Genomic DNA, 57671 nt, shown 5'->3' with positions numbered 1-57671 from the left:
CGACAGATCGCATTGAACCCAGCTTTCGCTCGAGGGCACTAAATGGACACAAGGATGTTTGCCGACCGCAGCAACTTGAAGTCCCCTAGCCGATCTGCGTCGCGCAAATTCGACGTCTAAAGCGATTTCGTAGTGAGGGAACCATGGCTACAGATAGCGGTCAAAAATTCATTCGTCGAAATCGCGCACCACGCGTGCACATCACATACGAAGATCCTTACGACGCCGAGCGGCTGATCGAACTGCCGTTCGTCATGGGCGTCCTCTCCGACCTTTCCGGCAATAACCCCGGCGTCGAGAAGACGAAGGTCGAGGAGCGCAAATTCCTCGAGTTCGATATGGACAATTTCGACAGCCGCATGGCGGCAATCCAGCCCGGCGTGACGGCGCGCGTCGCCAATCGTCTCAGCGACGGATCAGACGAAAAACTTTCGGTCAATCTGCGCTTCAACAAGATGGCCGACTTCACTCCCGTGGCCGTCGCCCGCCAGGTGCCGGCTACAGCCAAGCTGCTCGAGGCGCGCGAACAACTTGCCAACCTGCTGCGCTACATGGATGGCAAGGTAGCCGCCGAGGATCAGCTGAAAAAACTTCTGGCCGATCCTCAACTGATGGCAGCGCTTCGGGAACGCGCGATCAGCCAGTCGACCGAACCTGGCACCGAGAGCTAAGGAAGGAACGGGGACCATGGCAAAAGAAGCTGTTCACAAAGAGAGCACCACCCAGGTCAAGACCGTCGAAGCTGACGAGTTTGCCACTCTGCTGAAGCAAAGCTTCAAACCGCGCACCGAACGCGCAGCGACCGAGGTCGACAACGCGGTATCCACGCTCGTTCAAGAGGCATTGAAAGACTCGAGCGTCATCAAGTCGGACGTGCTCGACACGATCGAGGAGATGATCGCGCGGATCGACCAGAAGCTGACCGCGCAGATGAACGAGATCATTCACGCACCCGAATTCCAGGCGATCGAAAGTACTTGGCGGGGCCTCCACTACCTCGTCTTCAACTCGGAGACCGACGCCAACCTCAAGATCCGGGTCATGAACGTCTCGAAGACCGAGCTGTATCGTAATCTGCGGCTTTACCCCGATGCGCGCTGGGACCAGAGCCCATTGTTCAAGCAGATCTACGAATACGAGTTCGGCCAGTTGGGCGGCGAGCCGTTCGGCTGCCTTATCGGCGACTACTATTTCAGCCACCTCCCCACCGACGTGCAGTTGCTGCGCGATCTCAGCAAGATCGCCGGCGCCGCACACGCCCCCTTCTTCAGCGGCGCCGAGCCGACGCTGATGGGAATGGACTCGTGGACCGAATTGTCCAACCCTCGCGATATCGGCAAGGTGTTCGACACGCCGGAATATGCCGCATGGAAGGGACTGCGCGACCAGGACGACTCGCGTTATCTCGGCCTGTGCATGCCGCGCGCGCTGGGTCGCCTCCCCTACGGCGCGAAATCGGAGCCTGTGGAAGAGTTCGCCTTCGAGGAGGAGACAGACGGGCACACCGGCGACAAATACGGCTGGATCAACGCGGCCTATGCGATGGCGGTCAACATCAACCGCGCCTTCAAGGAGTTCGGCTGGTGCACGCGCATCCGCGGTGTGCAATCCGGCGGAGAGGTCATCAATCTGCCGACGCACACATTCCCGACCGACGACGGTGGCGTCGATCTGAAATGCCCGACCGAGATCGCCATCAGCGATCGCCGCGAGCACGAACTTGCAAAGGCGGGTCTCATCCCGCTGATCCATCGCAAGAACACCGACAAGGCCGCCTTCATCGGCGCCCAGTCGCTTTACAAGCCGAAGAAGTATTTCGGCGAGAAGGGCGTGGATGCAACCGCGTCCGACAACCTGTCGTCACGTCTGCCCTACATGTTCGCAGTGTCTCGCTTTGCGCACTATCTGAAGTGCATGGTTCGCGACAAGATCGGATCCATGAAGGAGAAGGATGAGCTGACGGTCTGGCTGCAAACCTGGATCAACGAGTACGTTGATGCCAACCCAGCCCTATCGTCAGAAGCTCAGAAAGCGCGCAAGCCGCTGGCCGCTGCGAAGGTAGAGGTCATAGCAAACGAGGAGAACCCGGGATATTACAACGCGCGCTTCTTTCTTCGTCCGCACTTTCAATTGGAAGCGATGGATGTCGGCCTCAGTCTGGTTTCACGCCTGCCAGGTCCCAGCTCCTGACGCTGCAGCATCGCAACCGTACACACAGAAATTTGAGAGGACCATGCTATGGCTGTCGACATCTTCCTGAAACTCGATCCGATCAAGGGCGAGTCGCTGGACGACAAGCACAAAGACGAAATCGATATTTTGAGTTGGTCGTTTGGCGAGAGCCAGACCGGTACCTTCCACAGCGGATCGGGCGGCGGCGCCGGCAAGGTCAGCGTGCAGGATCTTCACTTCACGCACTTCGTTGACAAGGCCACGCCGGAACTTTTCAAGGTCTGCGCAAACGGCAAGCATATCGACAGCGCGATCCTGACGGTCCGCAAGGCCGGCGAAAACCCGCTGGAATATCTCAAGATCGAGATGAAGCAGGTTCTCGTGACGAGCGTATCGACAGGCGGATCGCACGGCGAAGATCGCCTTACCGAAAACGTGAGTCTGAACTTCGCGAAGGTCAAGATGATCTACAAGACCCAGACGGAGAAGGGTGGCGCCGGAGCTTCGCCGACGTTTGGCTGGGATGTTCCTGCCAACAAGGAATGGGCCTGATTGTCGGCCCCTCGCCTGGCGCCGGTTGCGATTGGCGAACCGGCGCCAAGCGGTGCGATTTTGATCGCACCTCTCGTCAGGCCCGGTTGCGGGCCCGAAAGCCTGCTGGGCGACGCCAAGTCGGACACCAACGCGCGCCCCCCGGGATTGCATGCGAGTTGGGCGTCATGGGGACCGTGAATGACCATTGCACGAAAGAAGGATCGGCTCTCTCCCCCACTGATGCTGGCATTTCGCTCAGCCCATGAAGCGCGCGACGCACGCAAGAAGCTCAATCTACGCGATGAGTCTGGCGAGCGGGTCATTGCAGGGCGGCGGAGCGCGGGCCGATTTCCAATCTCGGAAACGTTGCTCCGGCGCGAGGTCTCCCATGACCTCGAAACGCTCCTCAATACCATTGCCCTGGAATCGACCCTGGATCTGAACGGCCACGATTGCGTCCGAACCTCAATCCTGAACTTTGGCTTCCCTGATATTGCCCACCGTTCGATCGACGAGGTCGCCGACGACGAGCTCACCGACGCGTTGCGCGAGACGCTCACGACTTATGAACCGAGGCTCGATCGCAACACCATCCGGGTCCGACGCGACGGCTCGGTCGGCCCCGAGCAACTCAAGCTGCGCTTCATCGTTCACGCCGACCTGAAGGCCGAGCCGCTCAACGTCCCCGTGGAGTTCGTCGCCGACGTCGACCTCGACAGCGGCGATATCCAGATCAACCGACTTTAGCATGAACCGCGAATTCCTGGATTTTTACAATCGTGAACTGTCACTGCTCTACGAGCAGGCCGGGGATTTCGCCGAAGAGTATCCCGGCATCGCAGAACGCCTCGGTGGGCTGATCCGGGATCGCTCTGATCCCATGATCACGGGATTGCTGGAAGGTGCCGCATTTCTCGCCGCTCGCGTTCAGCTCAAGCTCAAGCACGAATTCCCGGAATTCACTGCAAACCTGCTCGAGCAACTGGTTCCGAATTACCTTGCCCCGACTCCGTCGGCCATGCTGGTCACGGCACGCCCCCCCTATGCCGACCCAGCGCTACGCGATGGCAAGAAGATCGCGCGCGGCGCCTATTTCGACGCCACCTATCGCGAGAGAGAACGAAGTCTCTCCTGCCGATTTCGACTTTGCCGCGATATCGCTCTTTGGCCATTCGACGTCACCGGCGCCGAATACTTCTCGACGGCAGGCGCGCTGCAGGCGCTCGGGATTCCCGTCGGCGGCGACGTCATCGCCGGGCTCAGGCTGTCGTTGACCCACCGTACCGCGGCCCGGCTCGATGAGGAGCTGCCGGACGCGGAGGCCAGGGCCAAGCCGGAAACCTGGTTTGCAGGCTGCCGCACGAGCGAACTTCCGATCTACCTTTCAGGCGCGGAATCCGACGCCATTGCGCTTTACGAGCAATTGATCTCGAACTGCAAGGGCGTCTACTTCCGGCATCTCGATGATTTCGGCGATCCGGTGGTGACTCGTGCGCCCCATGACTGCGTGCAGCAGATTGGTTTCGACGAGGACGAGTCGCTGTTTCCCAACGACAACCGGGTCTTTCGCGGCTCGGAGCTGCTGCGGGAATATTTCATGTTTCCACGCAAGTTCCTCGGCTTCAACCTGACGGGACTTCGCAGCGTGATGCCACGGCTGCGCAGCAAATCGATCGATATCGTCTTCGCTTTCGATGAACACAATTCACGGCTTGCCGCCGCGGTGCGGCCCGATACCTTCAGGCTCTATAGCGCGCCGGCAATCAACCTGTTCGAGAAGACGAGCGATCGCATCCCCGTCAAGTCGAATACGCACGAGTACCATGTGGTGCCCGATCGCAGCCGCTATCTGGAATACGAACCGCACCAGGTACTCGAAGTCTACGCGCACTTTCCGGCCGACAAGGACAAGCGGCCGGTGCGCCCGCTGTATTCGGCCGCCGTCGACCGGACCAGCGGATCGGTCGAGGGGCTTTATTTCACCGTTCGACGGTTGCCCCGGCGCCGCACAGTGGGAGAAAAGACGTACGGCGCATCATCGGACTACACCGGGACGGACATGTTCCTGTCTCTGCTGGAGCCCGGTGAACTTAGCGGCGAAGGTGCGGTCGCCGAACTCAGCGTCCGGGCGCTGTGCTCCAACCGGCATCTCACCGAACACTTGCCGGTCGGCCAGGGCGGCGCCGACTTCCGCCTGTTGGACGATACTTCCCTTGATCTGATGTGCGTCGCCGGTCCCACCCGACCACGCGAACCGATCGTGGCCCAATTGCGCAGCCGCAGCGAGATCGCGAACAGCGGAATCGTCAGCTGGCGGCTGATCAACATGCTGAGCCTGAACTATCTTGGCCTCGTCGAGCGCGGTGGCGGCAAGAACGCCGGAGCCCTGCGCGAAATGCTGTCCTTGTTCGCCGATCAGTTCGACGACGCCACGGAACGCAAGATCCGCGGCGTGCGCAGCATAGAAAGCCGGCCGGTCGTACGGCGGGTGCGCGAGCGCACCGGCAGCGGCGCAGCGCGCGGCCTGGAGATTACCATCACGCTCGACGAGAAGGCATTCGAGGGCAGCGGCGTGTTCTTGCTCGGAGCCGTGCTGGAGCGCTTCTTCGCCGACTATTCGGGCTTCAATACCTTCACACAGACGGTCGTCTCGACGCCGGAGCGCGGCGAGATCATGCGTTGGCCGCCGCGCATGGGCACGCGGAGACCTCTATGACGCTGATCGACCAGATGAAGGCGGAGCCCTGGCGGTTCGATTTCTTTAATGCGTTGCGCCAGCTCGAGCGCGCCAACTCGGATCGACCGCGGATCGGTGACAGCGCTGCACGCCGCGAGGAGTATATCGACCTCGGCCAAGTGCCTTATCTGGAGTTCCCCGCCTCCAACCTTGCGGCCGTCGACGACGTGGGTGGCCGGCTCAGGATACTCGTCAAATTTCTCGGTCTCCTGGGGCCGCAGGGCGCGCTGCCGCTTGCCACCACCGACGAGAGCCTCAGTTGGTGGCTGATGCGGGATGACGCCTTCCCGCGCTTTCTCGATCTGCTCAACGGACGCTTTCTGCAACTCTTCTTTCGCGCCTGGGCCGATGCGCGGCCGATCGCTCAGCACGACCGTCCGGCGGATGATCGCTTCATCGCCTATGTCGGCTCCTTCGCCGGCCTCGGCTCCGACGTTTTCGCTGATCGAGACACCGTACCGGACATGGCGAAGCTCAGCTTTGCCGGACTGATCTCCCCCAGAGCGAAGTGTGCGTCACGGTTGACGCGGTTCCTGCAGGGGCTGTTCGACGTCAAGGTCGAGATCGACGAATTTGTCGGCACCTGGCTGTCATTCGACCCAAGTCATTGCAGCCGGCTCGGCGGAACCCATGCCAGGCTCGGCCGGGACGCTCTTCTGGGCTCACGCGTGTTCAGCGTCGAGGACAAGATCAGGGTGCGGGTCTTTGTCAAGAATTTTACCCAGTACGAACAGTTCTTGCCGACCGAAGCGCGCAACTTGTCGGAGCCTCTGGCGGACGCCGTGTTCTTCTATATCGGCGACGAATTGGAATGGGAGGTGGAGCTCGCCATTCCAGCGGGAGAGGTCGTCCCGGTCAGGCTCGGACAGAGCGGACGACTTGGATGGACCACCTGGGTCTCGCCGAACTGGACTTCCACGGAAGAATATCGCCGCGATGCCCGCTTTCAGCTCAGCGAGCGCTTGAGCGCCCGTCGGGCCGCCGCAGCCGATGCCTCGGCGATTTGAACCTATCCGTAGCGCCGATTGCCTAAAGCTATGGGATTCGATGAAATTTCCGCTTGATGCCAGGCATCCGCGGATGGATTAAGCAGGAGGATCCGCCGTGACCGACATCAGCATTGAGGCTGTAACGGGCAAGCTGAACCGGGCCGGCTATGATGCCTTCATACAGGCCCTGCGCCACGCAAAGAGCGCCGGCAATCGCAACGTCGAGCTAGCGCACTGGCTGTTTCATATCCTGCAGCAGGAACGCAACGATCTCAGCCTCTCGGTCGATCATTACAAGCTCGACCGGGCACGCTTGTTGTCGGACCTTGCCGGCGTGATCAATGGCTTTCGTAAGAACGAAACCGACATGCCGGGCGTCGCCAATCCGGTCATCGATCTGCTCGATCGGGGCTGGCATTATGCCACGCTCTTCTTTGGCGAGACCCAGATCCGCACCGGTCATCTGCTCGTGGCGGGCCTGAAATCGAATGATATTCGTCGCACGCTGAACAACCTCTCGCAGGAATTCGCCAAGGTCAACGTCGACGCACTCGCCGCGGAGCGCCGCAATGTCTGGGCCGGCTCCGACGAGGAAACCATGCGGCCGATGGACGGTTCGGGCCTGGTCGGCGCAGGCACGGAAGGCGCGGCCCAAGCGGGTCCCAAGGGGACGACGCCGCTCGACCGGTTCTCCCAGGATCTCACCGCCAAGGCCAAATCAGGTGAGATGGATCCGATCCTTGGCCGGGACGAAGAAATCCGCCAACTGATCGACGTGCTGATGCGACGGCGGCAGAACAATCCAATTCTTACCGGCGAGGCTGGCGTCGGCAAGACCGCAGTTGTCGAGGGATTCGCCCAGCGAATCGCCGCCGGCGACGTGCCGCCACCGCTCCGCGGTGTAAGGCTTTGTGCGCTCGACATCGGCCTGATGCAGGCCGGTGCTTCCATGAAGGGTGAGTTTGAGCAGCGCTTGCGCTCGGTGATCGACGAGGTCCAGAGCTCACCCACCCCGATCATACTGTTCATCGATGAAGCCCATACATTGATCGGCGCCGGCGGCGCGGCCGGCACCGGTGATGCGGCCAATCTCCTGAAACCTCCTCTCGCCCGTGGCACGCTGCGCACGATCGCCGCCACCACATGGGCAGAATATCGCCAGTATATCGAGAAAGACCCCGCGCTCACGCGACGCTTCCAGCCGATCCAGATCGATGAACCGGAAGTGGAGACCTGCTGCATCATGCTGCGCGGACTTCTCGGTCCGATGGAAAAGCACCACGGCGTTCGCATCTCCGATGCTGCGATCGTCGCAGCGGTCAACCTGTCCCACCGCTACATTCCTTCACGGCAGTTGCCGGACAAGGCGGTCAGCCTGCTTGATACCGCCTCGGCGCGCGTGGCCATCAGCCAGAGCGCGACGCCAGCCCTGATCGAGGATGCACGCGTTGCGATTACCGCTCGTGAAGCCGAGAAATCGGCACTCGTCAGCGACAGCGATCTTGGGCTTAAGGACAGCGACCGCATCACGGCGATCGACAACGACATTGCGGCACTGAAGGACAAGCTGACGAACCTTGAAGCCGATTGGGCCGCAGAGCAGGAACTCGTCAAGGACATCCGGAGCATCCGGGAGATTCTGTCCCAGCCCAAAGAAGGCGAAGATCCGGCTGCCAGGCGCGCGGAGTTGCGCGGCAAGTTCGACACACTTGAGAGCATCCATCCGGAGAAGCGGATGGTCTATGCCCATGTAGACCAGCAATCGGTGGCGTCCGTTGTCTCTGACTGGACCGGCATCCCGGTCGGCCGGATGATGCGCGACGAGATCGAAACCGTGCTGAAGCTACCGGAGATCCTCAACCGCCGCGTCGTCGGCCAGTCTCATGGGCTGACGATGATCGCCAAGCGAATCGAGACCAGCCGCGCCAAGCTTGACAACCCTTCCAAGCCGATCGGCGTGTTCATGCTGGCTGGTCCATCCGGCGTGGGCAAGACTGAAACCGCCCTGGCGCTTGCCGAGACCCTTTACGGCGGTGAGCAGAACATGATCACGATCAACATGTCGGAGTTCCAGGAAGCGCACACCGTCTCGACCTTGAAGGGTGCACCTCCCGGCTATGTCGGCTATGGCGAAGGTGGACGCCTCACCGAGGCTGTCCGGCGCAAGCCCTACAGTGTCATCCTGCTCGACGAGGTGGAGAAAGCTCATCCCGACGTCCACGAGATCTTCTTCCAGGTGTTTGACAAGGGAACCATGGAGGACGGCAACGGGCGGCGGATCGACTTCAAGAACACCTTGATCATCCTTACCACCAACGTCGGCACCGATCTGATCATGGGCCTCTCGCGCGATCCAAAGTATCGCAACGAGCCGGAAGAGCTCGCCAAGATGCTGAGGCCGGAACTGCTGAAGGTGTTTCCCGCAGCGCTGCTCGGACGCATCGTCTCGATACCGTACTTCCCGCTATCCGACGAGATGCTCGCCGGGATCGTTCGGTTACAGCTCGACCGGATCGGACGACGCCTCCGCGACAATCATAACGCGTCCTTCGACTACGATGACGCGGTCGTGGAGCACATTGTGTCACGTTGCAACGACCCGGATTCCGGCGGGCGAATGATTGACAACATCATCACCAACACCCTGCTCCCGGAGCTGTCGCGCGAGTTCCTTAGCAAGTCGCTTGCCAAGGAAGAAATCAAGCAAGCGCGGGTCTCGATCGAGAACGACAAGTTCGCATATTCGTGGAACTGAGGACGATGAACATTCAAACCGAGCATCGCCACCCGAACGCCGGTCCCACGCCATACGACGAGGTCTACTACCCCGGCCACGTCTACGGGCTCACTCATCCGAACCATCTTGCTACCATTGCTGCCGTTTACGGCATGCAGTCAGCGCCGGTCGAGCGTTGCCGGGTGCTGGAGCTTGGCTGCGGCGTTGGCGGCAACCTGTTGCCGATGGCCTTTCAATATCCAATCAGCGAATTCGTCGGTGTCGACCTGAGCGGCGTGACGATCGAGCGCGGCCAGCGAAACATCGCCACATTGGGCCTGAGCAACATCAAGCTTCTCCATTGCGACATCATGAATGTCGACGCAGGCTTCGGGGAGTTCGACTACATCATCGCACACGGCGTGTATTCCTGGGTGCCGCCGGCGGTGCGCGAGAAGATGATGATGATCTTCAAGCAGAACCTGGCTCCCCGCGGGGTCTGCTACGTCAGCTACAATGCGCACCCGTTCTCGCATCTTCGCGACATGGTCCGCGACATGATGCGGTATCACACCCGCCGTCTCACCGGCATGAAGGAGAAGGTCGGACAGGCCCGCGCGATCCTGAAGTTCCTGAGCGACGGCTCGAAGGCCAACTCGGTGCACGGCGCAGTTATGCGCGACCAGTACAACCGCGTCCTCAAGTCCCCCGACGAGCTTCTGTTTCACGACGATCTCGATGATGGTGCCGAGGCGTTCTTGCTGCATGAGGTCGCCGAGGACGCAAGCCGCCATGGCCTGCAATATCTGGGCGATGCTGATTTTTCACGACGCTATCTTGCCGGCTATTCCGAGGAGGTTCGCGCGACGCTGCAGCGCTTCCCGGAAAGCGAGTTCATGGCGCGCGATCAATATCAGGACTTCATCGACGGCAACGGCTTTCGGCGCACCTTGCTCTGCCACGACAGCATTTCGCTGTCCCGCCAGGTCGACCTCGATTTCGTCACCCGGTTCCATTTGCTGAGCACGACCAACCCGGTCGACCCCGACGCCTGCGTGACCGACGATTCCGCGATGGAATTCGAGAACCAGGACGGCAGCAGGGTCACGGTAACCAATCCGCTCTTGAAGGCCGCGCATCTATGTCTGGGCCGGGCCTGGCCGCGAGCATTATCATTCGACGAGCTGCTCGATGGGGCCCGCGCGCTGCTGGGCGACCGGCGGGCGGATGATGACCAAAAGGTGTTGACGGAGGCGATGTTCATCCTGGCTTGCAGCGGCGAGGTTTCGTTCCTGCTGTCGCGTCCCTTTTTGTTGAAGGAAGCTACCGAGCATCCGCAGGCGAGCCTGCTCGCGCGAAGACAAGCGCAAACAGGTCCGCTCGTCACCAACCTCCTCCACCAAACGGTGCAGTTGGAGGACGACCGGACCAGGGATTTCCTGCAATTGCTCGACGGAGCGCGGACCATCGACCAGATCACGGCCGAAATGACGGAAAAATTCGGCCCGACCATCCGGATAGACCAGAAGGATAATGCCGGGCAGCCTGCCGAGCCGTTATTGCTGTCAACGCGAGAAAGCGTTCAGCGCTCGCTTGCGATGGTCGGCAAGCTGGGCCTGCTGGTCGCGTGATGCGCTCAAGTGCGTCGGCTCCGTTGGCGATGAACGGCAGGAGTTGGAAGCTCGTGCCATTTCCTGCAGCGGATGCGGCCCGGCACTCTAGCCGTCGTGGGTATATTGCTGGCCGAGGAGCCATCCCGTGAGAATACCGCCGGGTCCGCTGGCATAGACCGGATCAAGGCCAACACCTGCGCGCAGCATCTTCCATTCATGCTCGCCGACCCAGGGAATCCCGGGATCGCCCTTCTGATACTGGGACAGCAGCGTTCGGGCGACCTCTGCGGCATTGGCGTAGATCGGCCCGTTGGCCCAGCGAGGGCGGGGCAGGCCTGTCATGCGGCAATAGAGCGCCGTGCAGACGTAGGCAGACGCCTCTTCGGCATTGGCATCAAGGCCTGTACGCAACAGATCGTATGCCGCATGCAGGCTCTCGTGGACGATATAGGCCTCGTCCATCCGCCCCGCTGCCGACACGACCTCCAGCGTGTTTGCCGCAACCGCCGTGCCGTCCGCCCTGGTTCTCGCGACATCGTTGTATTGTGCAGCAACGCCTGCCGCGAGATCCGTCGGAGGTCTGACGGTGACCTGCCCCAACCGGATCGCGCGGGCGACGTGATGGAACGTTTGCGGCGCAATCGTCACATGGCTGCCGCGGATCGGAAACCGGAAGCGCATGCGTGCGACCGCCGGGCCATGGAGTACGTCCAATACCCTGCTCCGCAGTGACATTTGATCGTCCTCGTTGTTCGCACTACCCCACGGTTGGTGGTCGCCGTTTCCGATCAGCAGGTTCAAACAGTCATTGCACCGGCGCGATAGGAATTCGAATAACCTGGGCCGGGCGGCAGCTTGGTCGAACGAGCCGGCATTGAACCCGAACCCGTCCGGGCGAGACCAATTTGGGGCGAGGATTGCCTCGGAGTGCGCCCCATGACGACGACCGATCCGACGACGACCGACACTTACCGGAAGATCGCGGCACGACTGACCATGCTGCGGCCGCAGATCGATTTGAAGAATTATTTTGCCGGCCCCAACCCGGATGTGCGCCTTTATGACGAGAAGCCCTACATCCGGCACCAGCTCGAGAAGTATGGTGTCGCTGCCGCGACGACCACGCTCGACGGCGTCACCTTCCTGCCCAAGGACTGGGAAGAGCTGATCAAGAAGCTGCGCATTGCCAAGACGACGGACGGATTCGACGCCTTCGCCGAAGGGCAAAGCCCGGAGAAAGCGTCGCATTGGGCCCTCGATCTGTCGATGGCGGCAACGATCGGCAAGGGGTTCCGGGAGATCTGGCGCCCAAAGCTGTCGGACAGGCCGCTCTCAACGCGGGATCTCCCGGGCCGCCATGGCTTCGGGCTCGGGCGCGACCGCGGACAATGGAGCGACGCCTACAGCTCGCAATTCGGCAAGGACCCGCAGCCCCAGGACATCACCTCGTTGCATTTCGCCGTAGCACCTGATCGGGTGAACGTGCACATCGACGAAACAGGCTTCGTATTCGAAGGCGTGGACGGCGCCCTTACGGTCGGACCGAACTTCGTGCATCACGCCGGCAATGAGCTGTTCTGGAAGAGCAACAAGCATATACCGCAATGGGCCGCGGAGCACATCGATCTGATCCTGCCGAACAGCGCGAACGACTTTTCGCGCGTGGGCATTTCGGTCGACATGTACCAGCGCAAAGACTTGCGCGTTACGGTCACGGGCTCCTGCGGACTTTTCGGCGGTTTCGAGTGCTCCGGAACCGTGAGCATCAGCGGCACGCATGATCTGCTCGGCTCGAAGCCAAAAGGCCGGCGCTAAAGCGGATATCGCTCGTTCGACATTGCTTCGTGTCTACGCCTCCAATCTACGAATGAGGCTCTTCGATTTGCCACTGCCAGTTGGTGGCCCGAATGAATGGAACCATCGAACCGCCTCGAGGTAGCGGCGACCAATAAGTATTGGTGGCGAGAACGCGTAGTTCCGCAGGAATCGGCGGGGGAGGTCTTACATTGCCGAACCAGGAAAGGCCGTTGAAGCCCGTCGTCGAAAGCTATGTACCGCCCGCGGGAATCCGGCATGCGGTGACGGCAGGCGAGACCTGGATATCCCTTGCCAAGCGGATCGGCATCGCCCCCTGGGACCTCATCGAGTTCAATTTTCCGGGCGTCAAGCTCGTCAAGCAGCGCGATTTCCAACAAGCCACACGCCAGGTGAACTGGTACCTGGCCGAGTATGTCGGCTGCCGCGCGATGTCGCCCGATCGCCAAAATTTTGCGTTTTCCTCCGGTACGACGGGCGGGAGAGGTGGATGGCGAGGGGGATTCATCTATCTGCCGCCAGGTACGCCGCCTCCCCCGCCGATTGCGCCCACTCCACCGGTTGCGCCCACCCCAGCGGCTCCGACCCCGCCGGAATGTGAAGGAAGCCGACCCGACTTCGCGCGCGTGCTGGACGTGAGCGAACGGGATTTCGCGCGCAACGTTTTTGGCCCGACGCTGCCGCCGTGGGAGACAATTGCGATTACCAATGGCCTGGGAGCAGGCGGAAGACCGTGGACGAACGATGGACCGTTCTTCAGGGGAGGCAATCCCATGGTGCCGAGCATGCGGTATGCCATCAATCTTGGCAGTGTCGCGTTCAGTAACCTGGCATCGCCTAGCCCCACCTTCGGTCTCTTGTGCGACGACTTCGGTCGCATTTGCGACCTCTTCGTGCACGAAATGACCCATGTGTGGCAGGCGTTCAACGATTCAAACTGGACGATGGCGCGCTCGTTCTGGACGCAGACAATCGGTTCCGGCTACGAGTACACGCCGGGCGATTCCTGGGACTCATACAACGTCGAGCAACAGGCACACATCGTTGAAGATTGGCACAAATACAAAATCAGTTCTCCGATGCTTGCCGAGGAGCGCTATCCGTACGTCCGGCTCGTGATCCGCTCTGGACGCCTCACTTTTCCTCGCGGGCTGGATCTTGTGGCATTGAAAAAGGACCTTCAAGATCTGCGCGCAAGGCACCTGGACTAGAACCCGCTGCAGGGGAGTGGTCGGGAGTCTACTTAACTGAAGCACCGACACGCCGAGCATTCGACGCGGTGCGGTCGCGCATTCTTCCTCTCAAAAGTATTTTTCCGACTTGCGTGCTGGTCAGCTTCGCAGCGCAAGCACACGGAGAAGAATTGCGCGGCCGCCATGCGACAGGCGATCGTGAAACAGTTCGGAGAGCCGGTCTCCACGCTTCCGCACCGAAAACCTCTTCCGGAGCTCATGGGCGCGAGACAGCGAGCAATAGAGAAAATCACGACGTAGCCGGCGCAGGCGGCTGCCATAGCCTCTAACATCGGCGCTCGCGTAGGCCTCCATCAGGGTGCGCATCAAATAGTCATCGCTCGGATCAACATAAGTTTCGTGGGAAACGCTCGATGATCGCATCGACACGGGTTCATCGCTCGACAGAAATAGGTTCCTGCGGGTCAGCCCATCCGATACGCCCGTCGCTTCTTTTGTGAAATCTCCATAGTTCACAAAAGGCAGCGCTGCGAGTTGCCGGCGCAGATTTTCGAGCGTCGCCGACGGGATCCGGACGCCGTTGCCCGCGCTGGTGTCGAGCTTATTGGCGCGCACCGTGGCGTAGAGGTCGCCCCAGAATTTGTCCCAGGGGGCGGTGCCGTTGCGGTTAGACGACGGATTCTTGCGAACGCTATATGTGGTTTGAGTGAGGTAGGCCGCCAGTTCGCCCATGTGGCGCGTAACAGCGCCGTCAGGATCATAGACGTCGATCATGGCGTGGACGCACTCATGCAGGAGCAGCGCCCGATCGCTATCATTTGCGGGCGGCGACTTCTTCTGCGTCAACAGAACATCCGTAACCTGATCGTAGAAGGCGAGATCCTGAGTGCCGCCCTTCACCAATATATTGCCGGCGCGAATGTGATCGCGAACTGTCGTCAAGTATTCGCCCTTGATATGGATCTTGTCGACGTAGAACTCGATACCAAGCGCGACCGAGTCACTGAGTGTGTCCAGGACGTCGCCTTCGGTCAGTGGCATGACCTACCTCCCTTGCGTGGTCGAGCAATAGTGGTCCGGCCAGGCTCCGCAAGCGCTGAAACGCTGTACTGCACCAATAGGAGCCGCCCGCCCCTCCGTTCGCGTTGTGGAAGGTGGCTAGATCGTCCCGCCGCCGCCGCCGAAGATTTCGACGACCACAGCGCGATTGGCGGCCCTGTTCATCACGGTCGTGTTGTCCTTCAGATACTCGTAGTGTGAGGCGGGCTTGACGGAGAAGACGCGCGAGCGGGCGCTTGGGCCGAACAGGTGAAAGACGTTCTTGGCCCGGCCCGTGCGCAGGAAGCTGTTGTTCCGTTCGCCGCCGGTGCTGTCGCTGTATCCGACGATCTGGAACTGCAACGACTTGTCGGTCTCAAATCGGATGAGCTGCGCTGCCAACAGCGGATCGCGCTTGGCGATGTTCTTGAGATGCCGCCAGTCGACGCCGAAATCCCAGATGATGAGATATTGGCAGATGCCGGCCGGCGGGACCAGACTGACGTCCACACCGAGATGGCCGACCTCGGTGCGGGACGTCGCGACTTCATTGGCCACGTAGGGAAAGACGGCGGCGCTGTGAACCTTGGCAAGCGGCGAGCACTGCGGTTGCGTCGCCATATTCGGCATCTGTTCCACCGGGCCCGGCGGCGTGTATTGCGGCAGTGGCTGCGGCGCGCGTCCCATGGCAATTTCTCCCATTGCTGGCGTGGCCTGCCCAAAGCTGAGCACTGGAGGGAGCGTCGGCTCCCACCACGGCTATGACTAGTAGTGACGTGAGCGGTCGGGGAAGTTCAAAGGCGAGGTGCGGGCGCCCTCAACAGGGCCATTAGCGGACATTGATTGGCCTTCCGCGCTCTCCGGAAAGCGGGGTAGGCTACGCCTATTGCCGTCCGTGCCAAATTGTTGCGGAGGAACTGGCCATGAAACTTCGCCGCCGAAATTTTCTGCATCTCGCCGCGGGGACCGGCCAGATTGTTTTCCCGCCGCCGAAGGAGGCTCTCATTTCCGCGCGCAAGATTTCGCGTTGACGGACCGAACTAAGACAGGAGAACCAGACATGGCCGCCTTTCAAGAGGTTTTCCGCCGCTCCGGCATCGATGAGCGCCGCAGCCCGCCGGGCATGGTGGTGCCGTTCGGCGGCTCCAACATCGTGGCGCTGATCGATCCCGGAAGAAAGCTCAAAGTCGATCCTAACGCCCATGCCCTCGGGATCAAGGAGATCGATGGCGCCGATACCCTTAGACGCGTCATGCAGGCCAGAGAAACCTTCTCCAAACCCGATATCGATCCGCAGCTCAGGGCGGCGTCACTTCCCGCCACCTTCAATGGCGATGCACGGTTTTTCGAGATCAATGGCCGGATTAAGCCGATTGGTTTTCCCGGCCTGGAGGTGGTGGCCCGTTCGGCCGGCCGGAAGATCGAAGCCAAGCTCTATGTCGTGGTGCTACCGGAAATCAAGATCAAGGTGGCGTTCCGCAATGTCATGGTTCCGGGGAGTGGCGGCGCTCCGGCGTTTCACGCCAAGAAGCCCTGCAACGAGCAAGACGAATTGCTGACGATGAACAATATATGGAGGCCGCAGGCCAACATCCGCTTCGAGCGGGTGCCAAGCGACTGGCTGGTCATCGACGACTCGCAGGCTGCCATCAAACAGGAGATCGCCAATGCGACTGGCATGAAGGATGCGAGCCTGGCGACCTTTCCCGATGTGATCGACGTCGAGAAACTGAAGGGCATCTTCGTCAAACACAAAGTTCAGGGCGCCCATCTAACCATTTTCTGCGTCGATAAGGTTTGGTCCAATGGCGGCCTCGCCAATGGCTCGTTTGCTCGCGGGCTGGACCTTGCCTTCATCAGCTCGCAACGCGGGCCTAACACGTCTGCCCATGAATCCGGCCATTTTCTCGGCTACTACTCGAAGAGCGCGAGCAAACCTTGGGACAGCCAAGGCCACACGCTGGAGACCGATCCGAAAACCGGAAAAGAAAACAGGGCGGAAGACATCAAGATGCTGATGCGCGGGGGAGGCGCCGGGTGGAAAATCCCGTTCAATCTCGTCAAGGAGTTCCGCGACTTCCCCGGCTAGCATCCGAAGATCAGACAGAAGCTGGAAATCACTCCAGACGTTGAATGTCGCCTTGGGTCAGAAGCTGCCCCGACGGCCCCGAAACGCTTACTTTGCCACCTGGCAGGCAGAGCGTGTCATCGGCCATCATGACCGCAATACGCTGCGCTTACGCCTCGATCCCAAGGGAGATTCGACAGACCTTGAGCCGGGCATGAGTGTCTGGCTTGAGAACTAGGCTGTGTACTCATTAAGCAGCTGGCCGCCTTATGTCCGCTCAACCCCTAACAGCGGCGGGAAAGCGGACGTCTGCCGAGGTCGCTGAAGGGCCGATATTGTTGCAAAAGTCGATTTTCGCCGATGACCAAAATTCTGCGGGCCGTGGGCGCGACTTTCGCGTACAAGATGCGAGGGACCTCACGGCCTCACGCAAAATTCACAGGCGACTTCGGTAACGCGATTGAGGTCATACGAATCAGCGATCGCTCGCTGCTTAGTGTTTTCGCGAAGAAGCTTGAGCCCTGCAACTTTCGACTTTTGCAACACAATCGGCCAAGAGGCGACATCGCTCACTTGGTTGTCGTTTCGAAATCTTTGCCGACTTCCGATAACATTGGCGCTGTTACCTTCTTTCAGGTGCCGCCCGAAGCGATCCGCCAGCCTCACTTCAGCCTCGACGTAACACCGAGCAAACACACCAAAGAGCGCGACGCAGCAACATCTCTCGACTGACTTTGTGCACGGTTGCGTGCATAAACTCCGTGATTCACGTTGAAATTTGGTCACGAGTTAGGTCAAGCCCCTTGATCTTTGTCAATGTCGGCATCAACCGACGGGCCTCCTTAAGCAAAGGGGGCGAGACAGGATAGGAGCAAAACGATGAAGCGGATGATTTTCAGAAATTTTGCAATTGTAACTTCGGTTATCGCCTTTGCGACACTGTTCACCGTTGACTGGTCTGAGCAGCGCGGGATTTCGCTGTCAGTTGAGAGTGCCCAAGCGAGGCGGCTCTATGTCAGCCCGTATCCCTATAGTCACTACATACCCGATCAGTCCGGTCTGCCTTGGTACGCAGTGCGGGCCTACTACGCTGGCGGCCCCTGGTGTGGTGCCGGCGGCACGACCGGGTACGGCACGGCTGTGGGGGTCTTTGGGCGTGCTTCCTACACCTGCTACGACGGTTGGGATAGCTACGCGAAGCTCAATGGCATTGGTTGCACGCCCGGCACCTTGATCAAGGGCGGTGACGGAATCATGTACGTCTGCCAGTAAGCACGCGGACCACAAGGAGAGGCGGCGCAATCGTCGCCTCTTTCAATTCGAAAACGATATCCGACAGCCAGGGTCACGGGCGGACGTTGAGATCGGGGGCCCAACTCGGTCGGCTCGTCACGCGAAACCGGACCACTGCGCCACGCTCGGCCGGGGCCGCCTATGGGCCAATAACCGACATGCAAAGGGAGGCACGCTGCATGGCCGAGAAGTAGTGTTGAATGCTACCGCGGGTCACGAGGTTGGTTACCAAGGCTGGTGGCCCGCAGGCAAATCCTCTATCGACGCACTCCGACGCGATTAACGCCACCATTGGCATTGCCGCCGACGTTATGACGGACTGCAGCGCGCGCAACGGGCCGTGGCCGGAGGGCAACGCCAGCCCGGGCAACGCAACCCACCGGATAGTCGACGTACTGGCAATACACGATCGCGCGGGCCGGTGATGGAGCAAGTGTGGCCCCTGCAAGTCCCAGAAGTGCGCTGGCAGCGATTCCTGTAACCGTCACTGACTTGATCGAAAGTCGCATCTTAGCCTTCATGATGGTCCTCCAAGGGTAGCAAAAGCCGCATTCCTACGGCTTACGATAGCGTGTGCGCGGAGAGATGAGCGACATTGACGTACATCAAGGGTGAGCTGGGCTGTGCGTTAACTCCGTCGAACATTATCCGTGTTTCCTGCCGCCCGTCACCGCGACCTTGATTCAGATCAACCAGCTTCGTGATACCCGCACCAAAATAAGAGACCGACTGGGCTAGGGCGATTAGTTGGTGCGTGCGATGACGCCGACTTGGTATGTCACCTTCGAGGTTCGTAAACGCGGCACGCTGCCGAAGCAGCGGAGCCCTCGGGAAACAAGGACCTTCGCTACGGAAGCAGAGGCCAAGGCATTCGTTCGTGCAAAGCTCGACGAAGGTCTCGTAGTATTTGCGGGCACGATCAATCCGCACGTCCCCAAGCAACTCATTCCGTCGTCCCGCATCCAAGCTTGGCTTGTCGATGAACAATGGAACGCTGAGCGAGATACAGGTCCCGACCGGACGCCGATCACCAGGTTCTGAAGCCGAACCAGCCGAACTGCCCTTGTCGTGCCGCCAGAAGCATCTGCGGCTGGACGTTTCGCCTCGGTCGAGCCGCAACATGCAACATCTTGCGTTGTCGCTTGCGATCGACGGTTTCAGGCGGGCGTGTATCCTGTTTCGGCAGCATCGCGAAAGAATTCGCCACCGCCGGGCTCTGTCTGACGGTAACGGGCGGTTCGGCCACATCCGATGAAGTTGCGACCTCGGTCGCCTCGGCCACGGGCGCAGCGGCGACGATCACCGGCGACTGGGTATCGAAGACAATACGCTCGGGCCATTTGCGATCTGAGTGGATACGTATGGCCGGCCGGTCCGCAGCCGCCTGATCGACGGTCGGGGCCCTCGGCAGCCAATAATCTGCAACAAAGAGCAGTGCGAGCAACACTGCTCCGACCTTCCAGAAATATGCCGCCAGTGGCATGCCGGTCGCTCCGGTGCGCCCCCGAAACATTGACCTGGGCTCTACGTCGTCTGTTACCTGCAGCAAGATGGCCACGAGCTGCTTGATATAGATCAAGCGCGTTCGATCGCTCGCGAACGCGCTCTAACTGCAGCCGGTAATGCGCGCAACTGCCTTCATGTACTTGAGATGAAGTGCGGCGTCACCTCCGTCTGACGGAGAGTTGCGAGCGGTCAGGCGATCCGAATTCAAACAGGTCTCAAGATCGAACCTGATATGCGAGCACCATCCCAGGGCGCTCTTCTCTGCCTCTTCCTTGGAGGGGCCAAACCCCACAAAGGTCTGAACGTGCCCGGCCTCGCCGTCGGCCGTCGATACGAGATTGATTTCCGAGATGTAGAAGGACGAACACTGGGCGGCCTGGGGCTCGGCGCGTGTCCCCTGGATCACCCCGAGAGCGACAATGGTCGTCATGAGGACGGCTCGCTTCATTTTCACCTCCGACAAAGCGAATCCATTGCGGCTATCCATCTGATCGCGACAACTTCATTCGGCGTGCGTTGCCCGCTGTGTGCCCCCCGAACATCGGACCTGGCTGTCCGATCGGGCAAGCCAACCAACGCCAATCGCCGCTCAGGGACTTGAGATAGATCAAGCTCGGCCCGACGAGGGGACGCAGGTTTCGATAGGGTCTGGTTGCCAAGGTGACAGATAATGAGTGACCGGATCTCCGCAGTCCTCTTTGCGTTGGCCTTTGCTTTGGAAATGGGTGGAGCGACCGGCGGCTTAAATTGAAATATTTGTTCATGGTCGTTTACCGCTGCGCGAGGTCGGCGGAGGAATCGATCACAAATTCCGGCCCGCGCTCGTCACGCGCCGTTGCGCGTGTACGCGCCATCGGCGGCTAAAATTCTATTCACAGTCCGGAGAGAGGTTTTCAACGGCTTTGCGAAACGCGGCCGGTTGCCGACATCAGCATCACGCCGATCGACGAAGCGTGATTGCGCCACCCCTGCGCGAGGGGAATGCCAACGCCTAACTGTCATTCATGTCAATGGACAGCACGCGCATCGTGCACGCCAGTAAACAAGAGGATACCATGACCAGCTTCAAAGTTTTGGGCGCAGCGCTCGTTTTTTCCGCGCTCCTTGCGACGCCCGCCTCGGCATGGGAACCCGCCGCGGCATTAGCCGCGGACCCGACCTTCTCCATCTATTCGGGCATGCGTGGCGACATCAATTCGGGCATGCATGCAGTACGGCCACATCGCGGAAATCATACCACCGGCGTCAAGCGCTTTCGATCGCGCTGATCGCCCGGATACCAAACCTGCACCAATCTTGTCCGCTATGCCCGACTGAGCAGACTTTAACGGGAGCCGCCGCCACTTGCGCTCCTTTCAGATCATTCCAATTAGGATGAAAAGAGCGACCTCTGTCAGGAAAGTGGCACTCATAATGGCGACCGTAAGGAACGCGTCGCCCGCTGGTAGAGGGGTCATAGCATGCCTCGCGCGCTGCGACGACTGGAACCGGTTCTGGCTCTCTGCCCGCGCCAACACCCTTGCCTATCGCGCTCCGTTAATAAACACCACGCCGCACGGCGCGACGCGTATAGCGGTAATCGCGACGGTCGACACGACGCGCCGTCACGCGGGCGCGCCGGTACGTGACGGCCTGCGCTTGATCAACGCTTAACTCCACGCCGCGCGGTGTCACCTGCGGCGAGACCGGAATGATCGCCAACATCACTGCTGCAAACAGCAGTCCGACAATCGAGGAGACTCTCATTGCACCTACTCCCTATTGTCCACCATGGCCGTGTCACCAACAAAAGCTGTCTGGTCTGTGTGCCTATTTGTCTTGTCGGCCTGAGATCGCCCTATTCCGCCAGGATAGAGCGCGAGAGGCTCCAACTGAGGTCGCCTTAGGGCCTGTTCCGGCAGAGAGAACCAAGCCGCCTAAGAGTGCATCGTCTCTTTCTGCGGCTCCATATCGGAGCTTGCAGCATTGGGGCACGAAAAGGTCGCGCAGGATGTTCCTTTTTATACACCCCGGTTGATTTTCTTGCGGCCAGCCGCCGTTGCTGCGCGGCGAAATAACAGCCATCACGAGCAGGCGCGGCTTCCGGTTTGGGTCATGAGCGGCGGTCTGGAAGTCGGCCAGTCACTTCCGGTCTACCCCAATAAGCTGACGATTTCAGAGCCAAGCCGGACTTCGCGTGAGGACCAAAAGCCGAAGTGGATGTTTTGGGGCTGTTCGCTGCAAACGGACGTCGCTTGTCCGTGAATCCGTGAGGATACGATGGTTCGCGGCGACTCGAGAAATCAACTAACGCGAGTTGGCAACTACCGCACGGCCAACTTAGGTTTCTGCGCCTCTTCGATATGTCGCCGCTGATCGAGAAATGCCTGGCTGGACCGGGTCTTGTACAAGTCCAGATTCTCGGTCTCGTCGGGCAGCAGTGTGATCGCCTCATCGACATAGGTGAGCCGGTGCGGATCCGACTTGACCTTGCGCGCCAGCCGGTGGAGGCGCAGCGCTAGCGATGCCCATTGCGCGGCCTTCACGACGGTCTCGGCGGCATAGCGCGGATAGAACGACCAGGCCGGCTCGACCGGCAGATGCGGACGCCGCTCGTCGCGGCTCTTGAGCCGCAGCACCCCCCCTTCGAGCGGATGGACCCGCTCGATGGGATGGTAGCCTTTGAAATAAAGCGCGTAGGTCCCGATCTTGCCGACATTGTTGCCCATGGCCGCGGCACGCCGCATCAGGGTCTCGATGTGCTCCCAGCTGTAATAGGTGTTCCAGGCGAGCTCACAGGCCCGCTCCCAGTCCGCCTTGGACATGGCGGGGTGGTCGACCGTGACGTGGTCCAGGTCGTATTTGTTGAGGTCCGTATCCATCGCGACGCCCTTCATATAGAGCGTCTTGTGATCCTCCGAGCCCGGCAGTGGTGTCAGGAAGAAGAACTCCAGCATGTCGATCGGCAGCTCATGCTTGACGATCTCGATGTCGCGAACGATCGATTCCGGTGTGTCGTTGGGAAAGCCCAGAATGTAGCCGCCGACGGTCATGATCCTGGCCTTCTTCCAGGCCAGCATCATCTCGCGATAGTCGGTGATCTTGTTCTGCCGCTTCTTGGCGCCGAGCAGACTGTCCGGGTTGATGTTTTCGAGGCCGATAAAGCATCGCCGGACGCCGGCCTTGGCGCATTTCTCGATGAAGTTCGGTAGCTTGTGGCAAAGCGTGTCGACCTGGATCGTGAAGCGAAGGTCCCAGCCCTCCTTCTCGCGCAGCGCGATGATGCGGTCGAGCAGGCTTTCCCAATCCTTGTTGCGCGCAAAATTGTCGTCGGTGAGGAAGAAGGCGAAGACGCCCTGGGCGACGTTGGCGCGGATCACGGCCTCGATGTCGTCGGCGCTGCGGCGTCGCGACTTGCGGCCCTGCACGTTGATGATGGTGCAGAACGAGCACTGGAACGGGCAGCCACGCCCGGCGTCGAAGCTCGTGGTGTGGCCGATAACCCGCCGGATCTGCTGGCGGGGAATGATCGGCAATGGCTGGCTCTCCAGGTGCGGCAGATCGTCGATGTAGTTGTAGAGAGGCTGCAATCGCCCGGCGGCCGCGTCCTGCAACAGCTCCTCCAGCCGTCCCTCGGCCTCGCCTGCGAAGACCGACACACCGAGGTCCATCATCTCCTGAACGCCGGGATCGCGCTCCGGCAGCATCGAGAGGGTGCCGGACACATGGAAGCCGCCGATCGCAACGTGGATTCCGAGCTTGCGAAACCGTCTCGCCAGATCAAGCGATCGGGGAAACTGATTGGACTGGACTCCGACCAGCATCACCATACCGGAATCCGCGGCCTTGATTGCGCGCGCCAGATCCGCGACACGCACCTTCCAGTTGGTCTCATCGATGGCGTCGATCTCGATGTCGAAATCGGGCCCGAGAACCTGGCGTTCACGACAATCGAGCGCGATGCCGTAAAGGCAGGCCAATGAGTTCGAAGGCAGGCCGCCGCGCCACCATCGAATGACGTAGCCATCGTCGTCGTAATGTGACGGCTTGATCAGAACAAGCCGGAAACTCCTGCTCTTGCTCATAAGCAAGGGGTAGCTCGATGTCGGTCATAGGCCAACTGCTTTCCGCGAGGTCCTCGCAAAAAACGACGAACTGTGGCACGAACAACATCCTATCCGAGTACCTCGGCTAACCGCACACGGCGCAATCGCATGTTCGGCACAAATTGGGGTGCGCAGTCGCCAGCTAGTCATGCGCCAGACGTCCGTTCCGGGTCAAACTCGACAAAACTCAGAGTGAGCATAATGCGTCCGCTTTCGGGCACATCGCGGCCATCCCGTCGGCTGGCGCCCATTGAGCCTGACTGCCGAGCCATGATTCAAATCCCCTAACGAAGGGGGCCGAATCATGCGCTACGAACTCTCCGACGAGGAATGGACTGCCATCAGGCCGATGCTGCCCAACAAGCCGCGCGGCGTACCGCGGGTGAATGACCGTCGCGTCCTCAATGGCATCTTCTGGGTGCTACGATCCGGGGCGCCATGGCGCGATCTACCAGACGCCTTCGGCCCGTATACCACTTGCTACAATCGCTTCGTTCGTTGGCGACGAGCAGGTGTGTGGGCGGCGATTATGAAGGCCTTGGCAGCCGCTCACGATGCCGCTGTGCAAATGATCGACACGTCGATTGTCCGCGTGCATCAACATGGAGCCTGCATCGACCGGAATAAAAGACAATGCATGGGGCGATCACGGGGCGGGTTGACCAGTAAGATTCATGCGGTCGTGGATACAAACGGCCTACCGGTCCGAGTTGCGCTGACGCCTGGGGAAGCCCACGACAATCGGCTTGCTGGAAAACTCTTGTCTCGCATGAAGCCTGGATCGATGCTGCTGGCGGACCGTGGCTACGACGCCGATTGGATTAGAGAACTTGCGATCAAGAAAGGAGCATGGGCCAACATCCCGCCGAAAAGCAATCGCAGCGAACCGATCTGCTTCAGTCCCTACCTGTATCGCGCTCGCAATCGAGTTGAGCGGTTCTTCAACAGGATCAAGCAATGTCGTCGGGTAGCGACGCGCTACGACAAACTTGCCGCCAATTACCTTGCCTTCGTGCAACTCGCGTCAATCAGGCTATGGCTCGGCGCTAATGAGTCCACGTCCTAGCGAGGACCCGAGCTCCGAAGTATCGCTTCGGCTGCTCACGTCTCAATCGGCTTCGGAGCTGATGTCGCGATTGGACTGCACCCCACGCCTGGGTACGCTCATTGTTACGCGCGAAGCACTCGATCGAACCCGCACGATTCATCCTCCGTTGCAGGCGAACTCGAGAGGCGCGCCCTGCGCAACTCGTCGGTGTCTTTGATCGCATCGCGTATCGGTGGCATGATGATGCGCGCTGAAGCCCGTGGAAGCCGAAATTGTAAGCCAAGGTTGTCGTTGCAATGCGGACCAGGCTCCAACTTCGCGACGTGACCAAGCCCCTGGGCCAAGCGGCGGTGGGCGCGTTGACGATCGGAATACTGCGTGCCGCTCGCCATTTCGATCCAACCAAGACCGCCAACTTATTCGCTCGGATCACTCGCTCAATCGGGCCCATGATGCGGGAGCAAAAGATCGGTCGAGCCAATCTAACCGCCGCATTTCCGGAAAAATCGCCTGCAGAGATCGAGACCATTCTCGCAGGCGTCTGGGACAATCTCGGTCGAGTCGGCGCCGAATTCGCGCATCTTGATCACATCTGGAACTATGATCCCGCACGGCCCAAAGCTAGCTGCATCGAAATCGACAGGCGCTCATATGAATTGTTTACGCAGCTGCGGCTCGACGGCAAACCGGCGCTGATCTTTGCGAGTCATCTCGCTAACTGGGAACTTCCGGCCCTGGCAGCCGTCGCGCACGGGTCGGATACTGCGATCCTGTATCGCCGACCCAACATCGCGTCCGCCGACCGCATCATCCAGGATATGCGCGCCGTGAAAATGGGCACGCTCATTCCCGCGGGTCGTGATGCGCCCCTAAGACTTGCCGAGGCCCTTAAAAGTGGCCAGCACGTTGGAATGCTGGTCGACCAGTATCTGACCAACGGCGTCGAGGTTACTTTCTTCGGCCGCAAGACCAGGGCCAATCCGATGCTTGCGCGACTGCTGCGGCAGATTGAGTGCCCGATTCATGGTGTGCGCGTCATCCGTCTGCCCGGACAGCGCTTTCGTGGCGAACTGTCTGAAGAAGTGAAGCCGGTCCGCGATGCCGCCGGACAAATTGACATTCAGGGAACGATGCAGGCGGTCACATCGGTCATCGAGGGCTGGATCCGCGAATATCCCGATCAGTGGCTGTGGCTACACCGTCGCTGGAGGTAGCACTTGACTGACTGCGGTAGCCCTTAGTGGAGGTACATGGTCCAGCTCGGCAATGCGGCGGTCAATCTCGCCGATCACGCGTTCCGAGAACGGCCCGAGGTGCATGTACAACGCCATCAGCATCACGATGTACCGTAGCGCGCCCGGATTGGTCTCCGCGACTTCGACGAAGGTCTTCCAGAACGGCTCGCGAACCTTCGGCAGGGCCCGCATGATCTTGTGTACGCTGTCGATGCCGCCAAGCCTCTTGCGCACGTCGCCATCCGGCAGGTCGCGGCGTCGGTCGGACCGGTCGAGCATGGCGGCGAGACGCGACAGCCGTCCTGCATATGCTGCCGGACTGTAGACGTGCCCGAGCACAGCCTTGTAATCGGCAAGGATGTCACGAAGCGGACGCTTAGTATCGAAATTGCATCCGAGCGTGCACTGATCGCCCGTCTGCTCGACATTCATGAGGTCATGGCCCTGGTGCAAGCGGCCTTCCGCGGCCAACCGCCGTGTAAGCTGTGTCCCAGGCAGCGCATAAAGCAGTCCAACGATGGAGACTGGAATGCTCGCCTCCTCGATGAGGTCGGCCATCGCCTGTCCTATCGAGGCCTTTTCGCTATCGAACCCGACGATGAAGCCAGCGGTGACGAACATGCCGTAGCCGTAAATCTTGTGAATGCACTCGGCGATGTTGCGCCTGGTGTTCTGCTTCTTCTTCATCTGCACGAGCGTCTCGGGATCCGGGCTCTCGATGCCGACGAAGATCGCGAAGAAGTTCGCATCCTTCATTGCCTGCAACAACTCGCTGTCGTCCGCGATGTTGATCGAGGCTTCGGTTGAGAACTCGAATGGATAGTCGTGCTCCTCCAGCCAGGCTTTGAGCCGCGGCATCAGGGTGCGGAGGTTCTTCTTGTTGCCGATGAAATTGTCGTCGACGAAATCGACATGCCCGCGATAACCGTGATCGTAGAGCGCCTGCAACTCTGCGAGAATCTGATCGTTGGTCTTGGTACGCGGCACGCGACCATATAGCTCGATAATATCGCAGAACTCGCAAGTGAACGGGCAGCCACGCGAATACTGCAAGCCGATGTATAGATAGTGATCGAAGTTGAGCAGATCGTAGCGAGGCATGGGGCTCAGCGTGACATCTATCGTGAATTTCTCGGCGATGAACACGCCCTTGCGTTCGCCGCTTTCCCAGGCGGCGATGAACTGCTCGATGACCTGCTCGGCCTCGCCGATCACCTGGAAGTCCGCGTCCGCGTAAAGATGCGGGCTGGAGGAGACGTCCGGCCCACCAACACATACCGGCTTGCCGCGCAGGTGGGCGAGATCGATCAGATAGATGGCATCAGGCTGCTGGTTGAGCATACCGCCGATCATCACAAGATCGGCCCAGTCGAGGTCCGCATCTGTCAACGCCTCGGTATTGCGGTTGACGAGCCGGATGTCCCAATGCTTCGGCAACATAGCGGCGACGGTGATCAGGCCGAGTGGCGCCGTTGGATACTTCGCGCCGACGAGTTCGCAGGCCTCCGCATAGTTCCAAAACGAATTCGGAACGAACTTCGGATAGATCATCAGGACGCGGCAGGGGATTGTCATGCTGTTCCAGCCCGGGCGTTGATGGCACAATGCCCCGCTGTTGATCGGGGCTCAAGGGGTCGCTTCGCTCGTCGATAAGGCGTTTGAGTGCTGGTTATGGAGGTGAGCACTGCGGTTCAGCTCGCGCACCTCGGCAGTAGTGCATTGCGAATCAATCAGGTCGGACGCGAACATCGCGGACCGTAAGGCTAGTATTAGTATCAGCAGATACGCGTTCTAATTGGATTTTTTTGGGGCACGCTTTTTCGGTCCAGTTCCGGCACCGTCCCCACGGCAGGGCCAAGCATCCCTGAATGCTTCGATCGCGACGGTGATCCCCGGTTCATTCACTCGATCCGGATTGTTATCAAGATACTGCAGAAAAACCTTCGCACTTTGCAAAGGGCTGCCTTGCGCGGGGGGGCATGCACGCACGTCAGCGGGCAGATTTGGTGAAAAGAGCATCGCGGTCTCGATCATTCCCTCACATGCGCCTGCGGACCGAGCTTCGTCCTGATTGCGAAGCGAGTTCTTGACAAGCAGCTCGCAAGACTTTTGCGCGTCGGTTCCCTTATCGACAACCGTGGCACTGGCCTTCCCGATGATCGCTAGGATAAGGCCGGCAACAATCATATGGACCCGCATCCACGTCCCCCGAATACCGGCGCGATAGCTTGCAGGCATTGAGTATGCCGCAATAGAGCGGCCGCCCGCGCCGTTCCAGGCGGCTCAGACGGCTTAGCTCAAAAAAAGCGTCTGATCCACCGCGCTCGAATAGGAGCGAAGTGAACTCACCTCTTCCATTTCCACAAAGCTAAAAGAGCCCTTGTCGACTTGACAACACGCAGCTTTACGCGCCGTGACCGCCGCAAAGGTCGGCTACACCGCGATCATGATCGCGAATCAACATCGGCGGCGACAAGCGTGCTGATGGTACAGATCTCGATCCGGCGCGGAGAGCATCTATTATCCTGCCGTGTACGCGACGTGCACTGGTCGATTGATGTCGATGCTCGGCCTCGACGCAGAACCATTGCCTAAGCGGTGATCTTCGTCTGCGACGACAAGTTCTGCGAACCTTCCTCAACTACGCCAAGGAGGACTTCACCCTCAGAACGGTTTCCAACAAGAGCTTAGCCACGACCAAGCGGAGGTGGAGCTGCCTTGCAGCGCAGCGCCACGGACGTTCCATGATCTCCCGGCCTATTCATCAACTAGGCGAGGCAGCGCACGAAGGTTGGTCGTATCGAACCGCATCCTCAAAGAACAAGCTCGCTTGAATTTCTTGAAGACCTCACACCCATCCAGACGCAAGGAAGAGTGGATGAACTCAATCCGAGGATTTTAGCCTCGACCTGGTTCAAGCTGCACCGTTTTTCGTCCCCCGTTCAGCTCTCTGAGTTTGTTGACGTATTCCTCAGGCTTTAGCAGATGAAACGGAGCGTTGAGGCCCATGAACGTCGCTATGCGGCCGATAAAGGCAGTACAGTTTGTCGTTGCTGCATTCCAGAGCGGCGAAGACTCCTGCTGGCGCTTGATATAAGCAAAGACCTTCTTGGCGTCTGCCTCAGACAAATAGACACGATAGCTGGCCGTCAGATATTGCTCGTCAAGATCACCGTAGGTCGCACCCGTCTCAGAAGGGACAAACATAATGTGTCCCAGGATATAGGGCACCTCGTCGCCGGCCGGAGCCAGACCAGCGACCTCGACCTGCTTTTCGCCCGTCTTTCCGTACCAGACGAATGCATGACCGTACGTTGCCGCCGTGCGGGCACGAAAATCAACGTAGTAGGGACCCGTGGCGGCAGCTCTTCGAGCTGGCTTTACATCGGATATCGCCGGCGTAGCAGCAGCCATGGTCGCTGCATGCTTCATCGCCGAACTGGGGAGAGCGTCCCGTTGCTGCTGGTCGGTACGCGCCACGAGTGGTTGCGCGCTACTGATCCCGGCCCCCAAGCCTACAAAGGCCGCCAGCATGGCGGCCTTTGCAAGAAGCCCCAGACCCGGATATTTCCGAATCACTCCCGCCATCTTCGAATCCTCTTGGATCCAAGATCCGATGCCACAGGTAATCTGCTACCCCAAACGAACGCCGCTGGCGTACGAATGAATAGTCAGATCAACCCTTGGTCACCAACGGAGCCGGGGCAGCGACCGGGTATTTGCCCACGGGGCTCTTACCCACGGGATATTTGCCGATCGGAGCTTTGCCAACCGGCGCCGCGACGGCAACCGGCTGAGGCCGTGGCAGGTCCGCAGCAGCTGCGGTTCCCACGAAAGCCAAAGAAGCGATTCCAAGGACAACGAATTTCAACATCGGTTCTCACCATTGTTCGGAACGATTGGATTCACCTGACACGCATAGGAATAACCCGACACTCGCCACGGCACCAACGAATAGACCGGGGAGTCCGCGGTTCCGACCGCTTTTTCTGCCGCATGTTGCGGAAATGGCACGCAAATTGAGGCATCTGGTTCCAAAGTCTCGTGGGTACCACAGGTCGAGACGTGCCGGGACCTACCTCAGAGTATCCACGGGAAGACCCGACCGGTCCGCGCCATATAATCGCGATAGCTGTCGCCAAACGTCTGCAACATCATTCGCTCTTCCCTTGCGACGCGGCCAAAGAACAAGATCCCGAAGCCGGCAAGGCCCGCGAAACCGGCGATCCAATTCGGCAGCAGCAATGCCTGGGCGATGGCCCACAGCCAAAATGCCGAATACATCGGGTGTCGAACTCTCCGGTAAATCCCTTCCGTCACAAGCTCATGGTTCTCCCGCACGTCGAGACTTATCGACCAATTCCGGCCGAGTGCACGGTGTGTCAGGTGAAACACGCCCAAAGCCGCAATCGCAAAGAAAGACCCCAGCCAAGCCAACCAGGGATAAAAACTGTGATCTGCGAAACGAGGCATTCCTGTCGCTACGTAGGCGAGCGGCACAAGTCCGAGTCCCGAAAGAGATATGAGCAGGAGCGCAGTTTCCAGGGGGCCGCGAGCGCTCCGCACAACCCTCGCACGGCGGGAACGCCGCGCGTACTTATAGCGTATGAGGTACCAGCCGATCACCAACGCAACGAAGATGACTTTTGAAATGGTGGGCGTCATTTGAATCAGGCTGCCGCGCCCGGATTTCCCAGCAGTTCGCTTTCCGACACCGGCGCGCCCGCAACAAGGCCTCCGTCGTCAGCGATCATCGACACAGCGCCATCCGGGGCGAGCGTCTGGGATTTGGCTGAAATAGGTCCGCATGTGAGCATGAAGTAGTCGTACGATGTTCGCCTGTCATTTCCACTGACGAACTGGCAGTGCACGCGGAAGAAATTGAAGCGGATGCGTTGATACATGTCGTCGTTAAGCATTCGACTAATCTTCACGACCCTGACGGTCGCCTCGTTTTCTGTCGACAAGCCCATTTCGGCCATCGGCCGGCATTTGTAAAAATTCAACGCGTCCGTGAGGGCCTGATAGTCGCCCCAGAAGATCGCGCGGGAATCGGCGACGCGTTCCACCGCCCTGCGAAAGCGCACTGCCTTTGGGTGCAGGCCGATCTTGAGTATGGATGATCCAACGCTCAAGAATGTGACGGGAATCTTTTTCCGACCGAGCGCAGGGTCCCGCTTCAAGGCGCGATCAAGTAGATCAACCGCTAGTACGGCGCCAAGGCTGTGCCCTACGACCACAATTTCGTCTGCGGCAGAGTTGCTCGCCGCAACCACGAGCTCGGCGGCCAACCTGTCCAGCCTCTGCTCTATCTCCGAATTACCGAATCGAATGTACTCGCAAGAGAAAATCCAATCGTCGAACAAGTCGCCCAGGTGCAGCCAGCGCCACGGACCCGCCAACACGGCTGCGAGCCCGAAGAGGCCGCCACCGGTAGCAATGGGAATTGATCCAGTGATCTTGAATGCAGCCACGCCAATCAAAAGGGCGGCAGCGATGAGCAATCCGAACGTAACGAATGGATAGAGAAAGAAAAGTGCGTAGCGCCAATTGGTCTGCAAGTAACGCCAAAGAGTGCCGGTCAGAACGAAATCCAGAAACGCAAGAATGCCGACGGAAATGCGTGAGCCGATGCTTCGCCCCCCGAACACTTCAATTACATCGTGCCATCGGACCAGACGGTAATCGGTTTCGACGAGCCAATCGGGGCCGATTGTCGTCACGTTCCATTGTATCTGGTCGGCGGAATCATGCGAACCGTCGACGGTCGCTTTCACTGACCAAGTACGTTGGAACCTCGCAATTTCGCGCACAAAGCGTCGTTGCGCGCTGGCATGCGACGTGATTGGATCATAGCCGCCGATATGGAATACCAACCGTTTCGCTACAGGCTTGCCGGACATTGCCTTATTCCCGGACTCATACGTGCTGCTCGCTCCCCACGCGTCAATCGACCTGCAATCAAAAACAGACGTTTGAAGCCAAGGGTTGTCAAGAGAGAATCGACCAGTTATTGGGGAACATGGGTCGATTTGTTCTACCATGCGTAAGCCGAACCGCTCGAACAATAGCGTCGATCGGTGCTGCTGTGATTGTCGGTTTGTCCAGCACAGCGCCCTCTCAAGCGCAGGACGGGGCATCATCTGGCGAGAGATGCCTTGCTGCAAATTTGGATGTTTCGCTGGGCGCACAATTGCCCCGCACGGCGGCGCGTTTGAGATCTGGTGAGCCGCTAAAGATTGTCGCGATCGGATCATCGTCGACGGTGGGGCTCTGGGTACTTCGGTCCGCGGCCACATATCCGCAGGTGATGCGCCGAGAACTCTCGAGGCTTAGATCCAATGCAACGATCGAGGTCATCAACAGCGGTCGAGTCGGCGATACGATTCCGAACAACATCGCGCGGTTCGAGCGTGACGTTTTCGCGCACACGCCTGATCTCGTTATCTGGCAATTAGGTACTAATGACGTCGCCTGGGGTGGCCGGCCGGACCAAGGGCTCAAAAGAAGCGTTGTTGAAGGGGTAAGGGCACTTAAGGCGGGGTCTGCCGATGTCGTGCTGATGGATCTGCAATATGCGCCACAGGTGCTCGCTTCCGCTAGCTACTCAACGATGGAGGGCATCATCGCCGATGCCGCGAAGCAGGAACGGGTCGGCCTATTCTCTCGTTTTGCGCTGATGCGTAACTCGATCAATGCCGGAGTTGCGCAAAGCGAGCTTGTAACGTGGGACGGATTGCACAACACCGCCGATGGTTATGATTGCATTGGACGAGCCCTTGCCCGAGCCATCTCAACGAGCGCGCGTTGAGAGGCCCTAGCTCAGGCGAATCGAAGGCTGCGGGCTCGCAAGAGTTTGGGCACCGGCCGTGACAGCGATGCCGAGCGTGCAGATGCCCACCAACGCGAACAAAGACCAATTATCGTCGACAATCACCGCATCTCTCGCAGCGGTGACAGCAATTCGCGCCGACGCTGTCAGGAGGTGCGCTCATGCACCATTATGCCAGCCAACTTGTTGACCTGTTACTGGTGCTTGTCGCCGCGTGGATGGTGCCGGCCACCATCTTTATTATCTACGCCTATTTCGCTCGTCTTAAGAATCCGGTCAGCGAATCGATCTTTGGACGTGTGGTGATCATATCCTTGTTCATCATAACCACGTCGATCTGGCTCCCGATAATTCTGACCGCCATAGTCCTATCACTGATCGGTCATTTGTGGTTCCGCTTCAGGGGACAACTACGCAAATAGCTACATATTGCTAGAGCCGAAAAAGATGGAGTCGAATTAGAGCGGCCCCTCAGAAAACTAAAAAAGGGAAGCGAAGCAATGCCCGCATTTCTCCCTGCTCTGACGATAGCTGCTGTCAATTTTATAACAATCGCCACGGCTGCAGAATGGCGACCGCAGTTTCTCTCAGCGTGCCGAAACGGTTGCGCGCAGCAAGGCGGTTTTTCGACGGACGCTTGCTTGCAGATTTGCATCTGCATGGCGTCAGAGTTGGAAGCGAAGTTTAGTATCGAGACTCTCGGCTCCATTGATCCCCCGAGTGCTGAGCAACTACACCAAACTAACGAAATCAGAATGCTTTGCGTCCGGCGAGTACTAGGACGTTAGAGCTGTTGCCATTGGCACGGTGGTCATCAGCTTGACCCTGACGTAGCTCTCCGTCTTTCCATAGCCGCAAACTTGGCTGCCCCGGCCGTTCGAGGACAATATCGCGCCGACGGCGCATCCGAGTTCTCCCTTGCGAGACCATCTCAGCCCTGAGCTCGAAAATGGCCTTTGCGCCTGGTGGATGCGATCGCAAACGGACATGGCGATCCTTCCATTCTCGACCCCGATCGACTGCCTTGGATGCCGAACGAAAGAGGATATCCCAAGAGCTGCAGAACGAACCGCGGTGGAAATAGCCGGCCGCCCAAATGCCTTACTCGGCGAAGCCGCCTACCTACGTTCCCCCAGACGGCATTTCGAGTTTACGGTTTCCCTGGCCTAGCTCCTGCGGGGGGCACTCTCTCCCTTCGTGAGAAAGGCTGATCGGGAACAGTTCAATAAGATCAATGCATCGCGGCGGTGCATGGCAAAACAGATTTTTTCCGGCCGCCGCGAGATAGGAAACAGGTGGTGATGCGCGGGATGACGAAGGGAGGATCGAGCAGCGGATTATTTAGTCGCCGGGATCCCTAACGCTCGCGACACGCCTTAGTGGGATTATTTCGCACATTGACCGAGGCGACACCGCGAGAGTTGAAATAAAAAGTGAATAGAAGAGCGGGGATATTCCTCAAAGCTGACTTGATCTCTCCCTTCGCTGGCTTTGCGCAACTAATTGATGAGTAAGTAGTGATGACTGATCAGCAATTAGCCTTGGAAGCGATTAGCGACGCGCAACTTATATTGGAAGAATTCCTTCGGCCCCATCCCAAGGATCATGCGCGTATCCTTGAAGAGTTGGTGGAAGTTCTCGAGCGGCCTGCTTTGATCGTTGCTGTAAGTCGATTGCAGCAACACGGCAATTGAGCGCGCCCATGAGCAAACCGCTTCAAGCGTTTTCTTTAACCGTCGGCATTGTTGCGCTCTCATCGCTCGAAATGACCAGCCTGCATGCCAAGCAACAATGCAGCGCCGCAATGCCGCCAAATCCGCAAGGGCAATGGTGGTCCTACCGTATCATCGACGGACGAAAATGCTGGTACGCGGGCAAACCCATGCTGTCGAAAGCATTGCTGGAATGGCCTACAGAGCAGCGTCCCCAACCCGGTTCTCGCGGAGAAGCTACAGGTATCCTCATTGCTAACAAGCCCGGCAATCCTTTGGATGCACAAGCGTTGGCACTGAAAGAGGGCGCTGACACGTTTGAAGAACGATGGCGTGCTAGGATCTCCATCTCCAACACTGGACACGACTGAACAATACTAATGACTTAGCGATCCTGCATCTCGCCTATCGTTGGCGAGGACTTTCGCGCCTGTTCCAGGCCGTGTGCTTCGTTACTCCAGCAATTCCGCGCACTGCGTTCCTCTAGAACAACGCGCCTCCGCAACTCGTGCGCAGCAGCCGTCAAACGAGTCCCTGCAATCAACCGATTGCCGAAGGGCTATTCAACACGCTGGCCCACACGCCAGCCCATTTCCCAGAAGTCCGCCTCAAGCCGAGTGGCTTCCTTGAAGATGGCAATCAGTTCTGCCTCGCGAGCCGGCGTGGCGTAGAGATCGGCGAGATGCTCCAAATGCGCACGCGCATTCGCCGCGACCTCCTGGTATGGCACGCCAGCGTACTCGTCGATCCAAATCCGATAGGAGTTCGTCCTAGCGTCCGCATCGGGTCGCGAGGCGAGCCGCGTTGCGATCTCCGCGTACCCGATCACGCAGGGGGCAAGTGCCACCTTGAGTGCCAGCAGATCGCCGCGCATTCCGGCATCGAGCACGTAGCGTGTGTAGGCCAGCATCTCGACCGCCGGAGGAGTTTGTTCAAGGTCACTCGGGGATAGCCCCCAACCGGCACACAGCTTCACATGAAGGCTCATTTCGACATCAAGGATGGCCGACAGGCCGGCCGCAGCTTCACGCATGTCGGCAAGCTTGGGCGACTTGTAGACCGAGAGTGCATAGGCGCGCGCAAACTCGATGAGGAACAGATAGTCCTGAGCAAGGTAGTGACGAAATGCGGCTTCAGGGAGCGAGCCATCTGCCAATCCGTTTGTGAAGGGATGCTCGGTGTAGGCCCGCCACTCAGCAGATGCTTCTGTCTTTAGACGCTCGAAGAAACTCACGATCCATTCCCGCCTGGCTTGCTTTCCTATGAACTTTTTACTCACGACCTATCAACGCGAACCAAGACGCTGACTTGGCAGACCGCAGCGACTAGCGGGTAGGATGCGAATGGAATTCGCTTGCCGTCGGTCGCCGGGAATGACTGGCGTTATCACACTATCACCAACAGAACGAAATGCGCGGGAAAATCAACGGAGGCGGCCATTGTCCCGCCGCTCATGGCGATCTAGTTGCAGATTCGAGTCTTGCCGGGCCCACCAATCACGTCAGTATCTTACTTGATCTTCGTTTCCCTCAGCGCGACTACCGTACCAGATACGTGCACTTTTCGTTCAAGTTCGCACATCGCAAATCAGCTTGATGGCGCTAGACCGACTTGGATGATGGCGAATGTAGTCGTCGCCCACTCATCGGTTAGAGATGCTCCGACAGAGCCGCCGATTAAGAGACGGATGATTTGCTAGGAAAATCTACGCCTATTCCGATGCTGCCATGGCGTCACTCCTTCAAGCCGCTGGAGGCCACGCCACGTACGAAATTTCGACGCATCAGCGAGAAGAACAGTGCGCTCGGAACCAGCGCCAGCGCCGCGGCCGCGCTGAGGCGACCGATGTCCACGGTGAAGCCGGTCTGAAACAAGGCGAGCCCAACCTCGAGCGTATAGGTTTCCTTGTTGGTCATGACGACGAGCGGCCACGCGAAGGCAGTCCAGGCCTGAAAGAACGCCAGCACGGCAAGAGCGCCCAACGGGCCGCGCATCAGCGGCAGCACGATCCGCAGGAAGATCCAGAGCTCCCCCGCGCCATCCACCCGGGCAGCCTCCAGCAGCTCGTCAGGGATCGACGTCATCACATATTGCCGCACCAGGAAGATGCCGAAACTCATGATGAGATAGCCGACCAGGAGCCCGGGCCAGGTGTTCAACAGGCCGGCGGACTGGACGTTGAGATAGAGCGGGATCATGTAGACTTCGAAGGGAACGACCGCCGTCGCGATGATCACGCCGAAGATGACCGGGATCCCCGGTAGATCGAACTTGCCGAGCACATAACCTGCGATCGCCGATGTGGAGACGATGCTCGCGGTCGAGAGTGTCGCGAAGATCAGCGAGTTGCCGATCCAGCGAAACAGCGGCGTTTCGCGCAGGACGCTGACGATGTTCTCCAGCGTCGGCTGGTGCGGGATGACGGTCGGCGGCCACGCCAGCAGCTCCGGCGGCGTCTTGAACGCGTTGCTGATCAGGAAGACCAGCGGCAGGAGCATCATCAGGCTGACGACGCCAAGAACGGCGTCGATCACGAGGCCGACGGCACCGTTCTGACCAACGACGGACGGATGCTCGCGTTCGTGCTCGCTCATGCGCGACTCCTGTCGCGGAACAGCCTGAACTGCGCGCTGGTCAAAATGAGGACGATGACGAGCAGTACGACGGCTTCGGCAGCAGCGTAGCCGACCCGGTAGTTACGAAAGCTGTTTTCAAGCATGTCGAGGACGAGGACTCGGACGAGACGCCCCGGCGCACCCTGGACATCCGATGCCAGCACGAAGGCCTGCGCATAGATGTTGTAGGACGAGATCAGCGTGATGACCGACACGTACAGCATGACAGGCTTTAGCAGCGGCACGGCGATGTGACGGAAGGCCTGAAACGACGAGGCGCCGTCGAGGCGCGCGGCCTCGTAGAGCGCCTCCGGGACGTTCTTCAGTCCGACCAGGAAGATCAAGACGGCATAGCCGATCGCCTGCCAGGAGCAGAGAACGATCAGGCACACCAGCGACAGGACAGGGTCGAACAGCCACGACTGGGCCGGAATCCCGACAAGGCCGATCAGGGCGTTGAGCGGTCCGAGCCGGGCGTCGAAAATCCATTTCCAGGCCATCGCGGCCGGAACCAGCGAGACGACGTGCGGCAGGAAGACCGAGGCCTCATAGACGCCGCTGCGCCGCAGCCCCTGCCGGGTGTTGATCAAGGCGGCGAGCGCAAGCGCGACGGGGATGGTGATCGCTACGACGCTAAAGGCGATGATGGTGGTGTTGAAGATCGCTTCGAGAAACAGCGGGTCGCTCGCCAGCTCGACGAAGTTGGCGAAACCGACGAACGGCTTGCGCCGCGAGATGATATTCCACTGGAAGAGGCTGAGCCGCAGCGTCTCGATGATCGGATAGACGCGGATACAGCCATAGAGGCCTAGGACCGGAAGCAACGCCAGAACTGGAAACAGCCATTTCGGCGTGGTGCGCATATATCCTCCGGCAAGCGCCGGTCAGCCGCCGGCGCCTGGATTGAGTGGGTCCTTGTCGATGGAGTCTAGGGTTTGGCCAGCAGGTCTTCCCGGGCCAGGATCTTGTCGCTCTCCTCAGCCGCGGCCTTCAGGAAAGCATCGATCGCGGCGTCGTTGCCGGCCAGCGATTTGTCGGTGAACGCCTTCTCCAGCCGCGCCGCGAGCCGGGTGAGGATTTCGCTGGCAGGGCTGATCGCCGGGACCGTGAAGAAGACGTGGCCGGGCGGCGTGTTGACGAAGGCGTCGAGCTGCGGGATTTTCTTGAGCACGGCGGAGTAGTCGAGGCCTTTGCGGTTCGGGACCCAGGCCGTGTTCTCGAGCAGCCAGAGCAGATTTTCCGGCTCGTTGGCCTTTTGCACGAAATCCCAGGCGATCTGGCTCTTGGGTCCCTTGTTCGGCACGTAGAGATCGACCGGGACCATCAGCGTGCCCTTGGGCAGTGGAGCCGTGGCGTATTTGAGATTGGGCGCCTTCTTGGCGACGTCGCCGATCACCCAGGATTCCCGGATGAACATCGCGGTCTGGCCGAGCTCGAAGGCCTCCGCATCCGCCTTCATCTCGGGCGTCACGGTACGGTAGACCACGACGTTGTCGAGATACTGCTTGAGTGCGGCGCGGCCGGCTGCGTTCGCATAGGCGGCGCGCCATTTTCCGCCCTTCTCCTCGAGCAGCGTCCCGCCGTGATTATAGAGAATGGTCCAGTACTTCTCCGCGATGCCCGAGCCGCCGCCGCTGAGACGCAAGCTCCATCCGCTCACCGTCGGCACGCCGGAGGCATCGCGCTGCGCGAGCTTCTGCGCATAAGCGGTGTAGTCGGCCATGGTCTTGGGCGGACCGTCGAGGCCGGCCCTGGCGAACATCTCGGTGTTGTAGAACAGCGCGCCCTGCCCCTGGAATAACGGCACACCGAAGATCTTGCCCTCGTACATGGCGGTCTTCACGCGCGTCATGTCGTAATTGGCTTTGACGAAATCGACGATCGACGCCGGCGGCTCCGGGATGAGGCCGGCCTCGAGATACCGTGCCGCCTCGACCTCCATCTCGATGACGTCCCCGGCCGCGCCCGATGGAAGCGACAGTGCCAGCCGCTTCTCGTGCTCGCGTAGCGCAATGGACTCAACGCTGATTTCGAGATCCGGGTATTTGCTCTTCAGCTGGTCGCCGACGCGCTTGTAGAACGGAGCCAGATCAGGCCACCCGCTCCAGATGGTCAGCTTCTCCGCCGAAGCAGGAGACGCAAACGCCGGCACGGCGACAGCGAGCGCCAGCGACAGCGCGGCCGACATCCATGACCGACGCCCCGAATTCGCCGGGCGAATGTTGTCCTCGGGACGCGTGATGTAGCCGAACCTGCCGACGGGTCTCATCATGAGGGTCATTCTCGCAATACGGAATGGGACAAATCCTGCGAAAAAGCTCGCATGCAACCGGTTGCGTGTCAATTGCGATCCGTTGCCGCTTTCGAAGGCCCTTGATGAAATCGTCAGCGGCCTCGCCGCTTCGCTGGCGCCGGCCCGGTCGAGGCGCGAATGACGAGATGGGAATTCAGCTTGTGGCGAATCTCGCCCGACACGCCGCCATTCATCTGGCTCAGCAGCAGACCGACTGCGACATCGCCTGCATCGGCGCAGCGCGCCGACACGGTGGTGAGCGGCGGATATGTGGTTTCGCCGAGGACGTCGTCACAGCCGACGACACTGAACGATTTGGGCACCTCGACACCGAGCGCAGCTAACCCTGCCATCAGGCCTTGAGCGACAAGGTCGTCGAACGCGATCGCCGCGGTGACGCCGCTGGCGACGATCTGGGTGGCCGCCAGCCGGCCAGTGTCGTAGGAGGGTGGACGCGCGGGCACGGCGATCACCTTGAGCCCGCGCTTCTCCGCCTCGCGCCGGACGGCGTTGCGCCGTTGCTGGTTCGACCACGACGTCGTGGGGCCGCTGACATAGGCGATGTGCCGGTGCCCCAGCTCGGCCAGATGCGCGATCGCAGCCGCCACGCCCGGCGCGGTGTCGATCAGGACCCGCGTAATGCCTTCGATATCGCGATTGATGAGCACCAGCGGCCGGCGCGTCGCATGACGGCGGATACGCTCTTCGTCCAGGCGCGACGAGGCGAGGACAAGTCCCTCCACCTGGCCGATGAAGCGGCCGACCAGCAGCTCCTCACGCACGGGATCCTCGTCCGAATTGCCGAGGAAGACGCACAGCCCGGCCTGGTCGGCGCGCAGTTGCGCCGCCCTGATCAGCGGTGGAAAGAACGGGTTCGCGACATCCGAGACGATGAGCGCGACGTTGCCGTGGCGTCCGGTCGAAAGCGCACGCGCGACCTGGTTCGGCACATAACCGAGCTTGCCCGCGACTTCCTTGACGCGCCGGACGGTCTCCTCGGTCAGCATCTCCGGCCGCGAGAAGGCGCGCGATACGGTGGCACGCGAAACCCCGGAGGCCTTCGCGACCTGACTGATCGTCGGCACGACCGATGGACGTCCCTCCCCGCCGCTATCGGAATCGCGTTTCACCGCAGGCCGCCTCCTCTGCATCGCCTTCACCTAGACATGCCCCGGCCGGGCCCGGGGCGCAAGCTTGACATGCAACCGGTTGCATCACATTCTCTCCGCTCGAGGGTAAAGTGCAGGCCCGGCAGACCATGGATGAGCATGACGGCTTCGGTGACTCCCTCAATCGCGACGTTTAAAACGCGGGATGCGATGGGCCGGGCGGCCGCCGCGGACGTCGCTGCTGCGCTCCGCGACCACCTCGGGCGGCAGAGCAACGTGCGGATGATCTTCGCGGCGGCACCGAGCCAGGCGGAGATGCTGGATGCCCTTGCTCGCGAGCGCGATATCGACTGGCGGCGCGTCACAGCCTTCCACATGGACGAATATCTCGGACTTCCCGCGGATGCGCCGGAGCGCTTCGGGGCTTGGCTGACGCGTCACTTGTTCTCGCGCATCGCTTTTGGCGCGGTTCACCTGATCGGGCAGGAGCCGGAGCCGGAGCGGGTAGCAGCATGCTATGCAGCCCTTCTCGGCGAAGCCCCGATCGACATCATCTGCCTCGGAATCGGCGTGAACGGTCACCTCGCCTTCAATGACCCGCCGGTCGCCGATCTGCACGACACCAAGTCGGTCAAGATCGTTGAGCTCGACGCGGTGTGCCGGCAGCAGCAGGTTGACGATGAGTGCTTCCCGACGCTCGGGGATGTTCCGACACATGCGATCACGCTGACGATTCCCCGGCTCCTGGATGCCGACCGGCTGTTTTGCGTCGTGCCCGGCGCGTCCAAACGCGCCGCCGTCGAGCGATCGCTATACGGTCCGATCGGGACCGAGTGCCCGGCGAGCGCGCTCCGCACGCACCCACGTTGCGCGCTGTATCTCGACCAGGATTCCACGCCGCCGCAGCTCTCACTGACACCGGTACGCGCATGACAGATCCGGCAACGCGCGTTTCGGGCCGCGATCCGGAGACCGGACAGAATCGCACCATCGTCATTCAGGACGGCCGGATCACGGACATCGCTCCCGGCGGTGACGATGACGGGCTGTGGCTGTCGCTCGGCCTGTTCGATCTGCAATTGAACGGCTTTGCGGGCTACGATCTCAATGGCCGCCCTGATCTCCGGACGGTCCGCGATCTCGTCACAGCCGTCCACAACAGCGGGGTGTCGCGTTTTGCCCCTACGCTCATCACGGCATCGCATGATGCGATCATCGATGCATTGCGCGCCGTTGCACAGGCGCGTGACAGCGATCCGTTTCTCAAGCACGCAATGCCCTTCGTGCATGTCGAAGGCCCGCACATCGCGCCAGAAGATGGTCCGCGCGGTGCGCATCCGGCCGAACATGTCAGGCCGCCGAGCCTCGACGAGTTCGATGCGTGGCAGGCGGCCTGCGGAAACCTCGTCGGCCTCGTGACGTTGTCGCCGCATTGGCCGGAAACGGACGCCTATGTGCGCGGCCTTCATGCGCGCGGCGTCCGTGTTGCCCTCGGCCATACAAACGCCGCACCGGATCAGATCTCCGCCGCCGTCGCGGCGGGCGCAATATTGTCGACGCATCTTGGCAACGGCATCGCCGCCACGCTGCCGCGACATCCCAACCCGATCTGGTCGCAACTGGCCGAGGACGGGCTGTGGGCGAGCTTCATCGCCGATGGCCATCACCTTCCCCGCGAGACCTTCAAGGCCATGCTGCGCGCAAAGGGGCTGGAGCGAGCGATCCTGGTGTCGGATGCCGCCGCGCTCTCGGGTTGCACACCCGGAATCTACGACGCGCCGATCGGCGGCAAGGTCGAGTTGAAGGCGAACGGCCGGCTGGAAGTCGTCGGCACATCCTTTCTGGCGGGCGCAGCCGTCAGCCTCGTGTTCGGAGTTGCCACGGCAAGACGCATGGCCGGATTGACCCTGGCAGAGGCGCTGAGGCTCGCGACTGTCAATCCGCGTATCCCGTTCAACCTTCCTGCGCTGACGGTGGGAGCGCCGGCCGATCTGCTGCGCTTCCATCTCGGCAAGGATGAATCTCTCGTGCCCGAGACGGTCTATGTCGCGGGCCGTCCTTATCGTTGCAACTCTTGAGGACTGAGACATGAACCGGCTTCGCATCGGGTTGATCGGTCCGGGAGCGATCGGCGAAACACACGCGCGGGCAATACGGGCGCTCGACGATACCGTCTTGTCCGCGATCGCCGGCGGCACGCCTGAGCAGATTGCTGCGTGCATGAACGGCGAGGACGTTGCGGCATTCGCGACCACCGAGGCGATGCTGGCGAATGCCGGGATCGACGCGGTCGTGGTCTGCACCCCGAGCGGCGCGCATCATGACGTCGCGCTTGCTGCGATCGAGGCGGGGCGGCACGTGCTGGTCGAAAAGCCACTCTGCGTCGATCCGATTGAGGCTGCGTCCCTGGTCCGCGCCGCCGAGCGCTCGCAGCTGACCTGTGGCGTGGTTTCGCAGCGCCGTCTCGAGCCGCAGCATCAGGCGATCAAGGCTCTGCTCGACGCGGGTCATCTTGGACAGCCGCGCCTGATAGAGGCGGCGATCCATTGGTACCGCTCCGACGCCTACTATGCGGAGAAGCCGTGGCGCAGCGAAGCGGAGCATGGCGGCGGCTCGCTGTTCAATCAGGGTGTTCACAATCTCGACCTGATGCTCTGGCTGTTCGGAGCCGTCGACAGCGTTCAAGGCAAGACGACTACGCTCGGACACGCACACGCCGTCGAGGACACGACGGCGGCGCTGCTGTCTTTCGCATCCGGCACGCTCGGCGTGATCGTGACGAGTACGGCGCTGCCTCCGGGACGGCCGGCCATGCTTCGACTGTTCACCGATCGCGGCAGTTGCGAGCTCGCAAACGACAGCATCGTGCGCTGGGATTTTGCTGATGTTGCCGAGCCGCCAAGCGCGGCCGGGGTTGGGAGCGCCGCGAGCGATCCCAAGGCGATCGGGATCGAAGGACATATCGCGCAATGGCGCGACTTCGTTCAATCCGTCCGGGAGCGACGGCCGCCTGCGAGCACGTTCAGGGATGGATTCGAGGCTGCGAGACTGGTTGACGCCATCTATCGCTCGGCTTCCGAAGGTCGCGCCGTCAGCCCCAATGAGATCGCAGCGGAGGCCATTCATGCCAGCTAGCTCCGAGATGCTCGACATCGCCATCATCGGCGCAGCCCACCCGCATGTCGAATACGTGCTTTCAGAGATCGCGAACCGCCCCGATGTCCGGGTCGTGGCCGTCGCCGACCATGACCCAGCGCGGCGCACCGAGCTCGAACGACGTACGAAGTCGCCCGGCTACGCCGACCCGAATGCGCTTCTGGATGCGCATCGGGTTCGGGCCGCAGCAGTCTTCACCGAATTCGGCCTTCGCGCTCCAATCGTCGTCGAACTTTTACGCCGCGGCATCTTCGCGATCGCCGACAAGCCCATGGCTGTGACCCTGGCCCAGCTTGCGCTTATCGAGGAGACGCTCGCCGGGCGCAATTTGCTCACTCTTCTGCTCGAGAAGCGGTTTTATCCGGTCACGCTCGCACTCCGATCCGTGATCGACAGCGGCCAACTTGGAGACATTGTATCCATCACTGCAACCGGGCCGCACAAGCTGATCCCAAGCCGACGTCCAGCGTGGATGTTCGAACCATCAACTTATGGCGGCATCCTCGCTGACCTCACGGTCCACGATATTGATCTGGCCCTTTGGTTGACGGGATACACCAGCGGCACGATCAGCGGCTGGGTTTCGTCGACCCCGGCTGCCGGCACGACGAACTTTCCCGCGCTGGGGCGTGCTATTCTCGCCTGCGATGGCGGACCGGAATTCGCGATCGAAGTTGACTGGATCCAGCCCGAAGCATCGCCACGGCACGGCGACTATGCCATGCGGATCTCCGGGACAAAGGGTCGTGCTGACGTTCTGTTCGCGGAAAATCGACTGCTCGTCGAGACGGCGACGAGACCCCGGCGCGAAATCGACCTGCCCGTGGGCGCCTCGCCCGCCAGCTTCGTCTTTGATCATCTCGCCCGCGGCGAGACCTTGCAGATTGCGGCAAACGAGGCCCTGCGCGCCACGCGTATCGCAATACTTGCTCAGGAGAGTGCGGCCAACGGCGGAAAACCCATGCGATGGAGTTAACACCTACCCCGCTACCCTGGATCACAGCCAAGCAGGATCTTCGCTACCTGCGCGGGGTCGTGAAAAAGATCGTCCGTGCAGTCGATCTCCATGAAGAGCTGTCCTTTACATCATTCCGCCACGGCGGCTTTTACCGAGGGAGCCGACAGCGATCTGACGGGCGCTGAGCTCAGAGCCGCCGGCCGCCATCGCTCGTCGCGGCAGTTGCCGACCTATGCAAAGCGCACACGGAAACAGCTAATTTCCGGCACGAAGAAACGGCGAGAAGAAAGAACAAAGACAGCCGGTTTGTCGGAATAGCCACGGCGCGTCTGTCGGAATGACGACCGTGACAAACCCCTAATCTATTGAAAAGCTTGGTGGGCGCACCAGGGCTCGAACCTGGGACCCGCTGATTAAGAGTCAGCTGCGGTTTCAATGACTTGCCGGTCGCATCCCAGGCTTATGCGGCTGAAAATGGGCGTCCGTCGGACGATCATAATCCGTCATTGCGCTGCCGGTCAGGCAGGTGTGCCGAGCTCGACGTTGTATCGTCGAATTCGGGAGATCAACGTCGTGCTTTCGAGCCTCGGGCCGCTGGAAGGAAATGCCCGGATGCTCCTGGAGCGGGTCTGCCCAAGTCCGGACCTTGACAGCACCGCTGTCGCTCCAGCGAAAATCGCGGCATTTCCAACGGGAGAACGCGTTGTCGCTGATCGCTAGCGAGGCGGCGACTCGCATTGAAAGCTCCATCAAGGATTGACGAGCTTCCTGCGAACGGCGTAGCGGACCAGCTCGGCCGTCGATGACATTCTGAGCTTGCGCATCGCTGACGCGCGGTGGGTCTCGACGGTCTTTACGCTCAGCTTCAGGATGACGCCGATCGACTTGTTGGTGTGTCCCTCCGCAATAAGCTGGACAACGCCCTGCTCGCGCGCGGTGAGCAGCATGTCGGACGTATTTTGCTTGCCGGCCTGGTATTCGTGGAGCAACTTCTCCAACAGAACGCCCGTGAAGTAAGGTCTGCCATCGAGCAAGGCCTCGATCGCGAAGATCAGGTGCCTACTGGCGTCCGATTTGAACAGGAAGCCGCGAACGCCAGCCAGGATGGCTTCAGTCAGCAATTCCTCATTCTCGTGCATCGTCAGGATCAATACTTCGGTGCGCAGGTGCATCGACTTGAGGCGGCGGCTGACCTCAAGTCCGTTCATCAGCGGCATCGAATAGTCGGCTATCACGACGTCCGGACGCGTCTCCACCGCCACGGCCACAGCCTGCTCGCCGTTGGTCGCCTCTCCGCTGACGATCCAGTCTGAGCGGGTCTCAACGATCGCTCGGAGCCCGGAACGTACGACTTCATGATCATCCGCAATCACGATGCGTTTCACGGCGTCGTTCCCGTATGCGGGCCCAGAACCTGTCGGGCAATGGATGGAGATTTCCAGCAGTCAAGTGTGCCAATCTACCGATTATCCTTCAATGGGTTATCCTGCAAAACCCTGATATCTCCGGGCGGATGTACCAAACATCGGCGTTTCCAATCAGACATCGACGGGTCTTGCCCGCGCGCAGCCCAAATCGGACCGCTACACGATCATCGTCGATCAGCCTTCATTTCGTGGAGGGAACTCCGGGAACCGACGGACAGAGACTGCCTGCCCTCGGGGTCCCTGATCTCCGTCATTCCGTGCACACGCTGGCTTATGATTTCAGTGACGCGCGCCGGCTGCGCCTTTTGGTCATGAGACCATGCGGGAACACCGCGCACAGCGTCGTGCCGGAATGTCGCGGTGCAAGATCGGACCGGATCTCGAACGTGCCCCCAAGCTGCTTAAGTCTCGCTCTCATGGCGGGAATGCCGACACCGGGCGATATCGCACCGTTGCCACGTTTTGTGTGATCGACCGGAAAACCGCGCCCGTTGTCGCTGATCGTCAGATGGAAGTGACCCTCGATCGCCTCGACGACGATTCTGACCTCCGTCGCCTTCGCGTGGCGGAATATATTCGTGAGCGCCTCCTGAATGACCCGCAGCACCGAGAGCTGGCTCGCGTAAGGTAGCTTATCGACGGCGGCGGGTATCCTCGTGCTCACCCGCAACGACGTACGTGCACCAAACCCCAAGGCATGCTGCTCGATCGTCGCCTTGAGTCCCCGGTCCGTCAGATCCTGGGGGTGGAGCAGATAGGTCAGGGAACGGATTTCCTTGAGTGCCGCGTCAATCGACGCGTCGATATCATCGCAAAGCCGCTCGACGCCGCGCGGGTTATCGAGGCAAGTGCGGACACGCATCACACCAAGACTGGCGGCAACCAGCTCCTGGCACGTCGAATCATGAAGCTCCGATGCGATCCGCTGGTGGATGTCCTCGCGGATGGACATCAGGCTGACGTCCCCGTGAAGGAAAGCAGCCTCTTCAGTCACACAGTCGAGCCCCTCCTTGTGGAGTAACCGATGACCGCCAATCAACCGGGCCGCATTGCCGGCCATGGGATGGAGGATCGGAACAACGGTTGTCTCGACATCCCGCAGCAAGCCACCGAGCATCAGACTGTGCTGGATTTTGGTCTCGGCTCCTTCCGCAAGACATGCCTGGAGTATTTCACAGAGACGCTCGGCGTCTTCCTTGGCAAGACATTCGAAGACGTCCAGCTCTCGGACCTCCTGCTGCGACATTCCAAGGAGAGCCTCGAAGGCCTGATTGATTGCCTCGTACATGAAGCGCCCGCCACGTGAGGGGCGGACCGCGAAAAGGAGCTCTTCGGAGTGTGTCCAATATGAGCGATCGCCAGTTGCGTCCTGGCCAATCAGGTGATCGTCGATAAAGGGACGCGCCGGCTCGCAAGCAGGAGAACTGTGTGGCTTCACGGTACGCACCCAACTTTCCGGGTCGTTTTCGAGGTCGAACTCAACGCTCAATCTCGAAGCTCCCCCTCTCCAGTCGTCCCAACATCGATCACTGGACTACAGGAAACGCCCTAGGGGAGAGACCGGATTATACGCTCGATCTTACCCTCAGCCAGCAGGTTGTATTCTCCGAGGACCAAAACCTCGCATGGCTGACATGAATTCCGGCATGTGACTGTGCAGTTCGTGCCACGCAAATATGGCGGCGACACCCAAGACGCGACGATACAGGATGCAGCGCACAGTGGTGGGATTGTGAGCCATTTCGATTTCACGCACCCGTCCCTATCCTGAGATCGCTTTCTGCGCTGCAGGATGATGTTGAGCCGACCGAGCGCGATGCAACTGCGCTGCGGTACAACCGAAATGGCACAATCTCGCCGAAAATTTCGACCTTCGATGGAGCCGGCTTGCGATCGCTGAAATCAAGCGCAAAACTCGATGTGCCCTGAACGTGCCAACAGGAGGCTTGCGTGCGAACATTCCGAGCGCTTTGTGGCGTTGCATCAATCGCAATATTTGCCGGTCCGTCTTTGGCGCAGACACCCGCCAGTCAGGAGCAGAAACCTTCCATGGAAGAGTTGATGCGCCGTCTCGATGCGCTGCAAGCCCGCGCAACAGAAGGTGACAAGCTGATCAGCGCGCTGCGCCATCGCGTCGACGAACTCGAAACGCGCGATAAGCATTCGAAGTCCCAAGCCGCCACCGCACGTCGTGACATCGTCGCACCGACCGCCGGGCAAAAGCCGCCTGCGATTCCGGTTGCGTCGACTGAGCCGCGAATGACTGCGAGTGCTGCGGTCCCTCCACAAGCCGCGGCGGCGCCCATTCCGGGCCTGCGTCCGCCCGAACCGATGGGCAGTCAGTTCGACGGCGAAGGCGAGGACGCGCTGCGTTCCGATCTCCCGGGTTTGTCCTTGCGCATCCCGGGTTCGCAGTCCGAAGTGCGATTCTACGGTTTCGCGAACGTCAATGGCTACCACGACTTCAATGGCCGCAATCAGTCCGATGCGCCGACAGTGCAAACCATTCCGCTTTCCGGAAGCCCCGCCGACATCCAGGGAGGCGATACCGGATTGTCCGCCCGGTTCAGCCGCATCGGTATGGATACGCGCACGGCGACCGCCTGGGGCACTCTCGAAACCCGCTTTGAAGGCGACTTCGGCGGGGGCACGGCAGCCTCACCCAATGCGGTCTTTCGGCTCCGCCAGGCCTGGGGCGAGGTCGGCAGCGAACAGTTTCGTGTCCTGGTCGGCTGGGCGAACAGCCTGTGGAACGAGGGCGTCTATGAAACCGTGAACTTCTCGACCAATCTCAACCAGTCATTCGTGCGCCAGGCGCAGGTTCGGGCGACCGCGACATTGGCTCCGGGATTGACCGGGCACGTTTCGATCGAGATGCCGGATACGCAGTACACGTCCGCGGCAGGCGTATTCACGCAGATCAGCACCCCGGCTGGCTTTGGTGGATTGAGCCCGTCATTTGCCTCCGTGCCCGATCTACTCGGCCGGCTCGAATACCGGAACGATGGCCTGGGCCTCGACCTGCGCGGCCTGCTGCGCGATCTCACCATCCGCACGGCTGGTACGGCGGCGGCGCCGCCGGCGGTCGAGCGCAATACCGCCGGTTGGGGTGTCGCAGGTAGCGGTCGCTTCCCAATGCGATGGCTGTCACCAGCTTTCGGTCCGGACGAGCTGGTTGGCATGGCCTATTACGGCCAAGGCATCGGGCGCTATTTCGGCGCCAATACCTTCGGCCAGGATGCGCTGTCCAACATCGGCCTGCCCGGCGTTGTCGATCCCAGCCTCGACGCCCTGCCGACCTATGGCGCGAGCGCAGGCTACCGCCGCTTCTGGACACCGCAATTACGCAGCAATTTCGTCTACTCCTACGCATGGCAGCAATATCCGTCCTATGCGCAATTGTTCGTGCCAGGATCTGCCTCGGCGACGTCGTTGAACAGCACCATGCAGCAGGGGATCGTCAATTTGATCTGGAGCCCGTTCGCCGAGCTTCGTGGCAACAGCGTCGGGACCGGATGGCTCGACGTCGGTCTTGAATATGTCTACTCCCATCGGGACGTGTACGGCGGCACCGCAGCAACAGCCCCGGTCAGCACCGGCTCTGGTACCGCCAATCGCATCCTTGGCTCGGCCACTGTGCGGTTTTGAAGACAGTCTTGTTGCTTCGCAGGCAGACATGGAAGCCTTGCTGACACAGACGTTCGTTCGGGTCGGTAATTGCCCCGGAACAATCTAGGCGCATTCGGTATTCAGCCGGATTTTGATGCGCCTTATTGATTGTTCGTAAGGCAGCGTGTGAACGGACAGATCGCGAAAGGATGAGCAATCCTCTCCCGAGAGGCCTCCGTGCCTCCATGGTCCTTTCAGATCGTCGCCGCACTCGCGGCGATGGCGCTGACATCTTCGTCAGAGGAGTAGCGGGGTCGTCGCGTTGATTACGAGATCAGCGGTTTCGAGCGCGCATTGGCGTCCGATCCTTCCTCGCTGTTCTCATAGCACGGATCATCATGGTACCAGCGCCGCTCCAGCCGTCGCTAATGGAGCGGGAGGATTTCCGACATGAGCGCGCGCAGTGACGCCACGAACACGCCGCCATCGAAGACGATGACGCAAAGAGCCCTCGACACTGTCGAACGTGTCGGAAACAGCGTCCCGCACCCGGTCGTGATATTTCTGATCCTCATCGCCATCGTGTTGGTGCTGTCTCACTTACTCTACATGTTGGGGGCAAGCGTCACCTATCAGGTCATCAACCCGGATACTCACAAGATCGAGACCGCGACCTCTGCCGCCAATAGCCTGCTGACGGCGGATGGAATTCGTCATATTTACACCCGGCTCGTGCCAAACCTCATGGGTTTCACCGCGGTTGGGCTGTTGATCGTCGCCATGATGGGCGTCGGCGTCGCCGAGGAAGCCGGCCTGATCAACGCGTTGATCCGAAAACTCGTGGCCGTCTCTCCGAGTTGGGCACTCGTTTACATCGTCGCGTTCGTCGGCATCTTGTCCAGCATCGCCGCAGACGCCGGCTATGTGGTGTTGATCCCGTTGGCCGGCGCCGCCTTCTTGAGCGTTGGCCGGCATCCTCTCGCCGGGCTCGCTGTGGGATTTGCCGCAGTCGCCGGTGCATTCACCGTGAACATGATCATCAAGCCGCTTGATGCCGTTCTGACGGAAATCACCAACGACGCAATCCACATGGTCAACCCCACCACGTCGCTGGATCTGACCGCCAACGTCTCGTTCTCGATCGCCTCCGTTCTTGTCCTGACCATCGTCATCGCGCTCATCAACAACCGGATCATCGAGCCACGGCTGGGCGCTTACCAGGCCGAGAAGACCGCCAACACTCAGCCGGAGGCGAACGGAGGGCAGCTTTCCGCCGACGAGTCGCGTGGGCTGAGGTACAGCGGCTTTGCGCTGCTCGGGGTCGTGATCCTGTTCCTTCTGTTAACGGTTCCGTCGGGCGCGCCCCTGCGCAATCCGACCACGGGCGTCCTGATCGGCAACTCACCATTCATGAACGGCCTGATCGGGGTCATCATGGTGCTGTTCCTTGCAACCGGGATCGCATACGGCATCGGCGCGAAGACGGTGAATAGCTCCACGGCCGTCATCGCGGCCATGACCAAGGCGGTGGCTTCGCTGAGCGGCACCATCCTCCTCTTCGTCGTCATCAGCCAGTTCGTCGACTACTTCAACTATAGCAACATTCCGACGTTGATGGCCCTGACGATGGCCGATGTCTTGAAGAGCGCGAATATCGGCACGCTGTGGCTGCTGGTTGGCTTCATCATTGTCGTCATGATCCTGGACTTCGTGTTCACGCCGGCGATCGCCAAATGGGCCATCTTCGCGCCGGTCTTCGTGCCGGTGTTCGTGCAGCTTAACGTTGATCCCGCGGCCGTCCTGGCCGCCTACCGCGTCGGCGACTCGCCGATCAACGCGATTACCCCGCTCAATGCCTACTTTGCCATGGTGGTCGGATTTGCCCAGATTTACGACAAGAAAGCGGGCGTCGGGACGGTTGTCGCGCTGATGTTGCCGTACACTCTCTGGATGGCCATCATTTGGATCGTGCTGTTCGTTGTCTGGTACCTGCTGGGCTTGCCTTGGGGATTATGAGGCGCAAGGCAGCCCTAACCCGGAAAAACCCCGAGATGTCCGGGTAAATGGCCTGATTGTTCACCAAGGAAAATCAACGTTAGATGACGGTCCGTTGGGCCTCGTTAAAGGCAGTGAACGAAAACGGCGAGTGAGGGGCGTTTGACCCGACACAGGTCGGGGCTCCCTCGGTGCTTCTCATTATGGAGGCTTGGAACGCGCAATGAATGCGAACGCCGATGCCGACAACAACTATTCCTACGTATCAACCGGACACTTGCCGGCCGAAGCGGAAGTCATCTCGCTGATCGACGAGGTGTACGCGCGCTACAAATCAAATACGGACGGCAAGAACTCTCAAGTATATCCCGCGCTCGCCGAAGTACCGAGCGACCTGTTCGGCGTTTGCGTGGTCGGCACCAACGGCGCGGTCTACGCTGTGGGGGCGGCCGAATACGAGTTCTCGATCATGAGCGTTTCCAAGCCGTTCATCTTTGCATTGGTCTGTCAGGTCCTCGGCGCGGCGCAGGCACGCCAGAAGCTTGGAGCGAACGCAACCGGCCTTCCGTTCAACTCGCTCGCTGCGGTCGAACGTAACCCCGATGGCCGCACAAATCCGATGGTGAATGCGGGCGCGATTGCGACGACAAGCCTCGTCCCGGGAGCAACGGCTGATGCGAAATGGAAGTTCATCCACGACGGATTGTCACAGTTCGCCGGACGTCCGCTTGCGCTTAACGACGAGGTTTATGCCTCGGCGACGGAGACCAACTTCCGAAACCAGAGCATCGCCCGCCTGCTCCAGAGTTTCGAACGGATTTACTGTGATCCGGCAGAGGCGACAGATCTTTACACCAGACAATGCGCGCTGAATGTGAGTGCCAAGGATCTGGCGGTGATGGGTGCGACTTTGGCGGACGGTGGCGTGAACCCCATCACGAAAGTGCGCGTGGTCGATCCGTCGGTCTGCCACTACGCACTGGCCGTCATGACGACTGCCGGAATGTACGAGACATCAGGCGATTGGCTTTACGATGTCGGGCTACCGGGCAAGAGCGGCATCGGCGGCGGGATCGTCACGGTCTCCCCCGGAAAGGGCGGTCTGGGGACCTTTGCGCCGCCGCTTGACAGCGCCGGAAACAGCGTCAAGGGACAGCTTGTAGCGAAGTATCTGTCGCAGCGGCTGGGCATGGATTTATTCATGTCCAACCCGGAAGCGTAGGTTTGCAATTGTCGGAGATTCAGCCCGCACTGACTGTGGCTGGACTTCAGAAAAAATGACAGGGGACACGCCATGACGATGGCATCTGCGACGACGGTTCACTCCGTCGAAGAAGAGAATGCATCCTGGGTGCCGATGATCACCATCGCCCTCGGCCAGATGATCATGTCTTTCAACGTCGCCTCCTTGCCAGTTGCGCTGGGAGGGATGGTCAACAGTTTTGGCGTTCCGCCCACGACTGTCGCCACCGGTATCGTGGCTTATTCGATGCTTGTTGCCGGCTTCGTCATGCTCGGTGCGAAGCTGACACAGCGCTACGGGGCGACGCACGTATTCCGCGTTGCCGTTGCCGTGTTCGGCGCCGCGCAGGTATTGATGACGTTCAGTCCAAACGCGGATCTCATGATTACTGCGCAGTCCTTGTCCGGCGCGGCTGGTGCGGTGATCGTACCGTCGTTGGTCGCGCTTATCGCGGAAAACTACAAGGGGCGACAGCAGGCAACAGCCGTTGGCGCATTGGGTTCCGCGCGCGCCGCTGCGGGCGTTCTGGCGTTTGTCATCGGCGGTACTCTAGGCACATTCATCGGATGGCGCCCTGCGTTCGGGATTCTGATCGCCGTGTCGGCTGTGGTTTTCCTTTTGAGCTTTCGTCTCAAGCCCGATGAGGCGCGTCCGGAGGTCCGGATCGATTTCGTGGGTGTCATTCTCGCTGCCGCAGCCATCATTCTGATCAGCTTCGGTTTCAACAACCTCAATCGGTGGGGGCTGGGATTGGCGGGGCCCAATGCGCCATTCGACCTCTTTGGCGTATCTCCCGCCCCGATCATGATCGTGATGGGTATCGTGTTCGGTCAGGGTTTTCTAAGTTGGACCCACAGACAGCAGGCTGCGGGGAAGACGCCGCTTCTAGCGCTCGAGGTGATCGACTCCCCGCAGGAGCGGGCGGCGGTGTATGCGATGTTTGCTGTCGTAGCGCTGGAAGCGATGCTCAATTTCTCGGTTCCATTATACATCCAGATCGTGCAGGGGCGCACGCCGCTGGCGACAACAATCGCCATGATGCCCTTCAACCTCACCGTCTTCTTCGCTGCGATGCTGATCGTGCGGTTCTATGGTCGGTTCACGCCGAGGCAGATCGGACGCTATGGCTTCATACTCTGCACTGTGGCGCTCCTTTGGCTCGCCTTTGTCGTGAGGAATGATTGGAGCGCCGTCCCGGTTCTCCTTGGGCTGGTGATTTTCGGCATTGGACAGGGATCGCTGGTCACACTGCTGTTCAACGTGCTGGTCACGGCTTCGCCGAAAGAGCTCGCGGGCGACGTCGGCTCGCTGCGCGGCACGACCAACAATCTCGCCGCGGCCGTCGGCACAGCGGTGGCCGGGGCACTCCTCGTCGGCCTGTTAAGCGCCGCTGTTTTGCGGACCATCGCCGAAAATCCAAAACTGCCGCCTGAGATACAGGCGCAGCTGGACCTGGATAACATCACCTTCATCAGCAATGACCGGCTGCAGAGCGTGATGGAGCAAACCACGGCCTCTCCGGCTCAAGTGGCGGAAGCGGTGCGCGTCAACACTGTCGTGCGATTGCGTGCTTTGAAAATTGGCCTCCTCATCATGGCTGGCGTTGCCTTGCTTGCGATTTTCCCGGCAGGGAAGCTGCCCAACTTCCTGCCAGGCGAAATTCCCGACCCGGCGCCGCGTAAGCGCGGAAGGAACGAATAGCAATCGTAACCTCCTGGCAAGAAACAGCGTTTGCTACGACGGACAATGTGGCGATCGCGCCCTCGTACTGACCAACGGCTCAGAAGACCCTCCGGAGGGCTCCATGACCAAGCTCGATGATGTCCTGTCCAACGTCGACGCAAATCTCGATGCGGCTCTCGAGCGTCTGTTCGCGATCCTGCGCATCAAGTCGATTTCAACCGATCCGGCTTACAAGGCCGAATGTACGGCCAATGCCGAATGGCACGTGGCCGACCTCAAAAGCATTGGCTTCGACGCCTCGGTGCGCCCGACACCGGGGCACCCGATGGTCGTGGCACATGACCGCAGCGTGCCCGGTCCCTCGGCACTGTTCTACGGCCATTACGATGTGCAGCCGGTCGATCCGCTCGAGCTCTGGGAGCGCGATCCCTTTGACCCGTCTATCCAGACGATGCCCGATGGCGCGAAGATCATCACGGGCCGCGGCGCCGCGGACGACAAAGGGCAACTCATGGCCTTTGTCGAGGCCTGCCGCGCCTGGAAGGCGGTCACCGGCAAACTGCCGATTCCGGTTTCGATCCTGCTGGAGGGCGAAGAGGAATCCGGTGGCGTGAACCTGCCGGGCTTTCTCGATGCCCATGCCGCGGAGTTGCGCGCAGATATCGGCCTGATCTGCGACACCAACATGTGGGACCACGAGACGCCGGCGATCCAGACTATGCTGCGCGGACTCTGCGGTGAAGAGGTCATCATACACGCCGCCGACCGCGACCTGCACTCGGGCTTCTATGGTTCGGCCGCGGCCAATCCGAACCGCATCCTCGCCCGCATCCTCTCTGACCTGCACGACGACAACGGACGCGTCACGCTGCGCGGCTTCTATGACGGCGTACCGGAACTTCCCAAGGCGCTGCGCGAGCAATGGGACAGCCTGAACTTCAGCGCAAAGTCCTTCCTCGGCGCTATCGGGCTTTCGATTCCCGCCGGCGAGAAGGGCCGCGACGCGCTGGAGATGGTCTGGTCGCGCCCGACCTGCGAAATCAACGGCATGGGCGGCGGCTACCAGGGGGCCGGCTTCAAGACCGTGATTCCCGCCATGGCATCGGCAAAGGTGTCTTTCCGCCTGGTTTTCGATCAGGACCCCCATGCCATCCGCAAAGCCTTCCGGGAGCATGTGCATGCACGCGTCCCGGCCGATTGCCGTGTGGAATTCCTGGAGCATGGCGCGGGTCAGGCGATCCGCTTCCCGATCGAGGCCCCGGCCTTCGGCAAGGCGCGCGACGCACTGACGGCCGAATGGGGCAAGCCCGCAGTCTTCATCGGCGGTGGCGGCTCCATTCCCGTGACCCATCAGCTCAAACAATCGCTGGGCATGGACGTAGTGCTTGCGGGCTTCGGCCTCGAGGATGACCGCATCCACAGCCCGAACGAGAAGTACAATCTCAAGAGCTTCCATAAGGGCATCCGCTCCTGGGCACGTATTCTGGAAGCGCTGTCGCGGTAGAGCGGCACGGGCAAGCAGCGCTGGCTCCGGGCCAGACCGCCCTCGCGAGGTGCGATGACGCCGCATATACTCATTACCTTTGCCATCATCGCCACGATGGTGCTGCTGTTCGTCTCGAACTGGGTGCCAGTCGCGGTCGTGGCGCTAAGTGCGACACTCGTGCTTTACGCGACCGGCATTCTGGAGCTCCCCGAGGCGCTGGCAGGTTTCGGCGACACCACGATACTCTTCATTGCTTCGCTCTTCGTGGTGAGTGCCAGCCTGGATTCGTCCGGCGTCACCACGTGGGCAGGCCAGGTGCTGATCCGTTACGCAGGCGAAAGCCGGACACGCCTGTTGGTGCTGTCGATGCTGCTAGTGGCCTTTCTCACGGCGCTGATCGGCTCGGGTGGCGCAGTGGCTGCCCTGCTGCCCATGCTGGTGATCGTCTCCGTCCGGCTCAAGCGGCCGCCTGCGCAACTCATGATGCCTCTCGCCTTCGCCTCCTATTCGGGTTCGATGCTGGTACTGACCGGAAGCCTTGTGAACGTGCTGCTTTCCGACGCGGCGAGCGATGTCGGTCTCGCGCCCTTCGGCTTTTTCGAGATGACGGTGATCGGCGTACCGCTCCTGGCAGGCACCGTGGCCATCGTGATTCTTTTCGGCGATATGCTGCTGCCGGTGCGCACTAGCCGGGAGATGCCGGAGGATCTGAGCCACCATTCGCGCATGCTGACCGAGCAATACAAGCTGTTTGACCAGGTGTACCAGCTCGAGATCACCGCCGCCTCGCCCTATCGCGGCACGTTGCAGGCGGTGCTGGAATCGCGGCTGGAGCGCGAGAACCACCCGGAGCTCAGCTTCATCGCTATTCGCCCTCGCCGCCAGAACAGCATCTCGTGGCAACATTCTCTCGTGGAAGGCGATCGGCTCATCATGCGCGGTGAGCAGGCGGCGATGGACGCGTTCGCCGAGCAGCATGGCCTGACGCCCTGCCAGGAGACGATCGGCAAAATGCGGGAGGCACTGTTCAACGATAGCCATGGCTTTTCCGAGGTGGTGCTGCCGCCCCGCTCTCGCCTGATCGGTGAGACCGTCTTCCCCGGCATGGTCACCGAAAGTGGCGATCTGATTATCCTAGGCGTTCAACGCGGCGGCGAGAATCTCGGACCGGGCGAAACCGTTCTTGCGGCGGGTGACACGCTGTTGCTGCAAGGCCGTTGGGAAGCGCTCGAGGAGTACGGGCGAGATCCCAACGTGCTCGTCGTTGCTGCCCCTGACATGATCCGCAGCCAGGCCAGGCCCCTGGGCACCGGCTCCATACGCGCCATTGTCATTCTCGCGGTCATGGTTACGCTGCTAGCGACGGGCGTCGTGCCAAGAGTCGTCGCTGGATTGGCGGCGGCCTGCGCGGTGATCCTGTTGCGCGTACTCAAGATCGAACGAGCCTATCGGGCGATTAACTGGAACGTGCTAATCATGATCGCTTCGCTGATCCCGCTCTCGACCGCCAT

General features: G+C 60.4%; 53 protein-coding genes (2 of these 53 running past the window's edge). 32 read left to right on the top strand and 21 right to left on the bottom strand.

The window, feature by feature from the left end:
- The 9 genes from AB7290_RS11525 to AB7290_RS11485 all read left to right on the top strand — a co-directional run.
- A protein-coding gene (locus AB7290_RS11525) for an ImpA family type VI secretion system protein (RefSeq protein WP_085402486.1) crosses the window boundary here: on the top strand, positions 1-16 show its final stretch. The gene continues 1298 nt to the left of window position 1, outside the view; 16 of the gene's 1314 nt are visible here — the last part of the coding sequence; the start codon falls outside the window, past its left edge; the stop codon is at positions 14-16.
- Positions 17-143: 127 nt separating this feature from the next.
- Complete coding sequence (tssB, locus tag AB7290_RS11520; RefSeq protein ID WP_028156839.1) at positions 144-671, top strand: type VI secretion system contractile sheath small subunit; 528 nt, start codon at positions 144-146, stop codon at positions 669-671.
- A 16-nt stretch (positions 672-687) separates the two neighbouring features.
- A complete protein-coding gene (tssC, locus tag AB7290_RS11515) occupies positions 688-2190 on the top strand; it encodes a type VI secretion system contractile sheath large subunit (RefSeq protein WP_071911365.1) in 1503 nt (500 codons plus the stop codon).
- A 48-nt stretch (positions 2191-2238) separates the two neighbouring features.
- A complete protein-coding gene (locus AB7290_RS11510) occupies positions 2239-2724 on the top strand; it encodes an Hcp family type VI secretion system effector (RefSeq protein WP_014493489.1) in 486 nt (161 codons plus the stop codon).
- A 180-nt stretch (positions 2725-2904) separates the two neighbouring features.
- Positions 2905-3453 (top strand): type VI secretion system baseplate subunit TssE, encoded by a 549-nt coding sequence (gene tssE, locus AB7290_RS11505; protein WP_094184183.1) that lies wholly within the window; start codon positions 2905-2907, stop codon positions 3451-3453.
- Position 3454: 1 nt separating this feature from the next.
- A complete protein-coding gene (tssF, locus tag AB7290_RS11500; RefSeq protein ID WP_085402421.1) occupies positions 3455-5422 on the top strand; it encodes a type VI secretion system baseplate subunit TssF in 1968 nt (655 codons plus the stop codon).
- Positions 5386-6450: a type VI secretion system baseplate subunit TssG gene (tssG, locus tag AB7290_RS11495; RefSeq protein ID WP_063981814.1), complete on the top strand. Its 1065-nt coding sequence runs from the start codon at positions 5386-5388 to the stop codon at positions 6448-6450. The genes tssF and tssG overlap by 37 nt, the downstream gene beginning before the upstream one ends.
- A gap of 97 nt (positions 6451-6547) precedes the next feature.
- On the top strand, positions 6548-9187 hold the full coding sequence (tssH, locus tag AB7290_RS11490) for a type VI secretion system ATPase TssH (protein WP_063981813.1): 2640 nt from the start codon (positions 6548-6550) through the stop codon (positions 9185-9187).
- 5 nt (positions 9188-9192) lie between these two features.
- Entirely contained in the window at positions 9193-10779 is a 1587-nt protein-coding gene (locus AB7290_RS11485; protein ID WP_085402420.1) for a methyltransferase regulatory domain-containing protein, read from the top strand.
- A gap of 87 nt (positions 10780-10866) precedes the next feature.
- On the opposite strand, the gene AB7290_RS11480 is transcribed toward AB7290_RS11485, so the two are convergent.
- A complete protein-coding gene (locus AB7290_RS11480) occupies positions 10867-11475 on the bottom strand; it encodes a hypothetical protein (protein ID WP_231142835.1) in 609 nt (202 codons plus the stop codon).
- Between the two features lie 222 nt (positions 11476-11697).
- Between AB7290_RS11480 and AB7290_RS11475 the strand changes: the two genes are divergently transcribed.
- Positions 11698-12576 carry a hypothetical protein gene (locus AB7290_RS11475; RefSeq protein WP_063981811.1) on the top strand — a complete coding sequence of 293 codons (879 nt, stop codon included), beginning with the start codon at positions 11698-11700 and terminating at the stop codon, positions 12574-12576.
- A gap of 212 nt (positions 12577-12788) precedes the next feature.
- Complete coding sequence (locus tag AB7290_RS11470; protein WP_245344163.1) at positions 12789-13787, top strand: hypothetical protein; 999 nt, start codon at positions 12789-12791, stop codon at positions 13785-13787.
- 120 nt (positions 13788-13907) lie between these two features.
- On the opposite strand, the gene AB7290_RS11465 is transcribed toward AB7290_RS11470, so the two are convergent.
- Positions 13908-14810 carry a hypothetical protein gene (locus tag AB7290_RS11465; RefSeq protein ID WP_085402418.1) on the bottom strand — a complete coding sequence of 301 codons (903 nt, stop codon included), beginning with the start codon at positions 14808-14810 and terminating at the stop codon, positions 13908-13910.
- Positions 14811-14927: 117 nt separating this feature from the next.
- Entirely contained in the window at positions 14928-15494 is a 567-nt protein-coding gene (locus tag AB7290_RS11460) for a hypothetical protein (RefSeq protein ID WP_063981809.1), read from the bottom strand.
- A gap of 373 nt (positions 15495-15867) precedes the next feature.
- On the opposite strand from AB7290_RS11460, the gene AB7290_RS11455 reads away from it, so the two are divergent.
- From AB7290_RS11455 to AB7290_RS11445, 3 genes are all read left to right on the top strand, one after another.
- Positions 15868-16896, top strand: coding sequence for a hypothetical protein (locus tag AB7290_RS11455; protein ID WP_063981808.1), 1029 nt, complete (start codon positions 15868-15870; stop codon positions 16894-16896).
- A 339-nt stretch (positions 16897-17235) separates the two neighbouring features.
- A complete protein-coding gene (locus AB7290_RS11450) occupies positions 17236-17607 on the top strand; it encodes a hypothetical protein (protein ID WP_063981807.1) in 372 nt (123 codons plus the stop codon).
- Positions 17608-17754: 147 nt separating this feature from the next.
- The gene (locus tag AB7290_RS11445; protein ID WP_063981806.1) at positions 17755-18147 is read left to right on the top strand and encodes a hypothetical protein; all 393 of its coding nucleotides are present in this window, start codon (positions 17755-17757) and stop codon (positions 18145-18147) included.
- Positions 18148-18425: 278 nt separating this feature from the next.
- Here AB7290_RS11445 and AB7290_RS11440 read toward each other — a convergent pair whose 3' ends face one another.
- Entirely contained in the window at positions 18426-18689 is a 264-nt protein-coding gene (locus AB7290_RS11440; protein WP_085398219.1) for a hypothetical protein, read from the bottom strand.
- A 238-nt stretch (positions 18690-18927) separates the two neighbouring features.
- Between AB7290_RS11440 and AB7290_RS11435 the strand changes: the two genes are divergently transcribed.
- Positions 18928-19209, top strand: coding sequence for a hypothetical protein (locus tag AB7290_RS11435; RefSeq protein ID WP_084795344.1), 282 nt, complete (start codon positions 18928-18930; stop codon positions 19207-19209).
- Here the strand turns inward: AB7290_RS11435 and AB7290_RS11430 are convergent.
- Entirely contained in the window at positions 19196-19747 is a 552-nt protein-coding gene (locus tag AB7290_RS11430) for a hypothetical protein (RefSeq protein WP_063981805.1), read from the bottom strand. The genes AB7290_RS11435 and AB7290_RS11430 overlap by 14 nt on opposite strands.
- A gap of 27 nt (positions 19748-19774) precedes the next feature.
- Complete coding sequence (locus AB7290_RS11425; protein ID WP_187387974.1) at positions 19775-20122, bottom strand: hypothetical protein; 348 nt, start codon at positions 20120-20122, stop codon at positions 19775-19777.
- 607 nt (positions 20123-20729) lie between these two features.
- Here AB7290_RS11425 and AB7290_RS11420 point away from each other — a divergent pair.
- Positions 20730-20942, top strand: coding sequence for a hypothetical protein (locus AB7290_RS11420; protein WP_144030618.1), 213 nt, complete (start codon positions 20730-20732; stop codon positions 20940-20942).
- 268 nt (positions 20943-21210) lie between these two features.
- Here the strand turns inward: AB7290_RS11420 and AB7290_RS11415 are convergent, their stop codons facing one another.
- Together AB7290_RS11415 and AB7290_RS11410 are read right to left on the bottom strand one after the other, a co-directional pair.
- Positions 21211-21420 (bottom strand): hypothetical protein, encoded by a 210-nt coding sequence (locus AB7290_RS11415; protein WP_135216245.1) that lies wholly within the window; start codon positions 21418-21420, stop codon positions 21211-21213.
- Between the two features lie 557 nt (positions 21421-21977).
- Positions 21978-23738, bottom strand: a complete 1761-nt coding sequence (locus tag AB7290_RS11410) for a B12-binding domain-containing radical SAM protein (RefSeq protein WP_063981802.1) — start codon at positions 23736-23738, stop codon at positions 21978-21980.
- A gap of 325 nt (positions 23739-24063) precedes the next feature.
- Here AB7290_RS11410 and AB7290_RS11405 point away from each other — a divergent pair, with 325 nt between their 5' ends.
- Together AB7290_RS11405 and AB7290_RS11400 are read left to right on the top strand one after the other, a co-directional pair.
- A complete protein-coding gene (locus AB7290_RS11405) occupies positions 24064-24825 on the top strand; it encodes an IS5 family transposase (protein WP_063981801.1) in 762 nt (253 codons plus the stop codon).
- Positions 24826-25103: 278 nt separating this feature from the next.
- Entirely contained in the window at positions 25104-26021 is a 918-nt protein-coding gene (locus tag AB7290_RS11400; protein ID WP_063981800.1) for a lipid A biosynthesis lauroyl acyltransferase, read from the top strand.
- On the opposite strand, the gene AB7290_RS11395 is transcribed toward AB7290_RS11400, so the two are convergent.
- The 6 genes from AB7290_RS11395 to AB7290_RS11370 all read right to left on the bottom strand — a co-directional run bounded on the left by AB7290_RS11395 (position 26001) and on the right by AB7290_RS11370 (position 31945).
- Complete coding sequence (locus tag AB7290_RS11395) at positions 26001-27617, bottom strand: B12-binding domain-containing radical SAM protein (protein ID WP_063981799.1); 1617 nt, start codon at positions 27615-27617, stop codon at positions 26001-26003. The two genes, AB7290_RS11400 and AB7290_RS11395, sit on opposite strands and share 21 nt — an antisense overlap.
- Before the next feature lie 216 nt (positions 27618-27833).
- Positions 27834-28229, bottom strand: coding sequence for a Rap1a/Tai family immunity protein (locus tag AB7290_RS11390; protein ID WP_144030620.1), 396 nt, complete (start codon positions 28227-28229; stop codon positions 27834-27836).
- Positions 28230-28940: 711 nt separating this feature from the next.
- Positions 28941-29630 carry a hypothetical protein gene (locus AB7290_RS11385; protein WP_063981798.1) on the bottom strand — a complete coding sequence of 230 codons (690 nt, stop codon included), beginning with the start codon at positions 29628-29630 and terminating at the stop codon, positions 28941-28943.
- Between the two features lie 88 nt (positions 29631-29718).
- Positions 29719-29916 (bottom strand): hypothetical protein, encoded by a 198-nt coding sequence (locus AB7290_RS11380; RefSeq protein WP_071911340.1) that lies wholly within the window; start codon positions 29914-29916, stop codon positions 29719-29721.
- Between the two features lie 206 nt (positions 29917-30122).
- On the bottom strand, positions 30123-30707 hold the full coding sequence (locus tag AB7290_RS11375; RefSeq protein ID WP_063981797.1) for a protein-S-isoprenylcysteine O-methyltransferase: 585 nt from the start codon (positions 30705-30707) through the stop codon (positions 30123-30125).
- A 5-nt stretch (positions 30708-30712) separates the two neighbouring features.
- The gene (locus AB7290_RS11370) at positions 30713-31945 is read right to left on the bottom strand and encodes a hypothetical protein (protein ID WP_144030621.1); all 1233 of its coding nucleotides are present in this window, start codon (positions 31943-31945) and stop codon (positions 30713-30715) included.
- Positions 31946-32211: 266 nt separating this feature from the next.
- Here AB7290_RS11370 and AB7290_RS11365 point away from each other — a divergent pair, with 266 nt between their 5' ends.
- The 4 genes from AB7290_RS11365 (at position 32212) to AB7290_RS11350 (ending at position 34957) form a co-directional block, all read left to right on the top strand.
- Complete coding sequence (locus AB7290_RS11365; RefSeq protein ID WP_231142840.1) at positions 32212-32853, top strand: SGNH/GDSL hydrolase family protein; 642 nt, start codon at positions 32212-32214, stop codon at positions 32851-32853.
- Positions 32854-33035: 182 nt separating this feature from the next.
- On the top strand, positions 33036-33296 hold the full coding sequence (locus AB7290_RS11360) for a hypothetical protein (RefSeq protein ID WP_063981794.1): 261 nt from the start codon (positions 33036-33038) through the stop codon (positions 33294-33296).
- A 1098-nt stretch (positions 33297-34394) separates the two neighbouring features.
- Positions 34395-34568, top strand: a complete 174-nt coding sequence (locus tag AB7290_RS11355) for a hypothetical protein (protein ID WP_166343440.1) — start codon at positions 34395-34397, stop codon at positions 34566-34568.
- Between the two features lie 8 nt (positions 34569-34576).
- The gene (locus AB7290_RS11350; protein WP_231142841.1) at positions 34577-34957 is read left to right on the top strand and encodes a hypothetical protein; all 381 of its coding nucleotides are present in this window, start codon (positions 34577-34579) and stop codon (positions 34955-34957) included.
- 188 nt (positions 34958-35145) lie between these two features.
- On the opposite strand, the gene tenA is transcribed toward AB7290_RS11350, so the two are convergent.
- The 5 genes from tenA to AB7290_RS11325 all read right to left on the bottom strand — a co-directional run bounded on the left by tenA (position 35146) and on the right by AB7290_RS11325 (position 40624).
- Positions 35146-35820: a thiaminase II gene (tenA, locus tag AB7290_RS11345; RefSeq protein WP_063986180.1), complete on the bottom strand. Its 675-nt coding sequence runs from the start codon at positions 35818-35820 to the stop codon at positions 35146-35148.
- Positions 35821-36319: 499 nt separating this feature from the next.
- Positions 36320-37180 carry a carbohydrate ABC transporter permease gene (locus AB7290_RS11340; RefSeq protein ID WP_063981793.1) on the bottom strand — a complete coding sequence of 287 codons (861 nt, stop codon included), beginning with the start codon at positions 37178-37180 and terminating at the stop codon, positions 36320-36322.
- Positions 37177-38064 (bottom strand): carbohydrate ABC transporter permease, encoded by an 888-nt coding sequence (locus AB7290_RS11335; protein ID WP_063981792.1) that lies wholly within the window; start codon positions 38062-38064, stop codon positions 37177-37179. Before AB7290_RS11335 ends, AB7290_RS11340 begins: the two co-directional genes overlap by 4 nt.
- Positions 38065-38129: 65 nt before the next feature.
- On the bottom strand, positions 38130-39473 hold the full coding sequence (locus tag AB7290_RS11330; protein WP_063986179.1) for an ABC transporter substrate-binding protein: 1344 nt from the start codon (positions 39471-39473) through the stop codon (positions 38130-38132).
- Positions 39474-39586: 113 nt separating this feature from the next.
- The gene (locus AB7290_RS11325; RefSeq protein WP_354142089.1) at positions 39587-40624 is read right to left on the bottom strand and encodes a LacI family DNA-binding transcriptional regulator; all 1038 of its coding nucleotides are present in this window, start codon (positions 40622-40624) and stop codon (positions 39587-39589) included.
- Between the two features lie 132 nt (positions 40625-40756).
- Between AB7290_RS11325 and AB7290_RS11320 the strand changes: the two genes are divergently transcribed.
- From AB7290_RS11320 to AB7290_RS11305, 4 genes are read left to right on the top strand one after another with little or no spacing between them, the layout of a single operon-like run.
- Positions 40757-41536, top strand: coding sequence for a 6-phosphogluconolactonase (locus tag AB7290_RS11320; protein WP_354142088.1), 780 nt, complete (start codon positions 40757-40759; stop codon positions 41534-41536).
- Positions 41533-42681 (top strand): N-acetylglucosamine-6-phosphate deacetylase, encoded by a 1149-nt coding sequence (locus AB7290_RS11315; RefSeq protein ID WP_354123499.1) that lies wholly within the window; start codon positions 41533-41535, stop codon positions 42679-42681. The genes AB7290_RS11320 and AB7290_RS11315 overlap by 4 nt, the downstream gene beginning before the upstream one ends.
- A 10-nt stretch (positions 42682-42691) precedes the next feature.
- Positions 42692-43738, top strand: coding sequence for a Gfo/Idh/MocA family protein (locus AB7290_RS11310; protein WP_354123500.1), 1047 nt, complete (start codon positions 42692-42694; stop codon positions 43736-43738).
- Positions 43728-44735 carry a Gfo/Idh/MocA family protein gene (locus AB7290_RS11305; RefSeq protein WP_354123501.1) on the top strand — a complete coding sequence of 336 codons (1008 nt, stop codon included), beginning with the start codon at positions 43728-43730 and terminating at the stop codon, positions 44733-44735. Before AB7290_RS11310 ends, AB7290_RS11305 begins: the two co-directional genes overlap by 11 nt.
- Positions 44736-45466: 731 nt before the next feature.
- Here the strand turns inward: AB7290_RS11305 and AB7290_RS11300 are convergent.
- On the bottom strand, positions 45467-46102 hold the full coding sequence (locus AB7290_RS11300; RefSeq protein WP_028152046.1) for a response regulator transcription factor: 636 nt from the start codon (positions 46100-46102) through the stop codon (positions 45467-45469).
- Positions 46103-46415: 313 nt separating this feature from the next.
- Positions 46416-47633: a sensor histidine kinase gene (locus AB7290_RS11295; protein ID WP_354096365.1), complete on the bottom strand. Its 1218-nt coding sequence runs from the start codon at positions 47631-47633 to the stop codon at positions 46416-46418.
- Between the two features lie 560 nt (positions 47634-48193).
- Between AB7290_RS11295 and AB7290_RS11290 the strand changes: the two genes are divergently transcribed.
- The 6 genes from AB7290_RS11290 to AB7290_RS11265 form a co-directional block, all read left to right on the top strand.
- Complete coding sequence (locus AB7290_RS11290; protein ID WP_283017315.1) at positions 48194-49792, top strand: DcaP family trimeric outer membrane transporter; 1599 nt, start codon at positions 48194-48196, stop codon at positions 49790-49792.
- Between the two features lie 411 nt (positions 49793-50203).
- Complete coding sequence (locus tag AB7290_RS11285) at positions 50204-51769, top strand: AbgT family transporter (RefSeq protein ID WP_354142087.1); 1566 nt, start codon at positions 50204-50206, stop codon at positions 51767-51769.
- A 202-nt stretch (positions 51770-51971) separates the two neighbouring features.
- Positions 51972-52970 (top strand): glutaminase A, encoded by a 999-nt coding sequence (gene glsA, locus AB7290_RS11280; RefSeq protein WP_354123504.1) that lies wholly within the window; start codon positions 51972-51974, stop codon positions 52968-52970.
- 72 nt (positions 52971-53042) lie between these two features.
- Positions 53043-54692, top strand: a complete 1650-nt coding sequence (locus tag AB7290_RS11275; protein WP_354123505.1) for an MFS transporter — start codon at positions 53043-53045, stop codon at positions 54690-54692.
- A 103-nt stretch (positions 54693-54795) separates the two neighbouring features.
- Entirely contained in the window at positions 54796-56178 is a 1383-nt protein-coding gene (locus AB7290_RS11270; protein WP_354123506.1) for a M20/M25/M40 family metallo-hydrolase, read from the top strand.
- A gap of 54 nt (positions 56179-56232) precedes the next feature.
- Positions 56233-57671: the 5' portion of an SLC13 family permease gene (locus tag AB7290_RS11265; RefSeq protein WP_354123507.1), read on the top strand. Its footprint extends 391 nt past the window's final position; only the first 1439 of its 1830 coding nucleotides appear in the window; its start codon is at positions 56233-56235; the stop codon falls past the right edge of the window.

It is taken from the genome of Bradyrhizobium sp. 613_E4_N2_2, from assembly GCF_052075995.1.
GTDB lineage: Bacteria > Pseudomonadota > Alphaproteobacteria > Rhizobiales > Xanthobacteraceae > Bradyrhizobium > Bradyrhizobium barranii.
Note: the sequence above shows the minus strand (reverse complement) of the source record. Positions and strands in the feature narration are given on the sequence as shown.

Coding starts and splice junctions, on each gene's coding strand:
- AB7290_RS11410 (WP_063981802.1), bottom strand. CDS start 23,738: ATGAGCAAGAGCAGGAGTTTCCGGCTTGTTCTGATCAAGCCGTCACAT.
- AB7290_RS11380 (WP_071911340.1), bottom strand. CDS start 29,916: ATGTTGAAATTCGTTGTCCTTGGAATCGCTTCTTTGGCTTTCGTGGGA.
- AB7290_RS11340 (WP_063981793.1), bottom strand. CDS start 37,180: ATGAGCGAGCACGAACGCGAGCATCCGTCCGTCGTTGGTCAGAACGGT.
- AB7290_RS11455 (WP_063981808.1), top strand. CDS start 15,868: ATGGCCGCCTTTCAAGAGGTTTTCCGCCGCTCCGGCATCGATGAGCGC.
- AB7290_RS11355 (WP_166343440.1), top strand. CDS start 34,395: ATGACTGATCAGCAATTAGCCTTGGAAGCGATTAGCGACGCGCAACTT.
- tssB (WP_028156839.1), top strand. CDS start 144: ATGGCTACAGATAGCGGTCAAAAATTCATTCGTCGAAATCGCGCACCA.
- AB7290_RS11360 (WP_063981794.1), top strand. CDS start 33,036: ATGCACCATTATGCCAGCCAACTTGTTGACCTGTTACTGGTGCTTGTC.
- AB7290_RS11395 (WP_063981799.1), bottom strand. CDS start 27,617: ATGACAATCCCCTGCCGCGTCCTGATGATCTATCCGAAGTTCGTTCCG.
- tssE (WP_094184183.1), top strand. CDS start 2,905: ATGACCATTGCACGAAAGAAGGATCGGCTCTCTCCCCCACTGATGCTG.
- AB7290_RS11445 (WP_063981806.1), top strand. CDS start 17,755: ATGAAGCGGATGATTTTCAGAAATTTTGCAATTGTAACTTCGGTTATC.
- AB7290_RS11400 (WP_063981800.1), top strand. CDS start 25,104: ATGCGGACCAGGCTCCAACTTCGCGACGTGACCAAGCCCCTGGGCCAA.
- AB7290_RS11510 (WP_014493489.1), top strand. CDS start 2,239: ATGGCTGTCGACATCTTCCTGAAACTCGATCCGATCAAGGGCGAGTCG.
- AB7290_RS11385 (WP_063981798.1), bottom strand. CDS start 29,630: ATGGCGGGAGTGATTCGGAAATATCCGGGTCTGGGGCTTCTTGCAAAG.
- AB7290_RS11415 (WP_135216245.1), bottom strand. CDS start 21,420: ATGAGAGTCTCCTCGATTGTCGGACTGCTGTTTGCAGCAGTGATGTTG.
- AB7290_RS11370 (WP_144030621.1), bottom strand. CDS start 31,945: ATGTCCGGCAAGCCTGTAGCGAAACGGTTGGTATTCCATATCGGCGGC.
- AB7290_RS11350 (WP_231142841.1), top strand. CDS start 34,577: ATGAGCAAACCGCTTCAAGCGTTTTCTTTAACCGTCGGCATTGTTGCG.
- AB7290_RS11435 (WP_084795344.1), top strand. CDS start 18,928: ATGACGCCGACTTGGTATGTCACCTTCGAGGTTCGTAAACGCGGCACG.
- AB7290_RS11485 (WP_085402420.1), top strand. CDS start 9,193: ATGAACATTCAAACCGAGCATCGCCACCCGAACGCCGGTCCCACGCCA.
- AB7290_RS11310 (WP_354123500.1), top strand. CDS start 42,692: ATGAACCGGCTTCGCATCGGGTTGATCGGTCCGGGAGCGATCGGCGAA.
- tssF (WP_085402421.1), top strand. CDS start 3,455: ATGAACCGCGAATTCCTGGATTTTTACAATCGTGAACTGTCACTGCTC.
- AB7290_RS11450 (WP_063981807.1), top strand. CDS start 17,236: ATGACCAAAATTCTGCGGGCCGTGGGCGCGACTTTCGCGTACAAGATG.
- AB7290_RS11375 (WP_063981797.1), bottom strand. CDS start 30,707: ATGACGCCCACCATTTCAAAAGTCATCTTCGTTGCGTTGGTGATCGGC.
- AB7290_RS11420 (WP_144030618.1), top strand. CDS start 20,730: ATGACCAGCTTCAAAGTTTTGGGCGCAGCGCTCGTTTTTTCCGCGCTC.
- AB7290_RS11475 (WP_063981811.1), top strand. CDS start 11,698: ATGACGACGACCGATCCGACGACGACCGACACTTACCGGAAGATCGCG.
- AB7290_RS11305 (WP_354123501.1), top strand. CDS start 43,728: ATGCCAGCTAGCTCCGAGATGCTCGACATCGCCATCATCGGCGCAGCC.
- tssC (WP_071911365.1), top strand. CDS start 688: ATGGCAAAAGAAGCTGTTCACAAAGAGAGCACCACCCAGGTCAAGACC.
- AB7290_RS11425 (WP_187387974.1), bottom strand. CDS start 20,122: ATGAAGCGAGCCGTCCTCATGACGACCATTGTCGCTCTCGGGGTGATC.
- AB7290_RS11440 (WP_085398219.1), bottom strand. CDS start 18,689: ATGAAGGCTAAGATGCGACTTTCGATCAAGTCAGTGACGGTTACAGGA.
- AB7290_RS11465 (WP_085402418.1), bottom strand. CDS start 14,810: ATGCCACTGACCGAAGGCGACGTCCTGGACACACTCAGTGACTCGGTC.
- AB7290_RS11405 (WP_063981801.1), top strand. CDS start 24,064: ATGCGCTACGAACTCTCCGACGAGGAATGGACTGCCATCAGGCCGATG.
- AB7290_RS11285 (WP_354142087.1), top strand. CDS start 50,204: ATGAGCGCGCGCAGTGACGCCACGAACACGCCGCCATCGAAGACGATG.
- AB7290_RS11330 (WP_063986179.1), bottom strand. CDS start 39,473: ATGATGAGACCCGTCGGCAGGTTCGGCTACATCACGCGTCCCGAGGAC.
- AB7290_RS11320 (WP_354142088.1), top strand. CDS start 40,757: ATGAGCATGACGGCTTCGGTGACTCCCTCAATCGCGACGTTTAAAACG.
- AB7290_RS11460 (WP_063981809.1), bottom strand. CDS start 15,494: ATGGGACGCGCGCCGCAGCCACTGCCGCAATACACGCCGCCGGGCCCG.
- AB7290_RS11275 (WP_354123505.1), top strand. CDS start 53,043: ATGACGATGGCATCTGCGACGACGGTTCACTCCGTCGAAGAAGAGAAT.
- AB7290_RS11335 (WP_063981792.1), bottom strand. CDS start 38,064: ATGCGCACCACGCCGAAATGGCTGTTTCCAGTTCTGGCGTTGCTTCCG.
- AB7290_RS11290 (WP_283017315.1), top strand. CDS start 48,194: ATGGAAGAGTTGATGCGCCGTCTCGATGCGCTGCAAGCCCGCGCAACA.
- AB7290_RS11390 (WP_144030620.1), bottom strand. CDS start 28,229: ATGATTGTTGCCGGCCTTATCCTAGCGATCATCGGGAAGGCCAGTGCC.
- AB7290_RS11270 (WP_354123506.1), top strand. CDS start 54,796: ATGACCAAGCTCGATGATGTCCTGTCCAACGTCGACGCAAATCTCGAT.
- AB7290_RS11315 (WP_354123499.1), top strand. CDS start 41,533: ATGACAGATCCGGCAACGCGCGTTTCGGGCCGCGATCCGGAGACCGGA.
- glsA (WP_354123504.1), top strand. CDS start 51,972: ATGAATGCGAACGCCGATGCCGACAACAACTATTCCTACGTATCAACC.